Origin of the sequence: Pseudidiomarina sp. WS423, assembly GCF_050750165.1 — a bacterium.
Taxonomy (GTDB): domain Bacteria; phylum Pseudomonadota; class Gammaproteobacteria; order Enterobacterales; family Alteromonadaceae; genus Pseudidiomarina; species Pseudidiomarina fusca.
Genome location: NZ_JBOJLN010000009.1, coordinates 1 through 57,671 on the forward strand (window position 1 = coordinate 1; position 57,671 = coordinate 57,671).

Annotated in this window: 46 protein-coding genes, 1 tRNA gene and 1 other RNA gene (1 of these 48 running past the window's edge); 21 read left to right on the plus strand and 27 right to left on the minus strand. The window is 48.1% G+C overall.

Annotated elements, in window-relative coordinates; translation table 11 throughout:
• Positions 1 to 161 precede the first annotated feature (161 nt).
• From pssA to rluD, 4 genes are all read right to left on the minus strand, one after another.
• The gene (gene pssA / locus ACQ661_RS08725) at positions 162 to 1,022 is read right to left on the minus strand and encodes a CDP-diacylglycerol--serine O-phosphatidyltransferase (protein WP_153826141.1); all 861 of its coding nucleotides are present in this window, start codon (positions 1,020 to 1,022) and stop codon (positions 162 to 164) included.
• 118 nt (positions 1,023 to 1,140) lie between these two features.
• Positions 1,141 to 3,714, minus strand: a complete 2,574-nt coding sequence (gene clpB, locus ACQ661_RS08730; protein ID WP_431668172.1) for an ATP-dependent chaperone ClpB — start codon at positions 3,712 to 3,714, stop codon at positions 1,141 to 1,143.
• Between the two features lie 72 nt (positions 3,715 to 3,786).
• Entirely contained in the window at positions 3,787 to 4,497 is a 711-nt protein-coding gene (gene pgeF, locus ACQ661_RS08735; protein WP_431668173.1) for a peptidoglycan editing factor PgeF, read from the minus strand.
• 2 nt (positions 4,498 to 4,499) lie between these two features.
• Positions 4,500 to 5,468 carry a 23S rRNA pseudouridine(1911/1915/1917) synthase RluD gene (gene rluD / locus ACQ661_RS08740; protein WP_110076154.1) on the minus strand — a complete coding sequence of 323 codons (969 nt, stop codon included), beginning with the start codon at positions 5,466 to 5,468 and terminating at the stop codon, positions 4,500 to 4,502.
• A gap of 121 nt (positions 5,469 to 5,589) precedes the next feature.
• Between rluD and ACQ661_RS08745 the strand changes: the two genes are divergently transcribed.
• A complete protein-coding gene (locus ACQ661_RS08745) occupies positions 5,590 to 6,363 on the plus strand; it encodes an outer membrane protein assembly factor BamD (protein ID WP_153826145.1) in 774 nt (257 codons plus the stop codon).
• A 70-nt stretch (positions 6,364 to 6,433) separates the two neighbouring features.
• Here ACQ661_RS08745 and glnB read toward each other — a convergent pair whose 3' ends face one another.
• From glnB to ACQ661_RS08765, 4 genes are all read right to left on the minus strand, one after another.
• Positions 6,434 to 6,772, minus strand: coding sequence for a nitrogen regulatory protein P-II (glnB, locus tag ACQ661_RS08750; RefSeq protein ID WP_110076152.1), 339 nt, complete (start codon positions 6,770 to 6,772; stop codon positions 6,434 to 6,436).
• Positions 6,769 to 8,415, minus strand: coding sequence for an NAD+ synthase (locus tag ACQ661_RS08755; protein WP_313933032.1), 1,647 nt, complete (start codon positions 8,413 to 8,415; stop codon positions 6,769 to 6,771). Before ACQ661_RS08755 ends, glnB begins: the two co-directional genes overlap by 4 nt.
• Before the next feature lie 118 nt (positions 8,416 to 8,533).
• Positions 8,534 to 9,094, minus strand: a complete 561-nt coding sequence (locus tag ACQ661_RS08760; RefSeq protein ID WP_153826147.1) for a DUF1285 domain-containing protein — start codon at positions 9,092 to 9,094, stop codon at positions 8,534 to 8,536.
• 17 nt (positions 9,095 to 9,111) lie between these two features.
• Complete coding sequence (locus ACQ661_RS08765; RefSeq protein ID WP_153826148.1) at positions 9,112 to 9,738, minus strand: LuxR C-terminal-related transcriptional regulator; 627 nt, start codon at positions 9,736 to 9,738, stop codon at positions 9,112 to 9,114.
• A gap of 191 nt (positions 9,739 to 9,929) precedes the next feature.
• Between ACQ661_RS08765 and ACQ661_RS08770 the strand changes: the two genes are divergently transcribed.
• Together ACQ661_RS08770 and pdxH are read left to right on the plus strand one after the other, a co-directional pair.
• Positions 9,930 to 11,612 carry an amidohydrolase gene (locus ACQ661_RS08770; RefSeq protein WP_431668174.1) on the plus strand — a complete coding sequence of 561 codons (1,683 nt, stop codon included), beginning with the start codon at positions 9,930 to 9,932 and terminating at the stop codon, positions 11,610 to 11,612.
• A 19-nt stretch (positions 11,613 to 11,631) separates the two neighbouring features.
• Complete coding sequence (gene pdxH / locus ACQ661_RS08775; protein WP_153826150.1) at positions 11,632 to 12,300, plus strand: pyridoxamine 5'-phosphate oxidase; 669 nt, start codon at positions 11,632 to 11,634, stop codon at positions 12,298 to 12,300.
• Here pdxH and ACQ661_RS08780 read toward each other — a convergent pair.
• A complete protein-coding gene (locus ACQ661_RS08780) occupies positions 12,297 to 13,364 on the minus strand; it encodes an Ldh family oxidoreductase (protein ID WP_153826151.1) in 1,068 nt (355 codons plus the stop codon). The two genes, pdxH and ACQ661_RS08780, sit on opposite strands and share 4 nt — an antisense overlap.
• A 69-nt stretch (positions 13,365 to 13,433) precedes the next feature.
• Between ACQ661_RS08780 and ACQ661_RS08785 the strand changes: the two genes are divergently transcribed.
• From ACQ661_RS08785 to ACQ661_RS08805, 5 genes are all read left to right on the plus strand, one after another.
• A complete protein-coding gene (locus ACQ661_RS08785; protein WP_162014547.1) occupies positions 13,434 to 14,468 on the plus strand; it encodes an ATP-dependent 6-phosphofructokinase in 1,035 nt (344 codons plus the stop codon).
• Between the two features lie 93 nt (positions 14,469 to 14,561).
• A complete protein-coding gene (speB, locus tag ACQ661_RS08790) occupies positions 14,562 to 15,503 on the plus strand; it encodes an agmatinase (RefSeq protein ID WP_369742588.1) in 942 nt (313 codons plus the stop codon).
• The gene (speA, locus tag ACQ661_RS08795) at positions 15,503 to 17,410 is read left to right on the plus strand and encodes a biosynthetic arginine decarboxylase (RefSeq protein WP_110076144.1); all 1,908 of its coding nucleotides are present in this window, start codon (positions 15,503 to 15,505) and stop codon (positions 17,408 to 17,410) included. Before speB ends, speA begins: the two co-directional genes overlap by 1 nt.
• 105 nt (positions 17,411 to 17,515) lie before the next feature.
• Positions 17,516 to 17,591: transfer RNA gene (locus tag ACQ661_RS08800), tRNA-Phe, on the plus strand.
• Between the two features lie 88 nt (positions 17,592 to 17,679).
• Entirely contained in the window at positions 17,680 to 18,351 is a 672-nt protein-coding gene (locus ACQ661_RS08805) for a hypothetical protein (RefSeq protein ID WP_110076143.1), read from the plus strand.
• Between the two features lie 66 nt (positions 18,352 to 18,417).
• On the opposite strand, the gene ACQ661_RS08810 is transcribed toward ACQ661_RS08805, so the two are convergent.
• Together ACQ661_RS08810 and ACQ661_RS08815 are read right to left on the minus strand one after the other, a co-directional pair.
• On the minus strand, positions 18,418 to 21,132 hold the full coding sequence (locus ACQ661_RS08810; RefSeq protein ID WP_431668175.1) for a TonB-dependent receptor domain-containing protein: 2,715 nt from the start codon (positions 21,130 to 21,132) through the stop codon (positions 18,418 to 18,420).
• A gap of 82 nt (positions 21,133 to 21,214) precedes the next feature.
• A complete protein-coding gene (locus ACQ661_RS08815) occupies positions 21,215 to 22,819 on the minus strand; it encodes a hypothetical protein (protein WP_110076141.1) in 1,605 nt (534 codons plus the stop codon).
• Positions 22,820 to 23,036: 217 nt separating this feature from the next.
• Here ACQ661_RS08815 and ACQ661_RS08820 point away from each other — a divergent pair, with 217 nt between their 5' ends.
• The 4 genes from ACQ661_RS08820 (at position 23,037) to nhaD (ending at position 28,480) form a co-directional block, all read left to right on the plus strand.
• A complete protein-coding gene (locus tag ACQ661_RS08820; protein ID WP_431668176.1) occupies positions 23,037 to 23,828 on the plus strand; it encodes an SDR family oxidoreductase in 792 nt (263 codons plus the stop codon).
• 123 nt (positions 23,829 to 23,951) lie between these two features.
• The gene (gene aceB, locus ACQ661_RS08825; protein ID WP_228759475.1) at positions 23,952 to 25,514 is read left to right on the plus strand and encodes a malate synthase A; all 1,563 of its coding nucleotides are present in this window, start codon (positions 23,952 to 23,954) and stop codon (positions 25,512 to 25,514) included.
• Between the two features lie 38 nt (positions 25,515 to 25,552).
• Positions 25,553 to 26,890, plus strand: a complete 1,338-nt coding sequence (gene aceA, locus ACQ661_RS08830) for an isocitrate lyase (RefSeq protein WP_431668177.1) — start codon at positions 25,553 to 25,555, stop codon at positions 26,888 to 26,890.
• A gap of 150 nt (positions 26,891 to 27,040) precedes the next feature.
• The gene (gene nhaD, locus ACQ661_RS08835; protein ID WP_431668178.1) at positions 27,041 to 28,480 is read left to right on the plus strand and encodes a sodium:proton antiporter NhaD; all 1,440 of its coding nucleotides are present in this window, start codon (positions 27,041 to 27,043) and stop codon (positions 28,478 to 28,480) included.
• Between the two features lie 2 nt (positions 28,481 to 28,482).
• Here the strand turns inward: nhaD and aceK are convergent, their stop codons facing one another.
• The 4 genes from aceK to ACQ661_RS08855 form a co-directional block, all read right to left on the minus strand.
• Positions 28,483 to 30,237 (minus strand): bifunctional isocitrate dehydrogenase kinase/phosphatase, encoded by a 1,755-nt coding sequence (gene aceK / locus ACQ661_RS08840; protein WP_431668179.1) that lies wholly within the window; start codon positions 30,235 to 30,237, stop codon positions 28,483 to 28,485.
• 5 nt (positions 30,238 to 30,242) lie between these two features.
• Positions 30,243 to 31,178 (minus strand): LysR family transcriptional regulator, encoded by a 936-nt coding sequence (locus ACQ661_RS08845; protein ID WP_110076135.1) that lies wholly within the window; start codon positions 31,176 to 31,178, stop codon positions 30,243 to 30,245.
• A 130-nt stretch (positions 31,179 to 31,308) separates the two neighbouring features.
• A complete protein-coding gene (locus tag ACQ661_RS08850; protein ID WP_153826158.1) occupies positions 31,309 to 31,470 on the minus strand; it encodes a YqaE/Pmp3 family membrane protein in 162 nt (53 codons plus the stop codon).
• Positions 31,471 to 31,505: 35 nt separating this feature from the next.
• Complete coding sequence (locus ACQ661_RS08855) at positions 31,506 to 33,050, minus strand: S10 family peptidase (RefSeq protein WP_228759468.1); 1,545 nt, start codon at positions 33,048 to 33,050, stop codon at positions 31,506 to 31,508.
• Positions 33,051 to 33,305: 255 nt separating this feature from the next.
• Here ACQ661_RS08855 and ACQ661_RS08860 point away from each other — a divergent pair, with 255 nt between their 5' ends.
• From ACQ661_RS08860 to ACQ661_RS08870, 3 genes are all read left to right on the plus strand, one after another.
• Positions 33,306 to 36,233, plus strand: a complete 2,928-nt coding sequence (locus tag ACQ661_RS08860; protein ID WP_431668180.1) for a ligand-binding sensor domain-containing diguanylate cyclase — start codon at positions 33,306 to 33,308, stop codon at positions 36,231 to 36,233.
• A gap of 61 nt (positions 36,234 to 36,294) precedes the next feature.
• On the plus strand, positions 36,295 to 38,175 hold the full coding sequence (locus tag ACQ661_RS08865; RefSeq protein ID WP_110076132.1) for a GNAT family N-acetyltransferase: 1,881 nt from the start codon (positions 36,295 to 36,297) through the stop codon (positions 38,173 to 38,175).
• 1 nt (position 38,176) lies between these two features.
• On the plus strand, positions 38,177 to 39,100 hold the full coding sequence (locus ACQ661_RS08870) for a histone deacetylase family protein (RefSeq protein WP_431668181.1): 924 nt from the start codon (positions 38,177 to 38,179) through the stop codon (positions 39,098 to 39,100).
• Between the two features lie 145 nt (positions 39,101 to 39,245).
• Here the strand turns inward: ACQ661_RS08870 and gcvP are convergent, their stop codons facing one another.
• The 3 genes from gcvP to gcvT form a co-directional block, all read right to left on the minus strand.
• Positions 39,246 to 42,131, minus strand: coding sequence for an aminomethyl-transferring glycine dehydrogenase (gene gcvP, locus ACQ661_RS08875; protein ID WP_431668182.1), 2,886 nt, complete (start codon positions 42,129 to 42,131; stop codon positions 39,246 to 39,248).
• 135 nt (positions 42,132 to 42,266) lie between these two features.
• Positions 42,267 to 42,656, minus strand: a complete 390-nt coding sequence (gene gcvH / locus ACQ661_RS08880; RefSeq protein ID WP_110076129.1) for a glycine cleavage system protein GcvH — start codon at positions 42,654 to 42,656, stop codon at positions 42,267 to 42,269.
• Positions 42,657 to 42,687: 31 nt separating this feature from the next.
• On the minus strand, positions 42,688 to 43,767 hold the full coding sequence (gene gcvT / locus ACQ661_RS08885) for a glycine cleavage system aminomethyltransferase GcvT (RefSeq protein ID WP_431668183.1): 1,080 nt from the start codon (positions 43,765 to 43,767) through the stop codon (positions 42,688 to 42,690).
• A gap of 175 nt (positions 43,768 to 43,942) precedes the next feature.
• Here gcvT and ACQ661_RS08890 point away from each other — a divergent pair, with 175 nt between their 5' ends.
• A complete protein-coding gene (locus tag ACQ661_RS08890; RefSeq protein WP_431668184.1) occupies positions 43,943 to 44,818 on the plus strand; it encodes a LysR substrate-binding domain-containing protein in 876 nt (291 codons plus the stop codon).
• Positions 44,819 to 44,820: 2 nt separating this feature from the next.
• Here ACQ661_RS08890 and ACQ661_RS08895 read toward each other — a convergent pair whose 3' ends face one another.
• From ACQ661_RS08895 to ACQ661_RS08910, 4 genes are read right to left on the minus strand one after another with little or no spacing between them, the layout of a single operon-like run.
• Complete coding sequence (locus tag ACQ661_RS08895; protein ID WP_431668185.1) at positions 44,821 to 45,984, minus strand: FAD-dependent oxidoreductase; 1,164 nt, start codon at positions 45,982 to 45,984, stop codon at positions 44,821 to 44,823.
• Positions 45,985 to 46,002: 18 nt separating this feature from the next.
• Entirely contained in the window at positions 46,003 to 47,193 is a 1,191-nt protein-coding gene (ubiH, locus tag ACQ661_RS08900; RefSeq protein ID WP_431668186.1) for a 2-octaprenyl-6-methoxyphenyl hydroxylase, read from the minus strand.
• 5 nt (positions 47,194 to 47,198) lie between these two features.
• Positions 47,199 to 48,521 carry a Xaa-Pro aminopeptidase gene (gene pepP / locus ACQ661_RS08905; RefSeq protein WP_431668187.1) on the minus strand — a complete coding sequence of 441 codons (1,323 nt, stop codon included), beginning with the start codon at positions 48,519 to 48,521 and terminating at the stop codon, positions 47,199 to 47,201.
• Between the two features lie 58 nt (positions 48,522 to 48,579).
• Entirely contained in the window at positions 48,580 to 49,167 is a 588-nt protein-coding gene (locus ACQ661_RS08910; RefSeq protein WP_110076123.1) for a UPF0149 family protein, read from the minus strand.
• A gap of 127 nt (positions 49,168 to 49,294) precedes the next feature.
• Between ACQ661_RS08910 and ACQ661_RS08915 the strand changes: the two genes are divergently transcribed.
• Together ACQ661_RS08915 and ssrS are read left to right on the plus strand one after the other, a co-directional pair.
• Positions 49,295 to 49,600, plus strand: a complete 306-nt coding sequence (locus tag ACQ661_RS08915) for a cell division protein ZapA (protein ID WP_153826167.1) — start codon at positions 49,295 to 49,297, stop codon at positions 49,598 to 49,600.
• 55 nt (positions 49,601 to 49,655) lie between these two features.
• Positions 49,656 to 49,839, plus strand: a non-coding RNA gene (ssrS, locus tag ACQ661_RS08920) — 6S RNA.
• 36 nt (positions 49,840 to 49,875) lie between these two features.
• On the opposite strand, the gene ACQ661_RS08925 is transcribed toward ssrS, so the two are convergent.
• Positions 49,876 to 51,459 carry an amidohydrolase family protein gene (locus tag ACQ661_RS08925; RefSeq protein ID WP_431668188.1) on the minus strand — a complete coding sequence of 528 codons (1,584 nt, stop codon included), beginning with the start codon at positions 51,457 to 51,459 and terminating at the stop codon, positions 49,876 to 49,878.
• Positions 51,460 to 51,513: 54 nt separating this feature from the next.
• On the opposite strand from ACQ661_RS08925, the gene ACQ661_RS08930 reads away from it, so the two are divergent.
• The 3 genes from ACQ661_RS08930 to serA are packed head-to-tail and all read left to right on the plus strand — an operon-like array spanning position 51,514 to position 54,104.
• Positions 51,514 to 52,137 carry a 5-formyltetrahydrofolate cyclo-ligase gene (locus ACQ661_RS08930; RefSeq protein WP_431668189.1) on the plus strand — a complete coding sequence of 208 codons (624 nt, stop codon included), beginning with the start codon at positions 51,514 to 51,516 and terminating at the stop codon, positions 52,135 to 52,137.
• Positions 52,138 to 52,182: 45 nt separating this feature from the next.
• A complete protein-coding gene (rpiA, locus tag ACQ661_RS08935) occupies positions 52,183 to 52,845 on the plus strand; it encodes a ribose-5-phosphate isomerase RpiA (RefSeq protein ID WP_431668190.1) in 663 nt (220 codons plus the stop codon).
• Positions 52,846 to 52,847: 2 nt separating this feature from the next.
• Positions 52,848 to 54,104 (plus strand): phosphoglycerate dehydrogenase, encoded by a 1,257-nt coding sequence (serA, locus tag ACQ661_RS08940; protein WP_431668191.1) that lies wholly within the window; start codon positions 52,848 to 52,850, stop codon positions 54,102 to 54,104.
• Positions 54,105 to 54,173: 69 nt separating this feature from the next.
• Here serA and phoU read toward each other — a convergent pair whose 3' ends face one another.
• The 4 genes in view from phoU to ACQ661_RS08960 are tightly spaced (at most 44 nt apart) and all read right to left on the minus strand, a layout consistent with a single transcriptional unit that may run on beyond the window.
• Positions 54,174 to 54,890, minus strand: a complete 717-nt coding sequence (gene phoU / locus ACQ661_RS08945; RefSeq protein WP_110076117.1) for a phosphate signaling complex protein PhoU — start codon at positions 54,888 to 54,890, stop codon at positions 54,174 to 54,176.
• Between the two features lie 13 nt (positions 54,891 to 54,903).
• Positions 54,904 to 55,722 carry a phosphate ABC transporter ATP-binding protein PstB gene (gene pstB, locus ACQ661_RS08950; RefSeq protein WP_153826171.1) on the minus strand — a complete coding sequence of 273 codons (819 nt, stop codon included), beginning with the start codon at positions 55,720 to 55,722 and terminating at the stop codon, positions 54,904 to 54,906.
• A gap of 44 nt (positions 55,723 to 55,766) precedes the next feature.
• Positions 55,767 to 57,422, minus strand: a complete 1,656-nt coding sequence (gene pstA, locus ACQ661_RS08955) for a phosphate ABC transporter permease PstA (protein WP_153826172.1) — start codon at positions 57,420 to 57,422, stop codon at positions 55,767 to 55,769.
• Positions 57,423 to 57,436: 14 nt separating this feature from the next.
• A protein-coding gene (locus tag ACQ661_RS08960; RefSeq protein WP_431668192.1) for an ABC transporter permease subunit crosses the window boundary here: on the minus strand, positions 57,437 to 57,671 show its end. It continues 2,009 nt past the right edge of the window; 235 of the gene's 2,244 nt are visible here — the last part of the coding sequence; its start codon lies beyond the right edge, outside the window — the gene reads right to left on this strand; it ends in the stop codon at positions 57,437 to 57,439.

The window sequence follows — 57,671 nt, forward strand, 5'->3', positions numbered from 1 at the left end:
CACTGAGTTGAACCTTGGTTGTTTTCCTACTCGTTATTTGGCGGTTTAATCCTGCCGCTAACTTCTCGGTGACAACGGCGGCGAATTATAAGGATCATATTCAAAGGCGCAAGATCTTTTTTCACTTTTTTGTGCTGACTGCGCCTTTTTTGTTCGATCGTTTATTTATCGCCCTTCATCTGCTCGCTTTTTGCGCTATCCAGCTCTACTTCGTTCGATTGCGCTTGCTGCGCTGGCTTTACTGATGCTTCACCATCACAGTCATCGGTATCACCAACAACATGCTCTAACTTAATATTTTTAACAGTCCGGAACGTAGTGATAGGGCCTGAAATGGCATAAAGCATAAAAATAGAGAACAAAACTAGTGATGGCTCGGTGGCTACTATAACAAAAGCCAACACAATAGCTAAGATAGCAATAAATGAAACGCGTCCGCGCCAATCGACATCTTTAAACGAGTGGTAACGGAAATTACTTACCATTAATAGACCGGCAGCGATTGTAATAAAGGCAGCCAAATAATTAATGCTGGTTGGATCGATTTCATATTTACTACCCACCCATACTAAACCACTCACAATTGCGGCAGCACTAGGAATAGCTAAACCTTGAAAGTAACGTTTGTCGGCAGTGCCAAGGTTGGTATTGAAACGGGCTAAGCGTAATGCACCGCCAGCCACAAAGATAAAGGCAGCTAACCAACCTAATTTACCTAAGTCAGAGAGCGCCCAATTATACATTACTAATGCAGGCGCCATACCGAACGACACGATATCGGCCATACTGTCGTATTCGGCACCAAAAGCGCTTTCAGTGTTAGTCATACGAGCAACGCGTCCATCTAACCCATCAAATACCATAGCGATAAACACCGCCACAGCAGCAGACTCAAACATATTGTTCATTGACGCGACAATCGCAAAGAATCCTGAAAACAAACCGGCTGTTGTTAACAAGTTAGGCAATAAATAAATGCCTCGCGCTTTTGCGGTATTCGCTGTGTCTGATTTATTGGGCATAACGTCTTCGTCCTTTCAAAAATGGTCGCACAGCATAGCATAGCTTATATGGGGCAATAAATAGCCGAGTATTGTGGTACTCGGCTATTGTTTGTTTCACCCATTGCTGTTGTATGATTTACTGAGATATCACCAACCGCTCATTCTCTACATCTACTTTTATTAATTGTTGCGGCAGTAACTTACCCGCCAAGATTTGTTGCGCCAACGGATTTTCAAGCTCCTGTTGAATGGCTCGTTTCAGTGGTCGGGCACCAAACACTGGGTCAAAACCGGCTTTAGCTAAATGGGCTAAGGCAGCTTCAGTTAACTCCATACGGTAATCACGCTCAGCTAAACGTTGATATAACCGCTGCAATTGAATATTAGCGATGTTCTTAATATGTTCCTGGGCTAATGGATGGAACACCACGGTTTCGTCTACTCGGTTTAGAAACTCTGGACGGAAGTGATGTTGTAAAATACCCATCACATCTGCCTTCATTTCATCATAACTTTGCTGGTGAGCTTTTTCCTGAATAACATCAGAGCCCAAGTTCGATGTCATGATGATAACCGTATTACGAAAATCAACAGTGCGACCTTGGCCATCGGTTAAACGACCATCATCCAATACCTGTAACAAAATATTGAAGACGTCTGGGTGTGCCTTTTCAACTTCGTCTAACAAGACCACCGAATAAGGTTTGCGGCGTACCGCCTCGGTCAAATAACCACCTTCTTCGTAACCAACGTATCCTGGCGGTGCTCCCACTAAGCGCGAAACGGAATGTTTTTCCATAAACTCGGACATATCAATCCGTACCATGGCTTCATCAGTGTCAAACATGAAGTTAGCCAAAGCTTTGCACAATTCCGTTTTACCTACACCGGTTGGGCCTAAGAATAAGAATGAGCCAAGTGGCCGTTGCGGGTCGGATAAACCAGCACGCGATCGGCGAATAGCGTTAGCAACAGAAGTAACCGCTTCGTCTTGTCCTACCACGCGCTGGTGTAATTGTTGCTCCATCTGTAACAATTTCTCACGTTCTCCCTCAAGCATCTTGCTTACCGGGATTCCAGTCCAACGCGACAACACATCAGCAATCTGTTCGTCGGTGACTTTATTTTTTAGCAAGCTCATACCCTGCTCATCGGCTTCAGTTGCCGCTTTGAGCTGACGCTCAAGCTCAGGTATTTTGCCGTATTGCAGTTCAGACATACGATTAAGATCGCCGGCTCGGCGCGCTATCTCAAGATCTGTTTTGGCTTGCTCTAGTTGAGCCTTAATGTTTTGCTCACCTTGCACTACCGCTTTTTCAGCTAACCATACCTGTTCCAGCTCTTGGTATTTACGCTGCTGCTCGGTTAACTCCTGCTCTAGTATGGTAAGACGTTTTTTACTCGCTTCATCTTGCTCTTTCTGCAGCGCCTTTTGCTCTAACTGCAACTGAATGATACGGCGCTCGAGTCGGTCTAAATCTTCCGGCTTAGAATCGATTTGCATCCGAATGCTAGATGCAGCCTCGTCAATCAAATCAATCGCTTTATCTGGCAATTGCCGATCACTGATGTAACGATGCGAAAGCGTTGCGGCAGCCACAATTGCAGGGTCAGTGATTTGCACTGAGTGATGCACTTCGTAGCGTTCTTTCAAGCCGCGCAAGATCGCAATGGTGTCTTCCACCGATGGTTCATCCACCAGTACTTTTTGAAAACGGCGTTCTAACGCTGCATCTTTCTCAATGTATTGGCGATACTCATCTAGGGTGGTTGCGCCTACGCAATGCAACTCTCCTCGCGCCAGCGCTGGTTTGAGCATGTTACCGGCATCCATGGCGCCATCAGCTTTGCCGGCGCCGACCATGGTGTGAAGCTCATCAATGAAGAGAATAATACGCCCTTCTTCTTTACTTAATTCGTTGAGCACCGCTTTTAATCGTTCTTCAAACTCACCACGATACTTAGCACCAGCCAGCAAAGCACCTAGGTCAAGGGACAACACTCGTTTGTGTTTTAAGCCTTCCGGCACCTCACCGTTAACGATGCGTTGCGCCAAGCCTTCAACAATGGCAGTTTTACCTACACCTGGCTCACCAATTAACACCGGGTTATTTTTAGTGCGACGCTGTAACACCTGAATGGTGCGGCGGATCTCTTCATCACGACCAATCACAGGATCTAACTTGCCCGATTCTGCTCGTTCAGTTAAATCAATCGTGTATTTTGTTAGCGCTTGGCGTTTCTCTTCTGCGTTTTGATCATCCACAGCTTCTCCGCCCCTCACTTGTTCGATAGCTTGTTCAACCGCAGCTCTGGCGATTCGGTGGCGCTTGAAAATCTCACCTAAGGCACCCTTATCTTCCGTTGCAGCAAGCACAAATAGCTCAGATGATATAAATTGATCTTTGCGTTTCTGTGCATATTTGTCGCATAGATTTAACAGACTTGCTGTGGCTGGCGATACCTGAATATCGCCGCCGGTACCTTCTACCTGGGGTAATTTATCTAATGCTGCGGCTAAGTCTGAACGAAAAGCCGCCAAATCTACTTGCATTAACGTAAATAACGGCCGCAAGCTGCCGCCATCTTGTTGTAACAAAGCTTGCATTAAATGCAATGGCTCTATGTAGGCGTGGTCACGCCCTAGCGCCAAAGATTGCGCCTCTGCCACTGCCTGCTGAAATTTATTGGTTAATTTATCGAATCGCATGATAACCCTCTTAAAAAATCATTAATCCTGACATTTAATGTGGGTATTATTTCGACAAATTCAAGGGGGAAATTAAATTTTCCAGATTAACGTCGCTATTCGCCCACACAGTGGATTGCGGCGGTAAGAATAAAACCTTTGGTCTGAAAAGGTACAGCAACCGCTTTGAGTTATCTGTTCTACTCCTTGCTGAGCAAGAATTCGTTGCGCTAAAACAGGTAAATCAGCAAACCACTTACCTGCAATATGGGGACGAAAACTAATCTCATCAACAAGGCCTTGCGATAAAAATGGCTCGCGAACATCAGCACCTACCTCATAGGCGGTTGCAGAAATAGCGGGCCCGATCCAAGCTGTGAGCTGGCTTGCTGGCGTTGCAAAGTTAGCTAAGGTATTGGTGATAATCCCTTGTGCTAAGCCACGCCATCCGGCATGAATAGCGGCGATTTCTGAGCCATCGTTAGCTGCTATTAAAATGGGTAAGCAATCTGCAGTTAATATCGCACAGACTTGGTGCGCCTGATTGGTATAACTAGCATCGGCGTTCAGCCCCGTCATTGGCGTATCTGAGTGCAATGCTGAGAGGTTTAGCACACGAGTACTATGGGTTTGTTGTAGCCAACGAGGACTACTGGGTAAGGCTAATTGGCGCACTAACTGACGGCGCCGAAGCAAGACTTGAGCAGGATCATCCCCAACATGAACCGCCACATTACCCGGAGCTGCGGTTGTGGTAACCGCAGCTTTCACACCCGCAGGTAATGTCCAGTTAGGGATAAGCATGGTTAATCGATGGGAAACTCTTTACGATCTGCGCGCAGCACTGCCAGCAGCTCCACCATATCGGCCGGCGTTGGCGCATCCCAACTTAACCATTCACCCGTTATGGGGTGGTGCAACGATAGGCGTGCGGCATGTAACGCTTGCCGACGAAAGCCGCGGAGCATTTCCAGCAAAGGCTCGCCAGCTTTTTGCGGAGGTCGAGGCCGGCCGCCGTAAGTAAAGTCGCCTACTAACGGATGACGAATATGTGCCATGTGCACCCGTATTTGATGGGTCCGGCCAGTTTCTAAGCGCAGCCGCAAATGCGTGTGCGCACGAAACCGTTCAACCACTCGATAGTGTGTTACTGCCGGTTTGCCTAGCGCCACTACCGCCATATGCGTACGCTTCGTTGGATGACGGCCAATGGCTTCTTCAACAGTACCGCCAGCAGTCATGGGGCCGTTACACACAGCTTCATATTCGCGGGTGATTTCACGATTTTGCATGGCCGCAACCAAGTGTGTTTGCGCCGGAATGGTTTTTGCCACCACCATTAATCCGGTGGTGTCTTTGTCCAAACGATGCACAATACCTGCTCGCGGCACTTGATCGATAGCAGGAAAATGATGTAACAACGCGTTCAACAAAGTGCCATCCGGAGTACCGGCACCAGGATGAACAACTAAGCCCGCGGGTTTATTGATCACCATAATGTCATCGTCTTCGTAGACAATATCTAACTCAATCGGCTGCGCTTCAAAGCGTTTTACTTCAACTAGCACGCCATCGATTTCAATATCCATACCGGCCAAAACTTTTTCTCGCGGCCGATCGACGACCTCACCATCTATGCGTACTTGCCCATCAGTTATCCAAGTTTTTAACCGTGACCGTGAATAGTCAGGGAACATCTCAGCTACTGCTTGGTCCAAGCGCTTACCGTTGGCAGATTGTGGCACTGTGCCGGATAAAGAAATGTGTTCACTCATAAATTATAAATAGGACCTGTGAAAGCAGCCGTTGCTGCGCTAGAATGCATTGAATGTATATAGTGTACCTGTTTGGTCCGCTGCACCAAAGTTAAATCAACAGAGATTAAAAAAACTAATTATGAAATTACGACTTATTTTAGCTTGCGCAGCAGTAATTGCAGTTAGCGCATGCTCAGGAACACCTGATGACCAATTTGATGATAGCCGGCTAAGTGACGTAGAAAAAGGCTACGAGCGAGCTAAATCAAGTTTAGCGAACGGTAACATTAACAACGCGCTACAAATTTTAGAATCGATTAACATGCGCTATCCGTTCGGGCCATTGACGCACCAAATACAATTAGACCTAATCTACGCTTATTACAAGGTTGGTAATCTAGATAAAGCGTTGGCAACCATCGACCGCTTTGTGCGCTTAAACCCCAATCATCAAGATTATGACTATGCGCTATACATGCGTGGTTTAACCAACCAACGTACTGCCGAGAATACTATTCAAGAGTTTTTCGGAGTTGATCGTGCAGACCGCGACCCAACTAAAACTCGTGAAGCTTTTGATGATTTTGCCGAGTTGGTTCGTCGTTTTCCTGACAGTAAATATGCTGCAGATGCGCGCCAGCGTATGGTCGCTATTAAAAGCACCTTGGCTCAGTACGAACTTGCGGTTGCTCAATATTATGTGAAGCGCGAAGCTTTTTTATCCGCTGCTAACCGAGGTAAATACGTGCTGGAAAACTTCCCTGATACTGCCGAAGCTGAAACTGCACTTATCATTATGGCCAACTCATACGAGCAGTTAAATCTGGACCAGTTACAGCAAGATACAGTTGCTACCTTGCAGAAAAACTTTCCGAATAGCCGATACTTCCGCCGCGGTCTTGGGCAAGATTAAAAGCTATCGTCACTATAAAAAAGCCCTAGTCACTAACTAGGGCTTTTTTAATGCTTAACCAACCATTCTGCTAAACGGCATCTTCGTTTTCTTCGCCAGTACGGATCCGAATAACCCGCTCAACGTTGGTCACAAAGATTTTACCATCGCCAATTTTTCCAGTTTGTGCTGTTTCTAAAATAGTATCAATGCAACGGTCCACTTGATCGTCAGCCACTACAATATCAAGTTTTACCTTAGGTAAAAAATCGACCATGTACTCAGCACCACGGTAGAGTTCTGTATGGCCTTTTTGCCGACCAAAACCTTTGACTTCTGAGACCGTCATACCGGCAATACCAATTTCTGACAGAGCTTCGCGTACGTCATCTAGTTTAAAGGGCTTGATAATAGCTTCTATTTTTTTCATGGTTTGCTGCTGCCTTCTAATTGACGTTCTATTTCATAACGAAAATGGTTGGTAATTGGATACCGGCGATCTTTGCTAAAATTACGCGATGTAATTTTCGGTCCAACCGCTCCTTGCCGACGTTTGTACTCATTAATATCAACCAATTTGATCACACGCAAGACATCAGCCCGATCAAAACCACAATCGATAATAGCTGCTGCCGACCAATCTTGCTCAACATACAAGGTCAGAATTTTATCCAGCACCTCATAGGGCGGAAGGTTATCTTCATCCTTTTGATCCGGAGCTAACTCGGCCGATGGTGGACGCGTGATCACCCGCTCAGGAATCACCTCTTGCGCTTGGTTACGATAGCGAGCTAAAGCAAACACCAAGGTCTTAGGAATATCTTTCAAAGGCGCAAAACCACCACACATATCACCATACAATGTACAGTAACCTACCGCCAACTCGCTTTTATTACCGGTAGTAAGCACCAACGAACCGGTCTTGTTAGACAACGCCATCACAATCACTCCACGACTTCGCGCCTGCAAGTTTTCGGTGGTTGTGCCCAGCGCATCATCGCCAAATAACGGGCTCAGTTGCTGCATGAAACTATCATAGATAGGCTCTATGGCAACCACATCATAGTTTACGCCCATGCGCTCGGCTTGCAGTTGCGCATCGTCTTGGCTCATTTGCGACGTGTATTTGAATGGCATCATTACGGCATGAACTTGCGCAGCACCCAAAGCATCTGCTGCAATCGCTAAAGTTAGCGCCGAATCAATGCCCCCAGACAAACCCAAGGTGACGCCTTTGAAGCCGTTTTTCTGCACATAATCACGCACACTCAGAACCAACGCTTGATAAATCAGCGCCAGCGGCTCACTAGCGTACGGCCGCCAATCATCTATCCCACTAAAACCGGCGTCGGAGCTATAGCTAAGAGTCGCACAGCAAGGTTCGCAATGGGGTAACTCGGCCACTAACTCGCCGGTAGCTGAAAGCACCAACGAATGGCCATCAAACACCAACTCATCTTGGCCACCACAATTATTAACATAGATAACCGGACAAGCCTTCTCATGGATACGTTGTTGCAGAATGTGGAAACGCTGCTGATGCTTATCAACCTCGTAAGGTGAGGCATTTAACGACAACACCAAGTCTACCTTTTCGCGTTGTAGTGCCGCCCAAGGTTCGGCATGCCAAATATCTTCACAAATGAGCAAGCCAATGCGATAGCCCTGATAATCGAAAAAGCCTGTTTGATGACCCGGGATAAAGTAACGCTGCTCATCAAACACCCCGTACTGAGGCAAGCGTTGCTTGTGATAGCGTGTTAATAACTGACCTTGGTAGAGCACTGACACGCTATTAAAAAGCTCATTACCAACCCGTTGCGGATGCCCTATAACTACGACGCTGTGCTGCGCGGCAGTGGCAATTGTCGTGATAGCTTGTGCAACCAACTGTTCAAAGTCTTCACGAAACAATAAATCTTCCGGCGGATAACCGGTAAGAGCTAATTCTGGAAAGACAATGATGTCACTATCCTGATGAGCCTGCATGGTCGCCAAAATAGTTTTTAAATTTTGATTGAGTGCACCGACGGTAAAGTCTAATTGTGCCAGCGTTAACTTAAGTGGCCGCATTCATTGGTCTCTATAAAGTAACTAAATCGAGGTCGGCTATAATAGAGCAGCGTCGGCGTGTGCGCAAATAATCTGCGCTTTAGCGCCCTATTAGCCATACTTTCTCACTAAAGCACACTTACTCGGACTTGGGATCTGGCTCAAGCTCAGCTAACGTAAACTTCTGCCCAGCACTGGTTAGCACTAAGCGTTCACGCTGCTCACCTAAAGCATTAGTATACAACTCAGGCTCCGCAATCTCTGCCCATTGATACAACACATTGCGGTGCACCTTAGCCCAAAGTTCGCGACCACAATCCACATAAGGTACTTGGCCACGCATCTGTACCGGATGGGTTGTGGATAACGGGAAGCTTTCACCGATATTGGTAGTCACACCAATGACTTGGTCTTGTTGATGTTGCTGGCGTTGCCAGGTGGTGATCATAAAAGGAACATCAACTACGGTAATTTTGACTTTCTCAACGGGAGTTACCAAGAAATAATCTTCGCCTTCCTTCACTAGTACCGAGGCGAATAATTTAACCAGAGCTGCACGTTGAATCGGCGAACCAGAATAATGCCATTGCCCATGCTCATCAATTAGCATGGGCAACTCGCCACAATAAGGAGGGTTCCATAAATGGGTGGGTGCTTGTTGACGTTGTTCGAGCGATTTTAATAACTGCTCTAACTGCATATGCCCACCTCAATTCATTAATTAACTAACCGCTTCTGCCGCAATAAATACCAGAGCGTTGCTTCCGTGCGATTAGACACTTTAATGGCTTTGAAGATTGCTGATAAATGAACTCGAATGGTTCCTTCAGTAATACCAAGAATAGTAGCAATCTCTTTGTTTGATAAACCTTGTGCCAATAATTGCATGATTTCTAATTGGCGTGGCGATAAGAAATGTTCAGCACTACCTTGGCGCGCACCACTACCAGCTAGTCGTGATTCATCCGGCAAATAACGGTCGTTATTGAGCAACACTCGAATAGCTAACTTGGCTTCTTCTGCCGTGGCATCTTTAGGCAAATAGCTACGCACGCCGTTACTTAGAGCTTGGCGTACTTCAGACAACGGACGCGCCCAACTAAACAGCACAACATGCGCTGTCGGAGCCATTTTTTTCAGAGTTTGCAAAGTAGGCCGTACTTCTGCGTCAGGAATATCCATGTCGAAGAAGATCAGGTTATAGTCACTTTGATGGCGCAAATATTCCTGCGCTATCTCGAAAGATGGCGCTTCGTAAATGGCTAGGTCTTCAGAAAAACTAGTTAATACCTGAATTAGACCTGCCCGCACAAAAAATTGAGAATCGATAATGAGTATTTTCATGGCATACCACGTGCAGCAACATTTCCCTATTAATGAAGCTATTGTACACTGTTTAACGAATGTTTGAAGTTTCAGTGTTATTGAATTGTAAATATATGTAAAAAGTGCAAAGACCGCTGAAATGCTCTAAACAACAATAATTCTAATAACTAGCCGAGATGGCAATAAAACAGCCAACATTGGAGTAAATAATGACCATCCTTCGTTTATGCACAATTGTTTTATTTTTGTTGTGTACATCGGTAACAGCTAAAACAATACTCTTTACTAATGCAAACGGCTACACCCTTACCGGTGAACCAGGCACAGATGCGCAACTTAAGCAGTTTAATACCTTGCTTATCATTAACGGTAAAGTAGCCGCAGTTGGCGATTATGAACAACTGACCAAGAGGCTTAATCTAGCTGATATTACTAATCAAATTAATCTACAAGGCAAAACTATTTTGCCTGGACTCATTGACGCCCACGGCCATGTATTGGGCCTTGGCCAGAACTTGATGCAAGCAGACTTACGCGACGCGGCCTCGGAAACGGCAGCCGTTGCTACAGTTAACAACTTTGCTAAACAGAACCCGCAATTAGAATGGGTGATAGGACGCGGTTGGAATCAAGAAAATTGGCCAAGTAAAGAATTTCCGCAACGCAACAGTTTAGATGAGGCGATAACCGACCGCCCAGTCTATTTAACTCGGGTAGACGGCCACGCCGCGTGGGCGAATAGCAAAGCGTTAGAACTAGCTGGCATTACTGCTGCCACGGTAAGCCCCGAAGGCGGTGACATTATTCGTGATAGCAACGGTGAGCCGACCGGAGTATTGATTGATAATGCCATGGCTTTAATCGAACAGAAGCTACCGGCAGCGAGTATTGAACAAACTAAACAAGCCCTACAATTAGCCTTTGACCATTTGTTAGCGCAGGGTATTACCAGCGTGCATGATGCCGGTATTGACGCTTTGAACTTAAAAGCTTATCAAGACCTTGCTGCACAAAACATGCCCTTGCGAGTCTACGCGATGTTATCTGGTAGCGAGCCCAAGTTAGCTGAACTTTTAGCGCAAGGAGCTATTGTTAGCGATGACGATAAACTCACCGTTCGTAGCGTCAAGATTTATGCCGACGGTGCGCTAGGAAGTCGCGGTGCGGCGTTGCTCGAACCCTACTCAGACTCGCCTCATCAGCATGGTTTGATGGTTACCTCACAAGAAGACATGCGCGCTCTTTATCAGCTGATTATTCCCCATGGCTTTCAAATCAATACTCATGCCATTGGTGACCGCGCTAACCGTATCGTGTTAGATGAGTTTGCGCATGCCTTTGAACTCTTTGGCGGTGCCAACCTGCGCCATCGAATTGAGCACGCACAAGTGGTGCACCCGGATGATTTGGTGCGGTTCAAACAACTCAATATTATTGCATCGATGCAGCCTACCCATGCCACTAGCGATAAGAACATGGCAGAAGATAGGCTTGGTAAAGCCCGAATGAAAGGCGCCTATGCTTGGCAAACACTTGCCCAGCAAGGCACTATTATTGCCGCTGGCTCAGATTTCCCAGTGGAACTTGCTAACCCCTTCTTTGGTTTACATGCAGCCGTAACCCGCCAAGACCGTGATAACCAACCCCAAGGGGGCTGGTACGCTCACGAAAGCTTGACCTTAACGCAAGCGTTACAAGCTTTTACCTTAGATGCCGCTTATGCCGCAGGTCAGGAACAGATCCTTGGCACCTTAGAGCCGGGTAAATGGGCTGATTTCATTGTGTTGGATCATGATCCCTTTGCGCGTGATGCCGCTATACTATGGCAGAACCAAGTGCAAGCCACTTACGTTGCTGGCGAACGCGTGTATCACCAAGCAACGACCAAGTAAGTCATAAGGAAGGATGATAATGAGCCAAGCTGATGTACCGGAAAATTCTTTAGATATTAAACATGTTCGGCGCGATTACACGCAAGGCCGGTTAACTCGTGATTCGCTGCAGCAGGACCCGATGCAGCAATTTGCGAATTGGTTTCAAGCGGCCAAAGATCATCCTTCACAAACGGACCCAACTGCTTTTACTGTAGCCACCGTCAGCGCTGATGGGCAACCTCATCAGCGCGTGGTGCTGTTAAAAGAAGTGCGGACCGATGGCTTTGTGTTTTACACCAATTACAACAGTGCTAAAGGGCAAGACATTGCGCACAACCCCAAAGTAGCCATGCATTTTGCTTGGCTAGCGTTGGAGCAGCAAATACGCATTGAAGGGCATGCGGAAAAAATCAGTCAGGCAGAAAGCGAAAGCTATTTTTACCAACGCCCACGTGAGAGCCAATTAGGCGCTCTGGCCTCTAGCCAAAGTAGCCCCATTGCAAGCCGCAGTGAATTAGAGCAGCACTATCATCAACTCACCGAGCAATATGAAGGAAAAACCATTCCCATGCCTGCGCATTGGGGCGGCTACCTGATTAAGCCGCAACGCTTTGAATTCTGGCAAGGCGGCCGTTATCGCTTACACGACCGCTTTGTTTACCAGCTGGGCAAGCATGGCTGGAACGTCCAACGCCTGCAGCCTTAAAGGCATGGCGGCAAGTCTAAACCTAGCTTGTCGCCCAATTTAGCCAACTGGTGTAACAGTTGAGGGCTATATTCTATGCCCTGTTGTAGTTGCTGTTTTCGCCGTGCCAGCGCACCTTCCCCCGGAATTCGAACCGGCTGGGATGCTGTAATCGGCGTACATTGATGAATCCCATCAACCAACGCTTGCGCTTGCGCCTGAAATGCTTCTGAAGCGCCCAAAGCACTTGGGTCGATCACTTGAATCCACACGGTATTGGCATCCAGACCCGCTTGTTCCTGATGTCGTCCCCATTGACTCAAGGCGAGCGTCCACAGTTCGCTAAATAAATTCAACCCTGAGCCTTTATAACCTAACAATTCACCACCTAAACTGGCCAAAACACTGGGCGGATCTTGCACAAAGGTAGCAGGATCACAGGTGTAATCACCCGCAGCAGTAATCAACGCAGGATACGGCAGCTGTTGTTGCTCCGCCAAGGCTTTACGAACCTTACCGGCGGCGGTCATGGATAAGCTCACATCAAACAGGACCGGATCGCTCAGCGTTGGTGCCCCGATCGCAAAAGGGTTTGGTGAAAACCAAGCTGATTTAGCGCCATGTGGCGCCACCACCGCTTGCCCAGGCGTGGCACACATCATTTGAATCAGCATGCCGGCAGCTACCGCCTGTTCTAAATACACAGCCAAAGCGGCAACATGTTGGGTACGGCGCACCAACACAGTGCCGGTTCCATAATCACGCGCCATCGCGATGGCTCGAGCCACTGCTTGCGGCATCACGTATAGCCCCGAGAGCAAGTCGGCATCCCACAATTCCAGCGCACCGCGTTGACTTATCACTCGCGGCTCACCGCTTGGTTTAGTCTGGCCCTGTTGCAAACAATCAACATTGTATTTTAAGCGCATCAAACCATGGGTCCGAAACCCCAGCAAGTCGGCAGCAACCAAGTGCTGAGCCATAGCTGCAGCAACAGGTTCAGTGGCTCCAGCCTGTTGCAAGCACTGTTGCGCCCAAGCTTGCATTAATTTTGCATCGATTCGTGGATTTTTTTGCTCTGTCATGCGGTTCTTCGTTGTAAATTGATGTGAGTTGGTTAAGCTTATCAAACAAATGACAAGAGGAGTAAATGTGTGTCAGCAACAACATCAAGACAAAGGATTGGCGTGCTCACCAGTGGTGGTGATGCCCCCGGCATGAATGCCGCATTACGCGCCGTAGTTTTAGCCGCTGAGCATTATGATATGGAAGTTATTGCATTTCGTCATGGCTACGAAGGCTTGTTAAACAATGAATATTTATCGCTAAAGGCAGCAGATGTCCTGCACGTCTTACAATATTCAGGAACCATCATTAAAAGTGCCCGCTGCCCGCGGTTCAAAGAAGTAGCAGCAGCGCAATTAGCAGCCGAGAATCTTGATGCTCTGGGGCTCTCTGCGCTGGTGGTGATTGGTGGCGATGGTTCGTTTCGCGGTGCTGAACATTTGAGTCAGTATTGGCAGGGCCAAATTATTGGGGTGCCAGGCACCATCGACAACGACTTGTATGGTACCGATGCCACCATTGGCTATGCCACCGCGGTCGCAATTGCCATGGATGCCTTGGATAAAATTCGCGATACGGCCGATGCGATGGATCGGGTATTTATCGTTGAAGTCATGGGACGTCATGCTGGCTTTATTGGTTTAAGCAGTGCCATGGCTGCTGGTGCAGAACGGATGATTTTACCAGAGCTGCAACGCGATAAGCCGCTAACGGTGGCGGCCTTAGTTAAACATATCAAGCGCGTAGAAGCGGTGCGCGGCCCTGGCAGTTATGTGATGGTGCTTAGCGAACATCAATGGCCAGGCGGTGCCGTAGCCCTATCGGAACAACTCGAAGCAGAGTTTGATATGCCGTGCCGACCTTGTTTGCTGGGCCATATTCAACGTGGTGGTGCGCCGGCTCCCAGTGATAGAATTTTGGCATCGCAATTGGGTGTGCATGCCATCGAATTGATCTTACAAGGCGCCACGCGCGTTATGGCAGGGATCAAAGCGAATCAAATGGTGGCCGTGCCACTGGTAGATACTTGGACCAAGAAAAACCCGCTGGATGAGAATTTATTACGAATTCAACATGAGATTTTTAATCCAGTAAAAAAGAGTGCTAACAAGCCGTCGCAATAGTGGCAATTTAAGCCAATTGCGCAGATAATATGCGCCCTTTTCAAAGACCCATAGCTGCGCTTGCGCAGCCTCTTTTTTTACTAATGGAGGTGAGTGACATTGAGCACACATCAACCTAAACAAATCGCAACCCTAACTATTGCGACCGAACAACCGGTACGCGAGTTTTTTGGGGCCCAAGTAGAGCAAGCTATTTATGCTAATGGCACTCATATTATAGGTTTCGGCTTTGACGGTACCGCCTGTTTCAGAAAAGGTACCCGAAACGGTCCAGATGGTCTTCGCGCAGTTTCTGAAGATATCGAAAGCTATTCGCCCTACTTAGACGCTGATTTGTTTGATTTACCTTTTGTAGATTTAGGTAATCTATCGCTAGGCGATAGTGACGATGTCGAAGCGCAATGGCAGTTCGCCACCGATCAGTTTGATGAAGCTTTTGGTGCTATCGATTTAGCCGCTAACAACGTGCGCGTGCTAACCCTAGGGGGCGAGCACTCCATCTCTTATGCGCCTATTCGTAAATATTTAGCTCAGTACCCAGATATGGTGTTATTGCATTTAGATGCTCACGCAGATTTACGCGATGGTTTTTTAGGCTATCACTATTCTCATGCATCTATCATTCGCCGTAGCTTAGATCATTTCGGCCCAGGACATCAGTTAATTCAGTACGGTATTCGCTCAGGTACGCGTGAAGAATATCAATACATGAACGAGCATGGCACGGTACGCAAGTCACGCCAAGATTTTCTAGCCAGCGTTGCTGCGATACCAGCAGATCGGCCAGTCTATTTGACCTTGGATTTAGACTATTTTGACCCGGCATTTTTACCGGGCACAGGTACACCAGAACCGGGTGGTGAAGATTTCCATTCGTACGTCAGCCTAATGAAAATTTTACGCGAGAAAAATCTGGTTGGCGCCGATGTGGTTGAGTTATCTCCAGAAATCGACCCAACGGGCAACTCAGATGTGTTCGCTGCCAAAATCGTGCGCGAGTTATTAATTATTTTAAACGAAAAAGGAGTTCGCTAATGGCTGAACCATGGAGTATTGATGACGCCGAAGAACTCTACGGTGTAAAGCGCTGGGGCGCGGGCTACTTTTCGATCGGTGCCAATGGCAACATTCAGATTGCCCCCAATCATCGCATCCCCGATGTCACCATCGATATGCAAGAAGTAGTGGATGAAATTTTAGCTGAAGGTATTCAATTACCAGCGGTTATTCGTTTTCACGACATTTTGCGCTCGCAAGTAGAGATCTTAAACGAAACCTTTGCAAAAACGATTACTGATGCCGACTACCAAGGTCGCTATGTAGGCGTGTTCCCGATTAAAGTAAACCAAATGCGCGAAGTGGTTGAAGAGATCATCGATGCCGGCGAACCCTACGATTACGGCCTTGAAGCAGGTTCAAAACCTGAATTGATGGCGGTATTGGCCTACAACGAAAACCCCAATGCGTTAACCGTGTTGAATGGCTACAAAGACGAAGATTATTTAACGCTGGCCCTACTTGGCCGTCAATTACGCCGTAAAATGATCATCGTCATTGAGAAATTCAGTGAACTAGAAATGTTGATACCGCTCGCGAAAAAGCTTGGGGTAGAACCTATGATTGGCTTGCGCAGCAAAATGATGGTGCGTAGCGCAGGTAAGTGGGCTGGCTCAAGCGGCGATCGAGCTAAATTTGGCCTAAGTATTACCGAAATCTTAAACATTGTTGAACTCCTAAAGAAAGAAGATATGCTGCATTGCGCTAAGCTGCTGCACTTTCATATCGGTAGCCAAATGTCTGATATCCGTAAGGTTAAAGAAGCGGTATCTGAAGGTGCTCGACTCTATGCCAAACTGGTACAGCTTGGAGTTCCGCTTGAGTACCTCGATATTGGTGGCGGCCTAGGTATTGATTACGACGGTACTAGCTCTACCACAGATTCATCACGTAACTATTCTACCGATGAATACGTGGCAGACGTGGTTTACGGCGTAAAGCAAATTTGTGACCTAGAGCAGGTGCCCCACCCTAACCTCGTAAGCGAGAGTGGCCGTGCCATCACAGCTCACCACAGCTGTGTGGTGACCAATATTGTTGGCGAAATTAAGAATACCGGTGCCCAGTTTGATATCAGCGCCAGCAGCAACGAACATATTTTAGTTAGTAATATGCGGGAACTGGTGAATGCGAACGACATGCACCCACAAGAACGCTACAACGATGCTGCGTCATTCAAACAAAGCGCATACGAAGCTTTTAAACTGGGTATTTTATCGCTCGAAGAGATGGCCAAGCTAGATACCATGTATTGGCGTATTCTCAGCGACATTCATCAATCGTTAGATCGCGAAAGTTTCGTATTCCAAGAACTTGAAGAGCTTGAAGATATGCTGGCAAGTCAGTATCTCTGTAACTTCTCGATTTTTCAGTCAGCCGCAGATACTTGGGCGATTGGACAAGTACTACCAATTGTTCCTATTACACGACTGAACGAAAAACCAGAAGTACGCTGCTCTATAGTTGATATCACCTGTGATAGCGATGGCAAGTTAAGCAAGTACATTGAAGGTACCGAGATTAGTGATAACATCCCGATGCATGCACTGCGTAAAAACGAGCCTTATCATGTTGGCATGTTCTTAACCGGTGCTTACCAAGACGTTATGGGCGATATGCATAACCTCTTTGGCCGCTTAACTGAAGTGCACATTTATTGTCACGATGACGAGCCAGGTGATTTCTATATTGAAGAAGTGGTACCAGGCACGGCCGCTGAAAAAGTGCTTGAAACCATGCAGTACAACACTGACTTTATGGCAAAGACTGTGAAGAAGTCGATTGATCGTGAAGTTCGTAAGGGTCACATTGCGCCACGCGAAGGTGTACGATGGACAGACTATTACGAGAAGTGTTTAGCCGGAAGCACCTACTTGAAGGTGTAATTTCCAGCAATCTGCGTATTTACTGAGCAAACGGTCCTGTTTAAGTGATTTTCTATAAAAAATCGGTTGACTCAAGACTCAAAAACTCGTTTAATACGCCCCGTTGCCCAGATAGCTCAGTCGGTAGAGCAGGGGATTGAAAATCCCCGTGTCGGTGGTTCGATTCCGCCTCTGGGCACCATTATTCCGAAAACCCCGCTAGAAATAGCGGGGTTTTTTCGTTTTAGCTCTGCTAATCTAAGCATGGAGTTAAACAACGGAGATAAAACATGAAGCTAAGATGGTTGGTCATCACGGGTCTAGTTGCAGTAGGCGGCTACTGGTATATCGCTGATCCCTTGTCCCAACCTAAACCATCTCACACCGATGAGCGTGTGGACGAGAATAATCAGCCTCATAGCAACAGCGCTAGAGCTCCCTCAGTCACACCAATAATCAGCCCTGAAAAGCCTCCTACAGCGCCCTACACTGAACCAAAGGTAAGCGAGGAAGCTGTGCCTACCAGCGTCCCCTTTGAGCAGCTAACTGAAGCTCAGCAGATGGCTTATTTAATTGAGCAGTTAGACCAACCTGGTGGGTTATCAGGAGAAGCCGCAAGTAATGCACTAAGCCTTCGTGCGTTCAATGATTTTATTGACCAACTGAGTATTGCCTCGGAAATTACAAGCAACTTTGAATATGACTTCAGAGATAGCTTTAATCAGCATTTAGACCAGCATCCTGAGTTTGTGCCTACCGCATTGGAATGTAATCGTAATGTTTGCGCAGGCGTTATTGAATACCCCGCTCACCTTGCGCAAGCCACGGAAGAGTTTACCTGGGGTATGATCTCTGCGACACCTAGGCCAGTCGCTGTGGTAAGTAGCAAAGTAAGTATTGATGGCCGCAACGAAATTCGCTTTGTCTTAAATTATGAAACGGCTACCATCAAAGCCAAGTAGAAACAGATAAAAAAAGGAAGCTCATGGAGCTTCCTTTTTGATTCGAGTTAAACCTGCGACAAACGATTAGAATTCGTAGCTGTAACTTAGGCTGAACACTCGCCCTACTTCACGTGATTGCACGGTAATACCAGACTGAGTTACATCTTGGTCTTCGCCCAATACGTTTTGTACTTTAAAGCTAACTTTAGAATTAAAGTCTGGGTAGAAGTTGTAAACCAAATCTAATGAGTGGAACGGCTGTTCGTAAGCATCACCGCGGCCACCAATACCCGCAGCCAAGATACGCTCGCCAAACACGTTATACACTAACGAGCTAGAATGATTACCATCCATCGAATCATAACCTAGCTGTAAGTTAGCAACGTATTCAGAATGACCCGTTAAGCGCTTAGTAGGATTAGTTAAGTTACCTGCTAACGCCGGATCAATCACCGCTTCTGAATCACTCCAAGTTAAGTTACCGGTGGTAAATAAGCCGTCATGTACATAGGTTAAGTCGTGTAACCACTCAAACTCAATCCCGTATACTTCAGCCGAAATACCGTTCACATAATTCAGGGTGTATTCTTCGTCACCGACACTCAAGACCGATTCGATTGGCTTATCGATATCCTTGTAGAACGCAGACACTGTGTAGTTATCGCCGTTATCAGCAAAGTACTCAAAGCGTGCATCAAAGTTGGTCATTGGGCTGCTAGCTAAACCAGCTCGGCCAATGGTCCGAATATCGGTGATAGGGTCGTAGTAGGCAACAGGCACTGTTTCACGGATATCTGGACGCACTACGGTTTCAGAAAAACCAAAGCGCAACTGATAATTATCATCACTGATGTAGGTTAATGACAAGGCAGGATAGAAATCATCTTCTAACGTGGTACCGTTTAGAATTCGCTCTTCTGAATAGAAGGTTTCGATATCGTTACGATCAAAAATCAAGCTAGAAGTAGCCAACGATACCTGTTTGAACTCTTCCCAACGCACACCACCTGCCAAACGCCAATGATTATTCAAGAACATATCAAAGGCACCGTACAAGGCATCGGTTTTTTGAACGGCTAAGTAATCATCGGCGTCCGGTGAAGTTGGTTCACGATACGACAATAAGAAGTTACTATCGTTGATACGGTCATTGGTTAGATAATCCGTGATCCCCAAAATACCATTCGGATCGTCATTTACCGTTACCCGCAAACCAGAGCCATTATCCATAGCAAAGCGGTCCGTGGTGTAATAACGAGCTTTATCAGTAAAGTCATAGCCGGCTTTAAACTCAATGTCTAAGCCCGCAAAGGTAACTGGCAATGAGAAGTTACCGCTGTAAGATTTCACTTGGTCTTGCATGCCCACGTATTGGAATACCGCACGGTTGTCATCACCGGTAACGACGGTACTCAGGTAATCGCCTTGGCCGTTAAACAAATCATCAAAGCGATAGGAAATATCCGTAGGGATATCTGTTTCTGCTTTAGATTCAGTGTACTGCCAATCAAAACCTATACCCCACCAATCTAACAGGGTGTGTTGACCACGCACTTGATCGATATCGAGGGTACGTTCTTCGTATTTAAACTCATGCTCGCGGTTGGCAATACCTGAACCATAAATAGTTTTTAAGTTACTACCGTTAGGGCTTTGCATGATGCCAAATTCAGACTCGTCTTCAGCATCGGTCAAATACAATTTGGTGTAACTAACGCTATGGGTATCTAGCTCATAGCCGACACTAAACACACCATTCAAACGCTCAGTTTCAGTTGTTTGCGTGGTTTCGCTGACGGTGTTGTAACAAGAATTAGCAACCTCTTCAGCACTGTTTAGTGTGGTAGCACAGCCAGCTTCCGCATTTTCACTTAACACTGCGTTTTTACGATCCGAAACGTTCCATTTGGTGTCGTAGGCCGCTGCTGCCAGCACGCCGATATTGCCCCCAAAGAAATCTTCTTCGAAGCTATTACCAATACTAGCTTTAATACTGTAGTTAGGGTCTAGCGATTCGTGCTGCAGACTAATGTCACGCGGTAAGGCTTGCGCCAAACCAGCATTAATAGCACGAGCTTGGTCACTAGCTGAGCCCAACTCATTGGCAACTAAACCGTCTTTGCTAATGATGTTACGTAAACTAAAGTCGCCACGATATTTGACGATAGCATCACGAATATTTTGCGGAACTCCAGCTTCGTTACGATTGTAGGTGTAACCGCTACTGGCGTTATCACTTTGCCCGATACCAACTTCGAAGCTAGCTTGAAAATCAGTCGGCAAAGATTTGGTTCGGATATCAATATTACCGCCACCAAAAGCCGCCGGCATGGATGGCGAAAACACTTTCTGCACCGCTAAGCTTTCAATGATAGTTGAAGGAATGATATCGAGTGGAATAACGTTACGGGTTAAGTCTGGGCTGGGGATACTGGCGCCATTTAAGCGAGCACTAGAGTAGCGTTCACCTAAGCCACGCACATAAACGAACTTACCATCCACTAGCGTTAAACCAGTGACCCGTCGAAGGGCTGATGCCGCGTCACTATCACCAGTACGTGATAACTGCTCAGCACCAAGGATGTCAGCCACAAAAGCTTGATTTTTACGCTCGTCCACGACCGCTGCGGCACTACCTTGTAAACGCGTTCCGGTGGTCACAACTTCTTCAATGGTGGCATCTGCTGCAGCAACCGGTTCTTGTTCTGCAGATTGGTCTTGAGCGTAGGCCTGGCTGCTTGCCAGCAAGGCAAGGCTAACCGCTACAGCTAACGGTTTAAGGGTATGTTGGGTGCTCATAATCAACTCCTGCGAGGTCTGAAGGAGGGGGCTCGTTGCGATAACAACGGCCCCCTAATCTTGGCTTAATCAGAACAGTTGATTAATCTTGCTCAGCCGCCGCTAAAGCAGCTTCAACCCACTGGTACCACTCAGAAGAAGTATCATCGCTAGATACTGCACCAATAAAGTCAACCGGCTCTAAATAGGGGTTACCCAAGCTAGATAGGTCGTTCGCTGTGACGGTAATGTCACTAGAGCTCATATCAGTAGCGAAACCATCCGCTGCAAATACTGTTGCGTTACCACCAATACGTGCGTTTTCACCACCATTGTCGAACCATTCTTGACGGCTCACGCCATTAGCGAATAAGTTGCCTGAGGTGAATTCGTTTTCAGCAACACAAGCCATCACTGAGCTGTAGAAGTTCAAGTCACCGTCAACCACGCCTTTCTCACCGTCGCCAGTAAACAAAATGCAGCGCGAGTCGTTGGTTGATACATCTTCTTTCACCAACAAGAAGTTGTACATCTGACCCAAGAAGTTATCGTCAAACTTCATCGCAATAGATGGATCGTTATCACGAGTAGATAAGCCATCGGTAGTCACCACAGTCACGTTAGCAATGGTTGGACGTGATGCTGGGGCTTGTGAGTATTCTGCTCCGGCGTTTTTCTCACCATCGGCCTCAAAACCACCGTTACCCATGAATACTTGCTCGCCATCCACGTTCACAGTACCGTGCTTAATGTATAAGAATTGGGCAGTTCCTTGCCAGCCTGAGTCGATATCCATCGAGTCATCTTGGGTGTCAGTAAAGACCACGTTTTTAACGTTAGCAGCACCACCGAAGAATTCGATACCGTCGTCATAACCTTGGTGAATATGCACAAACTCATACGATGAACCAGAGCCAACAGCGTTCAACGTTAAGGAGTTTAAGTCGTCACCATCACCACCGGCGCGTGGGCCTGAACCCGCATACCAAATTTTCACATACTTCATCGAGCCGCTATCATCAGCATTGTCGTTACCACCGTAGTAGCTCACGATACCTTCTGAAGCCACGTTACAGGTGCCTGCATCACGCTGCGCATCGGTACACTGGTTAGTAATACCATGACCATTAACGATAATACCGCCCCAATCTGCAAAGCGCGGACCATTGCCGACTACGTCGAAGCGAGTAAAGGCGTTAGCCGAAGTAAAAGTGATAGGCTTGTCGAAGGTACCGATAGCGTCTAATTTAGCACCACGAGCTACCCGTACAATGGCTTCACCGCTGGTGAAAGCTAAAGTTGCGCCTGGCTCTACTGTTACAGTCGGGCCTTCACCAATCGTGCAGCTGGTGGTGGTATCACAGTCTTCACCAACCAATAACGCACCGTCAAATACGTGCACACCGCCATCCGGTAATTCAACGAAAGTTAAGTCTTCGGTGATTTCAATGTTACGGCTAGCAAATTCAAGATTGTACTCACAATCACGGCCATCAAACGCACCTTGTACGCCGTTGTTAACCGCACAAATATTTTCTGCAGTGTTATCGCCGTTATCGTCGCCGCCACTGCCGCCACCGCTTGAGTTGTTTGAGTTGTTAACACTGTTATCGACAACGCTTGGGTTGATTTCGATATCACCGCCGCAACCAACAAGAGCCAAAGCTGATGCAATAGCAGTAACTTTGAAAAGAGTATGCAATTTCATTGTGTTCTCCCGGATAGGAACTGGTTTGGGTTATAAAAACAACGGGGCAAGAGTAATGAGGGTGAGTGACAGATTTGTGACAAAACACAATGGTCATAAAAGATTCATGGGGCTGTAACAAATCTAAAGCGGTGATTGCTGCGTTTCATTTAAGGCATTTTATGCCAATATACTTCATCTAATCTGTTTAACCCTTTTGTTTGACGATAGGAACATCATGAAACCACAACGTATTTTTATAACAGGTGGCGCCAGCGGTTTAGGTTATGCCCTAGCGCTTATCTGCGCCAAAGGTGGCTGGCGGGTTTGTATTGCTGACCGAGATGTCGAGCGTGGTGAAGCTGTGCTTGGCAGCCTCCAAAAAATTCAGCCACAAACCATTTTCATGCCCTGCGATGTCACCCAATTTGACGACTTGAACGCAGCAGCCACTAAGCTGCAAGAAATTTGGGGCGGCGTCGATGTGGTCGTTAATAACGCGGGAGTAGCGCAAGTCGGCAGTATCAGTGATACCCCGCTGAGCGATTGGCAATGGATTATGGATATTAATTTGATGGGAGTGGTACGAGGCTGCAAAGTTTTCACCCCACTGTTCCAGCAGCAAGGCCACGGCCACTTTATTAATGTCGCCTCGATGGCTGGTTTGCTTGATGTGCCTAATATGTCCGCTTATAACGCCAGTAAAGCAGCTGTGGTGAGCCTTAGTGAAACTCTGCAGAACGAATTAAAGCCACACAATATTGCGGTAACCGTGGTTTGCCCGAGTTTTTTTCGCACCAATTTGGGCCAAGGCATGCGCTCAACCATTACCGGCATGCAAAGCAAATTAGATAAGCTGATGGCTGGCAGTAAATTAAACGCAGCAGATATCGCCCGACAAATCATGCGCGCCCTCGATAAGAAAAAATCTCATGTACTGCCCCACCGGCAGGGTCGTATCGCTTGGTACGCCAAACGATGGTTACCCCGCACTTGGTATCAAAGACTGATACATTCACAAAAGAAATGATCGCAATACACAATCATATTCTTGATTAATACGGTCTGACCAGTCTACTCTGTTGTTGTTAACTAACCAACAACAACTGGGTAGATTATGACCACCACCAACTCTTTTATAGATGGCTTACAAATGCCGCCGCTAAGCGGCAAAGCAGCAAGCCTCATCGACACCAATGCGCAACAATTTTTAGTGCAATTGGTGCGTAAATTCAGACCACAACTCCAGCAAGTTCTTGCCCATCGCCAGCAGCGCCAAGCGGTGATTGATGGCGGCCAATTGCCTGACTTTGATGCTAACACCGCTGCTATTCGTGAAGGCGACTGGCGTATTGCCGAACTGCCGAAAGATTTAACCAAGCGCCGTTTAGAGATTACCGGGCCGGTCGATCGCAAGATGGTCATCAATGCACTTAACGCTAATGTTGATTGCTACATGGCCGATTTTGAAGACTCACAATCACCCACGTGGGACGGTGTGCTGCAAGGTCAGGTGAATTTATACGATGCCAATCGTCAGGACATCGACTACAGAGATCCAACGAGCGGTAAGCACTATCAACTCGCTGATAACCCTGCCCTTCTCATTGCCCGAGTGCGCGGTTTACATCTACCAGAAAAACACGTGATGGTAGATAACGAGGTGATTCCTGGCGGCTTGTTTGATTTTGCTTTGTATTTTTACTTGAACTATCAAACCCGCACCAGCCAAGGTTCTGGCGTCTACTATTATGTCCCTAAGCTTGAGCATGCTGAAGAAGCCCAATGGTGGGCGGATGTATTTAGCTTTACCGAAGATTATTTTAAGCAACCACGCAGTACCATCAGAGCCACCATCCTCATCGAGACTTTACCGGCCGTCTTCCAGATGGATGAGATTCTGTACGCCATGCGCGAACACATTGCAGCACTTAACTGCGGCCGTTGGGATTACATTTTCAGCTACATCAAAACCCTTAAAAATCATCCTGATCGAGTGCTTCCAGATCGCCAAGTCGTGACCATGAACCAGCCTTTCTTGAACGCTTACTCACGCCTACTTGTAAAGACCTGTCATCGCCGCGGTGCTCTGGCGATGGGCGGAATGGCAGCCTTTATTCCGAGTAAAGATGCCACGGAAAACGCCGCTATTCTGGCTAAAGTCAAAGCCGATAAGGAACTCGAACGTAGCAATGGCCACGATGGTACTTGGATTGCTCACCCGGGTCTTGCTGATACCGTACGCGAAGTCTTTGTGGATGGCTTAGAAGGCGTGAATCAATTAGCTGTATTGCGTGAGCAAGATGCTCCTATCACCGCCGCTGAGCTGCTTGCTCCAAGCCCAGGCGAACGCACCGAAGCTGGGATGCGCACTAATATCCGAGTGGCGTTGCAATACATCGCCGCATGGATTTCCGGAAAAGGCTGTGTGCCGATTTATGGCTTGATGGAAGACGCCGCTACGGCAGAAATTTCTCGCACCTCCATTTGGCAATGGATCAAGCACGGTAAAACGCTCGATAACGGTGCCGTAGTCACCACGGCTCTGTTCCAACAATACTTAACAGAAGAAGCCCAAGTGGTGCGCCAAGAAGTTGGCGAAGAGCGCTGGCAGCAAGAGCATTTTGAACGCGCCACAGCACTACTTGAAGAGATTACCACAGCCCCAGAATTGGTTGAGTTTTTAACTCTACCTGGCTACCAACTGATTGATTAATTCAAATAATAAACCTTAACTTAAACAGGACAACCGACATGACTACTGCATCAGTTCAACAAGCCGAAATGGCTAAACAAATACAGCAAGATTGGGATACTAACCCACGTTGGCAGGGCGTAGAACGCACCTACAGCGCTCTCGACGTGGTGCGTTTACGCGGCAGCGTGCAACCTGAATGTACTTTTGCTCGTAACGGTGCCGACAAACTATGGCGCTTAGTTAACGGTGCCGCTCAAGAGAAGTTTGGCAAAAACTACGTGAACGCTCTTGGCGCCCTAACCGGCGGTCAGGCGGTTCAACAGGTTAAAGCTGGCCTGCAAGCGATTTACCTCTCTGGTTGGCAAGTTGCTGCTGACAATAACAGCAGCCTCAGCATGTACCCAGACCAGTCCTTGTACCCGGTCGATTCAGTACCTACGGTGGTAGAGCGAATTAATAATAGCTTTGCACGCGCGGACCAGATCCAGTGGTCAAAAGGAATTGGGCCAGAGCAAGAAGGCTACATTGATTATTTTGCGCCGATTGTTGCTGATGCAGAAGCTGGGTTTGGTGGCGTTTTGAATGCCTATGAGCTGATGCAAGCGATGATTCGTGCCGGTGCCGCTGGGGTGCACTTTGAAGACCAATTAGCCTCGGTGAAAAAATGTGGTCACATGGGCGGTAAAGTTCTGGTGCCCACGCAAGAGGCTGTCCAGAAACTGATTGCGGCACGCTTAGCAGCCGATGTGGCTGGCGTACCCACACTGATTCTAGCTCGTACAGATGCCAATGCGGCCGACTTATTAACCTCTGATGTGGATGCCAACGACCTACCTTTCTGCACTGGTGAGCGCACTGCAGAAGGTTTCTATCGAGTCAATGCTGGTATTGATCAAGCGATTTCACGCGGCCTAGCCTACGCTCCGTATGCTGATTTGCTCTGGTGCGAAACAGCTAAACCCGATCTAGACGAGGCACGTAAATTTGCTGAGGCTATCCATGCTAAGTACCCTGGCAAGTTGCTGGCCTATAACTGCTCACCTAGCTTTAACTGGAAACGCAACCTAGACGATACCACCATTGCTAAGTTCCAACGTGAACTAGCGGCAATGGGTTACAAGTTCCAGTTCATCACTCTGGCTGGCGTGCACAACATGTGGTACCACATGTTCGAACTAGCCTACGACTATGCTCGTAACGATATGTCTGCTTATGTGAAGCTACAACAACAAGAGTTTGCTGCGGCCGACAGAGGTTACACCTTTGTTGCCCATCAACAAGAAGTTGGCACCGGTTACTTTGATGAAGTGACCAATGTCATTCAAGGTGGTCAGTCTTCAGTAACTGCATTAACCGGTTCTACCGAAGAAGAGCAGTTCAAAAAACCAGCGTAAGCTGGTGTTTACAACTACCACCTAAGAATTACTCCAAAAAATAGTGAGTATAAGCCGCGCGGTCTAAGCCCCACGCGGCTTTTTTATGTTAGTATGCGCGCGCATTAATCATCCCCCCTCTCCGTATTTGTGTTGAAGGAAGAAAAGCACATGTGGAAGCTCATACTGTTTGTTTTGGCCGTTGGCCTATTCTCGCCCGCAGCCTTAGCTGCACCTGGTGAACTAGACCTTACCTACAGTGCCGTTGGCATTACCGCTATCGTTATTTTTACCATTGCCTACATGTTGGTCATGGGCGAAGAACGCCTACATATGCGTAAATCAAAACCGGTACTGGTTGCCGCAGGCTTGATTTGGATCATGATCGGCTGGGTGTACGCCGACCAAGGCTTACCTGGCGTGGCCGAAGAGGCATTTCGTCACAACTTGCTCGAATTTGCCGAGCTGATGTTGTTCTTATTGGTTGCCATGACCTACATCAATGCGATGGAAGAACGTCGCCTTTTTGACGCCTTAAGAGCCTGGATGATTAAGAAAGGCTTCAGCTACAAACAGTTGTTTTGGTTATCCGGTATTTTAGCTTTCTTTATTTCGCCCGTAGCCGATAACTTAACCACAGCATTATTGATGTGTGCGGTGGTGATGAAAGTTGCCGATGGCGATAAGAAATTCATCAGCGTCTCGTGCGTGAGCATTGTTATTGCAGCTAACGCTGGCGGTGCCTTCAGCCCCTTTGGTGACATCACCACCCTGATGGTATGGCAAGCGGGCATGGTTGAATTCCAAGAATTCTTCGTACTGTTTATCCCATCACTCCTTAACTACTTAGTGCCGGCTGTAATCATGAGCTTCTTCATTGAGAACCGTAAGCCATCGGCGCTAAACGAAGAAGTTGAGCTCAAGCGCGGTGCGTTACGCATTACCTTCCTATTCTTATTCACCATTGCTACCGCTGTAGCGTGTCACATGTGGCTGCATTTACCGCCGGTGCTGGGTATGATGATGGGCTTAGGTTACTTACAATTCTTTGGATACTTCTTACGCATGACGCTACCAGGTTCACTGGCTCGCAAACGTGCCATGGCTGAGCGTGCCGGCGATATGGCACGATTAGAGCGGTTAGGTAGTGTGGTACCATTCGATGTCTTTAGCCGGGTACAACGGGCCGAGTGGGATACCCTATTGTTCTTCTACGGCGTGGTAATTTGTGTGGGTGGTTTAGGCTTTATGGGCTACCTCGCCATGCTGTCAGATACCCTCTATACCCAATGGAACCCAACGTATGCCAACGTTGCTCTGGGCCTCATGTCAGCCGTTATTGATAACATTCCGGTGATGTTTGCGGTGCTCTCCATGACCCCCGATATGTCACACGGCCAATGGCTGTTGATTACCCTTACCGCGGGTACTGGTGGTAGCTTGCTGTCGATTGGTTCAGCTGCAGGGGTAGCATTAATGGGCCAAGCTCGTGGCTATTACACTTTTGCTAGCCACTTAAAATGGGCCCCAGTAATTGCCCTAGGTTACATTGTTAGTGTCTATGCTCACCTTTGGTTAAATAGCGCTTTATTTGAGGTTTTTAACCACTAGCCTTAGCGCTTATCTTGTTCTGTAGCGGTTCGTACGCAACGCACAAAGCGAACCGCTTCAGGATAAGGAAACACGTCACTAATCACACCCGTTCGAATATCTTGCTGTTGCTGCTGCCAATAGCTTGCATCTACTAATTCTGGATGATGCTTCATTAACATGCTGCGTAGGTGCGGCTGCGGCACCGCAAAGGTGGTCAATTGCTCAGGAAAGACATCATTGGGAGCCACGCTATACCATGGCTCTGCGGCAAGCTGCTGCTCATAAGTTTGTGGTTTAGGTAACTGCCGAAAGTTCATTTCAGTGAGGTATTGCACTTCGTCATAGTCATAGAAAACCACCCGTTTATGGCGTGTTAAGCCGAAGTTTTTTAACAGCATATCGCCCGGGAAGATATTCGCCGCCAACATGTCTTTAATCGCTTGGCCATAATCTTTCATAGCAGCTTCAATCTCGGCGTTACTGGCGTAATCTAAAAAGATATTCAGCGGCGTCATGCGGCGTTCAACAAACAGCTGACTAATAATTAACTGTTCACCATCCATACTAAGACTACCAGCTACGGTAGACTGCAACTCTTGTAGGAGATCGGGTGCAATGCGGGCTAACGGAATTGCCACGTTGGCAAACTCATAGGTATCAGCCATGCGCCCAGCCCGATCGTGCCGCTTAACCATTCGATAGCGATCAATTACGGTCTGCCGATCTATGGATTTACCACCACCGAAGGTATCTTTAATCACCTTGAATACATAAGGATAGCTAGGTAGTGTGAATACCGTCATCACCATCCCTTTGATACCCGCAGCAGCAACCAACTGGTCATCGCTGGCCGCTAAGTGGTGTAAGAAATCACGGTAGAATTCGGTTTTACTTTGCTTATGCAAGCCAATCGCAGAATAAAGCTCAGCGAGGGTCTTTTTCGGCATTAAATCTTTTAAAAAGCGCACCAATGCCGAAGGTGCCTTGGTCTGCACCATAAAATAAGATCGGGCAAAGCCAAAAATGATCGCCATTTGGTCCACATCAGTGATCAAGGCATCGAGATATAAATGCCCGTGCTCATCTCGCAACACCGGGACAATAAAAGGGTAACTACGCTGTGAACTGACAATACGCCCTACCACATAAGCTGCTTTGTTCCGGAAGAACGGGGCTTTTAAAACATCGATACGGAGTTGGTAAGCATTCACTTGCTGTGATGCTGCTTGCTCACGAAATGCCTTACGCAGCAGCCGAATATCTTCTGATAAATCAGCAAAGGGCGCGCCTAAATCAACCTCCTGCATGATCTGTGCAAGGGTACGATGCATGCCCGTCACTACCGGAAAATAAGATCGATATTCTGTTTCTACGGCAAGCGGAATCGCATCCGACAAGGTGGTTTCAACAAAAATATAGGCGTTATTAAAATACCTATGATGAAATAGATTACAAAAGACCGAGTTATAAAAGGTTTCCGCTAACTCTGCTTGCGGATGAAATTGCAGATAATCCTGATACAACTGCCGTGTCGCCAACCAGACTTGTTCATCGAGTTGTAACTGGGTTAACTCAGCCAAAGCTTTGGTGGTTTCTCGCACCCGAATATCATAAAAACTAATCCGGGCGGTGGCAGCATATTGGCCGGCATGCCAATCGCCATCAGCGAAACGCTGCCGCGCTGCGGCCGTTACCTCTTGAAAAACACTGTAATGGCGATGAAATCCCTGCAGAATTTTACGCGCATATAAGGTTGGCAAATCGGTCGTTGTCATCTTGGCTATTTTTGCTCAGCGGTCTCTACAATCAACTGTCGGAACCAACGATGACCAGCGTCGTGTTGCAGTAACGGGCTCCAAATCATCGTCAGCTCAAGCGGCTCTATCTTAAACGGCGGCGGTAGCATTACCAGCTCGTCGTCATCTTGGTACAAGGTGGCGGCCTGTGTGGGCAAGGTGGCAATCAGTCCTTGGCGGGCCAGGTGCATAGCTACATGGTAATTACGCGTAAACACTCGAATCTTGCGCTTATGGCCCAACTGCCCCAAAGCTTCATCAACCCAGCCAAGTTTCTGGACATCGTGTGGGTCCATTCCCACGCCTACACCAAAGCCAGTTTTACTCACCCAAACGTGTTCACCACCAAGGTAATTATCAAGGGTATAGTCTTGTACCAGAAGATGATCTTTTCGCACTAAACAACTGAAGTCGTCTTCCCAAAGGTTCTTTTGATGAAACGATTGCGGCAGCTTATCAAAACGGTTTATCGCTAGATCAACTTTGCCATTTTCGACATCGTGAAAACTAATATCACTAGGGGTCATGATATCGAGAGCTACGGCGGGAGCCTGACGCTTCAATTTTTCTAAGAGTCTTGGCATCAAAGTTGATGCGGCATAATCTGATGCCATGATGCGAAACACGCGATCGCTGGTGGCAGCATCGAAATCCCGTGCCGGTTGCACCATTTCTTCTACCGAATACAGAATTTGGCGTACTGGTTCTTGCATCCGTAGCGCTGTTTCTGTGGGTAACATGCCTTCGCTGGTACGTACTAAAATGGGGTCATTTAACAGCGTCCGTAAACGCTTCAAGCCGTTGCTCATCGCCGGCTGGGTAATATTGAGCTGAGCCGCCGCTTTGGTAACATTACGTTCGCGCAGCAGCACATCGAGGTAAACCAAGAGGTTCAGATCAATATCTTTTATATTATTCATAGAAAAAATAAATCCCGCTAAAAAAATATAGCGGGATTATAGACAGGATTGCTCTGATTTACACTTTTTGTTGCATGCGACATTAGTTGTATCCACCGAGTGAATACAAGGAGCCAATTACAACTGCGCCTTACTTTTTAGCAATAACCCACACCGCATGAACGATGCCAGGAATATAGCCAAGCAGGGTTAAAACAATATTTATCCAAAAGTGCTTACCCAGCCCCACCTGTAAAAATACACCCAGTGGAGGTAACAAAATCGCGATTATAATTCTTAATAAATCACCCATCACAACACTCCTTGTGGATTACCCAAAGTAAAGGATTAATATTTAGCAGCCTGCCCTGCAGCAGGCACAGTTTGCAGAATAAACTCACGTAAATCTTGGTTCGATAAACGCAAATCTTCTGCCCGTAAATACATCATATGACCGCTACGATAACCTTTAAAACCAATGCGATCTTTCATTTTACCGCTAGGGTCAATGTGCCACATATTGTATTTGGCATCAAAGTAATTCGTGGCACCATCATAATAGCCAGACTGAATTAAGACATTCAAGTAAGGGTTTTGTGCCATTGCTTGACGTAAATTTTCACCGGTATTGTTATTCGAGCGGTCCCACGGATGCACCGGCCCAAACATATTGTATTTAACGTCGGTTTTATAATTGAGCTCTTCACGCAGGTAATAATTAATAGCCGGGGTAAACGAATGCAGCCACGAAGTAAGCTCGGCATTGTAGTCTGGGCTATCACCTACATCTTTTCTATCAATACCTAAATAGCGTGAGTCTAAGCGACCGACGGTTTGACCGCGCTCGCGTAGTAACTCTTTCCAGAAAAAGTTAGTGCTAATATCCAAATTGCTTCGTAATACCGTTTGCGTGTCTAAACCAGCGAAACGCGCCACTTGTTCAGCAACTTGTTGCTTCTCAGCACCCGATAACATGGCTCCTTTAGCTAGCGCAGGCAAATAAGTATCAAGCGTGTACTGCTCTACTTGTGGCAGCAACTCCAACAAATCTAACTGCTGTAGATCTGCATCTAAAGCTTTATGATACCAAGCGGCAGCAGCAAAATAAGGGAGTCTGTTAGCAGCTTTAACCGGACCATTACGCTCAATTCCGATATCCGTTGGAGACACCAAAATCACGCCGTTTAAATACATCCACTGACGGTTTTGCAACTCTAACGCCAAACCTGATACACGCGTGGTGCCGTAGCTCTCACCAATTAAGTATTTAGGTGAGCGCCAGCGTTCATGCCGAGTCACAAAAGTATTAATCCAATCGGCTAGATATTTTACGTCGCTGTTCACGCCAAAAAACATCCGCTGCTGCTCATCTCGTGACGGCATGCTGCCATCGGCCTTTGGCAACACCCGTGAATAACCGGTATTCACTGGGTTCACAAATACAATGTCAGCCACGTCTAATACTGAATGAGGGTTATCTTTCACGCCATACGGCATGATAGGAAAACCTTCATCATCTACTCGCAGCGCTTTGGGCCCAGTATAGGCAATATGCATCCATACCGATGCAGAGCCAGGACCACCATTGAAAGAGATCAGCAACGGCCGTTGCTCACGATTTTTAACATCTTGGCGTTCGTAGTAAGTAAAGAATAAAGCTGCAGTAGCCTCTCCAGCCTCATTAAACACCGGCTGGGTACCTGTGGTTGCCGTGTATTTAAAGCGTTCGCCATTAATTTGCGCACGATGTTCAGTAACCACCACTTGGTCTGCCGCAATTTTTGCCTGCACGCTGCTTTCTGTTGCTGTAGCCGCCACTGCAGCGGTTGGCAGCAGAGCGGCTGAACTTACCGCCAGCGCCGAGGCCAATAGGAGATGTTTCATCGGATTCATAGGTAGTCCTTGATTTTGATTGTATTAGACTTACCCCCATTAAAAGCAATCTATGACCAAACTACAACCACCCTGCGACCAAGTTTATCTTTTCGGCGATAATATCGATTTGGTCATGGCACCGAGTATCTTAGTTGTGCTATAAAAGCTAGTAGCATTTAACGAGCTAAAAGCCTAACAACTATGCTAATACGCTTAAAGCCAGTCGCCGTGTTCCCAACGAAAGGTCAACATAGATCTTGTACTACTAGCATCATGCGTATGGTCATGTTGCTGTGCAGCTTATGCTTTTCTGCATGGGTTCCTATTAGCGCCGCAACCGAAACTTCCACAGCTCATGCACCGAGCACGCCAGCGCTCAGTTCCTATTTTCAAGAGTTGTGGACCAGTCGTGATGGCCTCCCCCACAACACCATCAATGGCATCACGCAAACACCTGACGGCTATCTCTGGTTAGCCACCTGGGAAGGTCTGGTACGCTTTAACGGCGCTGAATTTAAAGTTTACGATCTATACAGTGACATAGGTTTAGCTGACGCAGGGGTACAGAACGTCACTGTAACCGATGCGGGTGAGTTAGTGGTGGTAGGTGCCCGCGGTACCTTTGTGATGCGCAAACAAGATGCACAAGGCCGTTATTACTGGCAAAACTATGAGGTACCATCGACCCTCATCAACAAAGCTGTGGCTAATCCTGATGACACCATTTGGCTAGCCACCGAAGAATTCGGTTTGCTGAAACAGCAAGCCAATGGCCAAGTCGAACCCTATTTAGAGACTCGTGGCTCACGAGCCATGCACGCTTACGATATTTTGCGCAAAGACCAAACTCAGCTGTTTGTCGCGTCTGATCGCGGACTCATTAGTGTCACCAAAGCCAAAGTCATCTATTTGAATCAACAGCACGGCTTACCCGAATCCAGTATGTTTGCGGTAACTCAGTACCAAGACCAAGTGGTGGTAGCCGGTGAACAAGGCGTTTTTATTGGCGACGGTAACACCTTTGCGCCGCTGCATCCTCAGCTACTCAATAAAAATGTCATTCGGCTTTATACCGACAGTAGCGCAAACCTCTGGCTTGGCACCATCAATGATGGCCTGTACCGCTTAAGTTCTCGAGGCCTAGAACATCTCAGCACCAACAATGGGTTACCCAACGCACGCGTGATCAGTATTTATGAAGACCATGAACGCAGCATCTGGGTTGGCACCAATGGTGGCATGGTGAGGCTGCGTGATACCCCATTCGATACCTTCACGCAAGCCAATGGCATCGCTGATAATTTTGTTCGCACGCTGATCCAGCATAGTGATGGCAGTATTTGGGTGGGCTCGGCTGGTGGGCTCAATCGCTTTAAACAGGGCCAATGGCAAAGCTTTAACGACGATTTTACTCACCACTCTATTCTCAGTTTGTATGAGCATCCTGAATACGGCGTGTTTATTGGTTCTTATACTCATGGTTTAGGCTTATGGCGCGATGGCAAAATACAACAAGTCTGGACTCGTGACGACGGGCTGCTGGCCAATGAAATCCGGGCTATCACTGGTACTCACGATGGCTACGTATGGATTGCGACGCCCAATGGCCTCAACCGCTATCACCCTGCTACAGGCATTGAAGCTGCGCCCCAAGCTGACCAAGCCCGCTTTAGTGTTAGCTTGTACCAAGACCAGCAGCGGCGGCTTTGGCTAGGTACTGCGCGCGGTCTTTTCGTGCTGAGCGACGATCGCTTCGAAAAAGTAGATTTAAGCGCCTTTAATCAAGCCGAATATGTGTTTGATATTTTCCCTTATCAAGGTCACCTTTGGTTTGCCACCGACCGCGGCTTAATTATCTATGATCCTGCCAGCCAGACTGGACAGGTGGTAGGGCGTAAGCATGGCCTAAGCGCAGAAAAAATTTTCCAAGTGACCGTAGACCCCTATGACAACGTCTGGATGAGCTCTAATCGTGGCATCATGCGCACCTCATTAAGTTCGATCCTAGTACTAACAGCAACTGACCCAGCGCCGCAACCTCTTGTGCTTGATACGTTTAGAGAAGCTGACGGGTTGGTGAGTAGCCAAGCGAACGGTGGCTCTAATCCAGCCTTACTGCTTGATGACGAAGGTCATGTATGGGTACCCACAGCTTATGGCGTCGCAGTGATCGACCCTGCCCAACTGGGACGTTTTCATGAGTATGCTCCCCCTTCAGCCATTGAAGAGGTCGTTATTAATGGCAATTCACTCAGTGACACCGTGAGCCTAGCTGAGTTCGATGGTAATCGCATTAGCATCCATTATGCCGGCTTGGGTTTTAGTATGAACAATCAAATTCGCTACCGTACCCAGCTGATTGGCTACGAGCAACAACCACGTCATACTCAAGCAACTTTCGCCGAATTCACCAACTTACCACCGGGCACCTATGAATTTGTGGTCACCGCCTATTACGGCAATTCAGACCTGCAGGGAACAGCTGCGACCTTTGACTTTAGCGTGCCGCCCAAACTTTATCAGCGCGCCAGCTTCTGGGTAGCCTTAGCGGTGCTGTTAGCACTTAGTCTTTGGCTGTTTGTTCGCATGCGCGTTAGGGTGCTACAAAGTCGTGCCCAACAGTTAGAGCAACAGGTCGCTGAAAAAACTCAAGCACTGCAACAGCAAGCCCAGCGTTTTGCTCACTTAGCGCAATACGACGAGCTCACCGAGCTACCTAATCGACGCAGCTTTAATCGCGATTTTGAAGCAGCCGTAGCAACCGCCCAACAGCATCAGTTACCTTTGAGTTTAGCCGTGATTGATATCGATCACTTTAAAACCATCAATGACACCTACTCGCACGCTGTTGGCGATCAAATCTTACGCTGGATTGCCAAATTAATGCAGCAAGAACTTCGCTCTGGCGACAAAATTGCGCGTTGGGGTGGCGAAGAGTTCACCCTGTTAATGACACAAACCGAAGCTGCAGCAGCCTTAGATATTGCCGAGCGACTACGGCAAAGTATTGCTGCCGCCACGCCACCGGCTGATCTTATTGACCGCTCTATCACCATCAGTATTGGCTTAGCCACTTACAGCCCAGAACAAGCAGAACTCAGTAGCGCCAGCAGTTTGTTAATTCAAGCTGACCAAGCCCTTTATCAAGCCAAAGCAGCAGGCCGCAATTGCGTTAAAACCTATCAACCGCCAGCACATTAGACTAAAAGCGCATAGCCTTGTGTGAGTTACTTTGCCAGCATAGCTGCAGAAGGAGTCGCAGATGGACACTATCGATACCAACGTTACCCCGCCACTCAATCGACAGCTGTTGGTTGATGGTAAACCCGTGAAATGGAACCAGTTGCTGAAATCAGGCGACCGCATTTTTATTGGTACCCATGCTGCCGTGCCACATGCTTTGATGCACCACCTCGCCGACCAAAGCCAACATCTGCATGATATCGAAATCGTACAGATTTACGCACTCGGCGATAACCATTGGGTGAATCCTGAGTTCTCGCAAACCTTTAAGGTGAATACCCTGTTCATCGGTGGTGAAAAAGTTCGTCAAGCAGTAGCCGAAGGCCGTGCCGACTATACGCCAGCCTTTATGTCGGATATCCCGTCGCTCTTTAGTGATGATATTTTACCGCTCGATGCCGCCTTAATTATGGTCAGCCCACCGGATCAGTACGGCTATCATAGCCTTGGGGTATCCGTAGACATTGTTTCTTCCGCTTTAAAATCAGCCAAAAAAGTGATTGCCCAAGTGAACCCCAAAATGCCCGTCACTTTTGGCCAAGCTTTTATTCACAAAGGGCAAATTGATGCCTTTTTTGAGGCCGAGCAAGATTTACCTGAAATCAAAGCGCCCGCTTTAGATGCTGTAACCGAGAGGATTGGCCAGTACGTATCCTTACTGGTAGAAGATGGCGCCACCTTACAAATTGGCTTTGGCAAAATCTGCGACGCCGTTTTACGGTATCTGGTGAATCACAAAGACCTTGGCGTGCATAGCGAGCTTATTACTGACGGTATTATGGAGTTGATGCTAAGTGGCGTGATCAACAATCGCAAGAAAACCTATCACCAACATAAAGCCGTGACTAGTTTCTGCATTGGTAGTAAACAACTGTACGATTTTGTGAATAACAACCCACATATCGGATTCTATCCATCTGAGTACGTGAACTCGCCCGCCAATATTGCCCGCAACGATAAAATGGTGGCCATCAATAGCGCCATCGAGGTGGACCTCACCGGGCAAGTGGTTTCAGACTCAATTGGCCATCATTTTTATAGCGGCATTGGCGGACATGTTGATTTTACCCGCGGTGCTACCATGAGTGCCGGCGGTAAACCCATCATTGCCCTACCCTCAACCGCTAAGAACGGCACCGTGTCGCGCATTGTACCGCATATTTCGCAAGGTGCCGGCGTGGCCACCTCACGTGCTCATGTACACTATGTGGTTACCGAATTTGGCGTAGCATCACTGCGCGGTAAAAGCATTCGCGAACGCGCCCTAGAACTCATCCGCGTGGCGCATCCGAAGTTCCGCCAACAGCTATTAGAAGACATTCGTAAACACTACTGGGTGCCTCATTACCAGGTGCTGCACTCGGTAGAAGTACCTGAATTAGGTGCCGTAGGCTTTAAAGAAATTGCCATTAATGGCGAGTTTTTTGATTTACGACCACTCAACCCCAGTGATGAACGCCGCTTACAAGAGTTTTTTTATTCGCATACCAAAGAAACCTTACAGATGCGCTACAACACGGTGCCCACGCAAATGAGCCGGGAAAAATCCTGTACCTTGGTGAGCGTCGATCAATCTCGCGACTTAGCTCTTTGTATCGTCAGGCAAAAAGGCTCAATGGCACAAATTCAGGCGGTTGGCAGATACTATTTACTGCATGATGAAAAAAGCTGCGAGGTGGCCTTTGTAACCCGTGAGAACCAACACGGTAAGGGCATGGCCAGCAGATTATTAAGTGAAATGAAGTACATAGCCAAACAGCGCGGGCTCGAGCGCATGTTAGCTTACGTACGAGCCGAAAATGGCAAAATGTTAGCCGTGTTTGAAAAAGCAGGGTTTGTGCGCAAGCCCTCCGAAGAACCAGGTGAAGTTTATTTACAATTAGATTTAGGTAGTGCTTAGTATGTCGATCACGGTTTTTAGCCACAATTATTGCAGTCTGCATCGGGTTTCTGAAGTGCATCCAGAAGAGCCAGCCAGAATTGCCGCCATTAACGATCAGATCATTCGGTCGGGGATGGAATTTGCGCTCACTCAAAAAGACGCCAAACCAGCCACCAAGGAAGACCTCTATCGCGTGCATTCAGCCAATTACATTAATGACGTATTTGAGCGCGCTCCAACCGAGCCCGGTGAACACATTTGGTTAGATCCCGACACCATGATGACAGCCGGTACCTTACGCGCTGCCCTGTACGCAGCCGGTAGCGGCATTTGTGCTGTAGACGAGGTGATGACCGCCGACAATAGAAGCACCTTTTGTGCCATTCGCCCCCCAGGCCATCATGCCAGTTGGGACGCCGCAATGGGCTTTTGTATTTTCAACAACATCGCTGTTGCCGCCGCATACGCCATGCAGCAATACGGCTTAGAACGCGTGGCCATTGTCGATTTTGATGTGCATCACGGCAATGGTACCGAAGACATCTTTTTGAATGACGAGCGCGTGCTATTTTGCAGCTCTTTTCAACATCCGCTCTTCCCCAACACCGGTACCCAAACCATCAGCCACGAAGTGATCAACATTCCACTACCAGCGGGCTGTGATGGTCCTACGTGGCAGGCGGCCGTGCGCGATCGCTGGTTACCAGCCATCGATGCTTTCGCCCCCCAACTGATCTTAGTTTCAGCGGGATTTGATGGGCACTTAGAAGACGACATGGCACAATTTAAGCTCACGGAAATCGATTACCACTGGATGGCCGCCGAGCTTAAAAAACTCGCCGAACAGCATTGTGAGGGCCGCATCGTGGCCATGCTTGAAGGTGGTTATGAACACAGCTCGCTCGGCCGCAGCGTGGTCGCTTTTTTGAAGGGAATGCAGTGAAGACAACGTGACGCCGATACGGGCTGCTTGTTGATCTAAGGATTCAATAATCCACCACGGAAAGTGACATTTTAAAAAATACGACTTTATTGGCCACAAAAAAGGCGAGCTAAAAAGCTCGCCTTTCTCATCCCATCAACACCAATTACCGATAGCTATCCACCGCTGGGCAGCTACACATCAAGTTGCGGTCACCGTACACGTCATCGATACGGTTCACGCTTGGCCAGAACTTGTTTACCTTCACCGCGCTTACTGGGTAAGCGGCTTGCTCGCGGCTGTATGGACGGTCCCAGTTCGCGTCAACGATGTCAGCTAGAGTATGAGGTGCGTTATGCAGCGGGTTGTTATCTGCTGGCCACTCACCTTGCTCAACACGGTTGGCTTCTTCACGAATGCTGATCATGGCTTCAATAAAGCGGTCTAGCTCTGCCTTAGATTCAGATTCCGTTGGCTCAACCATTAAGGTTCCGGCTACTGGGAAGCTCATGGTTGGGCTGTGGAAGCCGTAGTCTTGCAAGCGTTTTGCTACGTCCATTTCGGTAATGCCACAGCTATCTTTGAGTGGGCGCAAATCAATGATGCACTCGTGCGCAACACGGTCGTTGCGGCCTTTGTACAAGATTGGGTAGTGCTTGCTCAACTGCTTCGCCATGTAGTTGGCATTTAAGATGGCTACTTCGGTAGCTTCGCGCAGGCCACGCGAGCCCATCATCACAATGTACATCCACGAGATAGGTAAAATGCTGGCGCTACCATAAGGCGCAGCAGATACGGCACCGTTATCGGCCGCGGTATCGTCAATTTTAATCACGCTGTGGTTAGGCAAGAAAGGTGCTAAGTGCTGTTTAACACCAATCGGGCCCATACCAGGACCACCACCACCGTGTGGAATACAGAAGGTTTTGTGCAGGTTCAGGTGCGATACGTCGGCACCGATGTAGCCTGGTGAGGTTACCCCTACTTGGGCGTTCATGTTGGCACCGTCTAGGTACACTTGACCACCGTGAGCGTGCACGATTTCACAAATATCTTTGATACCTTCTTCATACACACCATGGGTAGATGGGTAGGTGATCATGATGCAAGACAGGTTATCACCGGCTTCAGCTGCTTTAGCTTTCAGGTCGTTAATATCTACGTTACCGTTCTTGTCGCAATCTACCACCACCACTTGCATGCTCATCATCTGTGCTGAGGCTGGGTTAGTACCATGCGCTGAGCTAGGGATTAAGCAAATGTTACGGTGCACGTCGCCACGGCTGTGGTGATATTTTTGAATCGCTAACAAGCCGGCGTATTCGCCTTGTGCGCCTGAGTTAGGCTGCATTGACATCACATCATAGCCGGTAATGTCCACTAACCAGCCTGATAAGGTACTTAGTAATTCAGCGTAACCTTGTGCTTGCTCTACTGGGCAGAACGGGTGCAGCTGGCCAAACTCTGGCCAAGTGACTGGAATCATCTCTGCGGTGGCGTTCAGCTTCATGGTGCACGAGCCTAACGAGATCATGCTGTGGTTTAATGACAAATCTTTGTTTTCTAACTGTTTGATATAACGCAGCATTTCAGTTTCAGAATGATAACTGTTAAATACTGGGTGAGTTAAAATCTCACTTTCACGGCGCAGTGCAGCTGGGATAGACTCGACTTCACCAGAAGCAACTCGTGAGTCTAACACTTCGATTTCTAGGCCGTGGTCGGCACCAAAGAGCACCATAAACAGCACATCAACATCGTGACGTGATTTAGCTTCGTCTAGGCTTACCCCAAACTGGCCATTACCATCAATACGCAGGTTTACTTGGGCTTGCTCAGCACGTGCCATCACGCCACTGACGTCGCCTTCTAGTTTGAAGGTTAAGGTATCAAACCAGTGGCTATTGACCAGTTTCACGCCTTTTTCTTGTAAGCCAAGAGCCACAATATCGGTTAACCGGTTAATGCGTGCAGCAATAGTTTTCAAGCCTTGCGGGCCATGGTACACGGCATAAAACGAAGCCATGTTGGCTAACAATACCTGTGCAGTACAGATGTTTGAGTTGGCTTTTTCGCGGCGAATATGCTGCTCACGCGTTTGCATCGCCATACGTAATGCTTGGTTATCGCGGCTGTCTTTTGAGACGCCAATAATACGACCTGGCAACGACCGTTTGTATTTGTCACGGGTTGCAAAAAATGCGGCGTGTGGGCCACCGTAACCCATAGGTACACCAAAGCGCTGGGCTGAACCTAACACCATGTCTGCCCCCATCTCACCAGGTGATTTCAGCAACACTAAGCTCATGATGTCGGCGGCAACGGCAACCACACCTTTGTTGGCTTGAATGTCAGCAATTAGTTTTTCGATGTTATGAATTTCGCCGTTACGATCGGGGTACTGTAACAAAGCACCAAACACATCGTGGTTATCGGCTTCTCGAGCTGGCCCAACAATCACATCAAAGCCAAACATTTCTGCTCGTGTTTTGACGACATCGATGGTTTGCGGGTAGACGTTATCCGCTACGTAGAATGCATTTGATTTGCTTTTGCTGACGCGCTTAGCCATTGCCATAGCTTCTGCTGCTGCAGTCGCTTCATCTAACAAAGACGCACTAGCTAGCTCTAGGCCCGTTAAATCGATGGTCATTTGTTGGAAGTTAAGAATAGCTTCTAGGCGGCCTTGCGCGATTTCTGGCTGATACGGAGTGTAAGCGGTATACCAACCTGGATTTTCTAGCACGTTACGCAAAATCACGTTCGGAACTAGAGTGTCGTAATAACCCATACCGATAAATGACTTAAAGACCTTGTTTTTGCTGGCGATGGCTTTCAATTTGGCCAACGCATCGCGTTCTGTCATGGGCTCACCAATCGACAAAAACGGCTCGCGTCGAATCGCACCAGGTACTGTGTCTGTGGTTAATTCAGCCAATGAGCTCACCCCTAACTCAGCCAACATAGCCTGAGTTTCATCAGCGCTAGGGCCAATGTGGCGGGCAATAAATTCACCATGATTTTCTAACTGCTTCAGCGTGGTCGTAGTCATTTACTTCAAATCCCCTAGTTACGGGTTTAATTACGGGTTAATTACGCGATTACAGGTAAATTGCGCGTTACTACAGATGATAAGAAACGCAAAACCCCGGTGCGAACAACCGGGGCTTGAGCATTTTATCTCTTCTTATTCTTCATCGATAACTGCTTGATAACCTTCTGCATCTAGCAAGCTTTCAACTTCACTGGCATCGTCAGCTTTAATTTTGAATAACCAGCCGTCACCGTACGGGTCGTTGTTAACGGTTTCTGGAGCGTCTTCTAGCTCTTCGTTTACCGCCACAATTTCACCAGCAATAGGTGCATAGATATCTGAGGCCGCTTTTACTGATTCAGCTACGGCAACATCATCGCCTGCTGCAACTGTAGCGCCAACTTCAGGTAGTTCTACAAACACCATGTCGCCTAGCAAATCTTGCGCGTGCTCAGAAATACCAACCGTGAAAATGCCATCGCCTTCGTTACGAACCCACTCGTGGGTTGATGCGTATTTTAATTCCTTTGGGATATTGCTCATTATTGTGTCCTCGATGATTCTGTAAAACTGACTAAAGTACGGATTGACCGTTACGAACAAAGCTTGGTTTAACCACGCTTACTGTAACTAATTTTTTGCGAATTTCCACTTCGGCGGTAGCGCCCACGGTTGCTGGCACTCGCGCCAATGCAATCGAGAAACCTAAGGTAGGTGAGAAGGTACCTGACGTGATCACGCCTTCACCATCACCTACAATTACTTTTTGGCCATGCCGCAGAACGCCTTTCTCTTTCATCACTAAGCCCACCAACTTGGCGTGGCCTTGTGCTTTTTGTTCAGTAAGTGCTGCTCTACCAATAAAATTGCGTTCAGCTGGCTCAAAAGCCACACTCCAGCCCATATTGGATTCAAGCGGAGTAACGGTTTCATCCATATCTTGGCCGTATAAGTTCATGCCGGCTTCTAAACGCAAGGTATCACGAGCACCTAAACCACAAGGCTGTACACCAACATTCAGCAGCGCATCCCAAAGTGCAACTACCCGTTCAGCTGGTAAGGCAATTTCGTAGCCTTTTTCGCCGGTATAGCCCGTAGTTGCAATAAAATAATCGCCTACTTGCAACGACATGAAGGGCTTCATGCTGGCTACACCTGTAAATTTGTCAGCACCCATCACCAATTTTAGCTTTTCTTCCGCCTTTGGACCTTGCAGCGCAAGCATGGCCAACTCCGGACGTTCAGTAATAGTTACTTGAAAGTCTGCAGCTACCGCGTTAATCCAAGCCATGTCTTGCTCACGCGTGGCAGAGTTAACCACCAAACGGTAAGACTCATCGGTAAAGTAATACACAATCAGGTCGTCAATCACGCCACCAGCTTGGTTTAACATACCGCTGTATAAAGCTTTACCTGAGACGGTTAGCTTAGCGACATCGTTGGCTAGTAAGTACTGTAAGAAAGCTTTTGCTTCGGTACCGGCAACATCCACAATCGTCATGTGCGATACATCAAAAACGCCAGAGTCATTACGTACAGCGTGGTGTTCTTCTATCTGCGAGCCGTAGTTAAGCGGCATATCCCAGCCGTGAAAATCCACCATTTTCGCATTTGCTTTCACATGTGCGTCGTACAAAGGAGTGCGTTGAGCCATGACCAAAGTATCCTGTTGGGTTAGTTACTTCTTAAAATTTGTGGCCCTAATTATAAGACCCTAAGGGCAAGGCAACAAATGAATATTACTTATACATTTATTTAAAATATTAATATGGTTAAACTAGCTATTAATATTATTTATTAATACGTATCAACCAGCCGAGCTGATCATCATGCAACATTTATCGTTAGAAGCTCTGCGCGCCTTTATCAGCGTGTACGAGTTGCAAAGCTACACTGCCGCTGCGCAACAGCTCAGTCGCTCGCAGCCCGCCATTAGTTTGCAATTGCAACGACTAGAAGAGTTGCTTGGAAGCCAGCTATTGCAGCGCAGCGGTGGTCGCATTCATCTTACCGAAGCCGGTCGTGAGCTCTGGGACCAAGCTAAACATCTGCTTAATATTAACGACCAAATCTTTGCTAAAATCGCTGAGCCATCGCTGACCGGCGTGGTACGGCTTGGTATTCCCAGTGAGTTTGCCAGTAAGTTATTGCCTCAGGTATTAGGACAATTTGCACAATCTTATCCCCACGTAACCTTGTCGGTGACCTCTGCGCTAAGCAAAGAATTACTCGCCCAAGAACAGCAGCAGTTTGATCTAGTGATTGCCCTCAAGGAACCTGAGAAGCGACTTACCCGTGCTGGTTTAGTGCTGCTCAAGCAAGATTCACTGGTGTGGGTGAGTAGTATTGCCAGCAACCAATTAGCGGCGGTAACCGATAGCGCCGCCGAAGCAGTGCCGCTGGTGGTCGCGCCAGAAGGCTGTATTTATCGGCGTCGCGCCTTACAAGTACTGCGCCAGCACACCATCCCTTTGCGTATTAGCTACACCAATGCGGATTTTTCTGGGCTGACTGCGGCCATCGATAGTGGTTTGGGGATTACGGTCTTAGCGCAAAGTACGTTGCCCGACAATCTCATTCACGTCCGCCATGTGGGATCACATGCTTTGCCTGAGCTGGGTAATGTGAGCGTCGTGATGTGGCAGGCCGATAGTGATAACCCGGCCGCCACTCAATTGGCTCAGTTTATTCAAGAACGTATATAGGCTTATGCGCCCAGAGCTGCGCACATCAGTTGTTGCTTTAACGGCGTCACTCGATGCGCGAGCTGCAACGCTAAGCCGCGCCCTAACTTGGCCCAAGGCGCACTGCCGGCAAACCCACGTTTAAAGCTTTCCATTGCTCCAATCATGGTTACCGCTGCGGCCTTACGCTGCCGCTCCCATTGGCGTAATTGTTTTGGCAGGGTTGCGACCTGAAGCTCTGGGTGCGCAAAAATAGCCAATAAGTCAGCCACATCAGCAAAGCCCAAGTTAGCTCCTTGACCGGCCAAGGGGTGAATACTATGGGCAGCATCACCTAGCACCAGCAGACGCTGCTGCACCCAACGTTGGCAGTACTGCATACGCAGCGGAAAAGTAGCTCGCGCCGATTGCAGCTGCAACAACCCCAAGCAATTATCGCTGGCTACTTGTAACTGCCGAATAAAATCACTGTCGCTAAGGGTACTCAGTTGCTGCGCTCGTTCGGTATCCGCCGACCACACGATCGATACTTGATGGGCATCCGCTAAAGGCAACAAGGCTAACGGCCCGGTCGGCAAAAACACTTGGCGTGCAATGCCTTGATGCGGTAACTCGGTAGTAAGCACCGCTACTTGGGCCTGTTGTTGATAGTCCCAAAAAGTAAGCGGCAAGTTTGCTTGTGCACGCACGGTAGAACGAGCACCATCGGCTGCGATCAGATAATCGCCAGTTAATGTTTGCCCATTGGCTAGGGTTACCTGTACTCGCTGATCATCAACCTGTTGTTGCACTAACTCGGTGGTCGCCATAATCGACACCCCTGCCGCCACAGCTTGGTCCCACAGCACTTGTTCAAGCACTTTGTTTTCAACAATGGCGCCGATGTCGACCAGCGCTAGTTCGCTGGCATCAAACTCGATTCGGCCAAAACTATCATAGTCCCACACCCGCATCCCGGTGTAAGGGCCAAGGCGTGACGCTGGCATCCGCTGCCAACTGCCTAACCGCTCAAGTAAGTGCCTACTACTGTGGGCTAGCGCACTTACCCGCAGTTCTGGCGCGCTGCCGTACTCGGGCCGCTCACCGCGTTCAATCACAATAACCCGATGCCCAGCTTGTTGCAGGCCAATGGCCGTAGCCAGCCCGATCATACCGGCCCCAGCGACAATAAAGGTAAATGGCTGCATGGTTATCCTATCTTCTCGTTAATTTCTATAACCCATGGTTTTACGGGCAAATTGCTGCTTCAGTGGCAACAACCACGCCAAGGCACTTAAGGCGATGTTGCGCCCAATCACCAGTGGCAACAGTTGATTAGAAAAGCCTCGAACCAAGCTATCAGTTAAGCCAATAATGGCTTTATAGTCGCTCTGGCGCTCACGCTGGTAACTTGCCAACACACGATACTGCCCGGCATCGGCTGCCGTCGCTAGCTGTTGGCTTAAGCTAATTGCATCGCGCACACCCAAGTTAAATCCCTGCCCGGCAATCGGATGCAAGGTATGCGAGGCGTTACCTATTAACACCAAACGCTGAGCAATATGTTGTTCGGCTAAATGCAATTGCAATGGGTACTGCACTCTGTCCCAGACTTTACGCAGCCGCCCCGCGCGATAGCCAAAGGCTTGTTGGCACTTGGCCATAAATTCATGGTCGCTAGCAGCCATCATCTGTTCGGCTTCTGCTGGACGCAGACTCCAAACTAACGAAGCGACTTGGTCACTAACCGGTAACAACGCCAGTGGCCCAGTATCAGTAAAGCGCTCATAAGCCCAGCCTTGCATCGGCTCAGACAGTTCAAGCATGGCAATAATGCCCACCTGCTGATAATCCGTTTGCTGCATCTGAATACCAGCCGCGCTGCGCACTTGTGAGCGTGAGCCATCTGCACCTACTAACAACTGTGCATGGCAAACATGCGACTGATCTGCAACATGGTAGTGCACTGCAATACTATCTTGTTCTGGTTGTGAATGACTAAACCAAGCGCCAGCTAGCCATTCAATATTAGGTTGCGCTAGGCAAGCCAGATAAAGCGCTTGGTTGAGTTGTGCCGCCGCGATGACATAGCCAAGCGCAGGCACGCCTTGTTGCTCAGCATGCAGTTGTGTCATGCCCAGATGACCTCGATCACTCACATGAATATGCTCAATTGCGCAGGCGGCAGACGCTACTTCTGGCCACACTTGCAGTTGTTGTAATACGTCAATGGTAGCGGCCGCCAGCGCTATGGTACGTTTATCTTGCGCCGGCCCACTGGCCTGTGGCTCAAGCACTGTTACGGTCCAATCCGGCCGCTGCCGTGCTACTAATAAAGCCGTTAACGCCCCAACGAGGCCGCCGCCGGCAATCACTATAGGTTTTAGTGTGTCAGCTGGTCGTGGCGCTGCTGCCATTGCTGTTACCCTTGCATCCAAGTTTCTATTTCAGCGACGGTTTTAGGTGCCGCTGCAGTCATATTTTCGTGCCCGGTGGCGGTTACAATCACATCGTCTTCAATCCGAATGCCTAAACCATGCCATTTTTTATCTACCCCAGCCATGCCGTGCGGAATATACACCCCAGGCTCTATGGTCAATACCATACCCGGCTCAAACGGACGGTTCTTACCGGCAGCTGAATAGGTGCCCACATCATGCACATCTAAACCCAGCCAATGGCCCAGACCATGAATCATAAAGGCTTTATAAGCGCCCTCAGCGACTAGCTGCGCTGGCGTGCCCGCTAATAGGCCGAGCTCGACCAAGCCTTCCGTGAGCGCCAGTGCCATGGCTTGGGTTGCCTGCGGCATCGATGACCCTGGGGTTACCGCTGCTAAGGCTGCTAACTGCGCTTTTAACACCACGTTATAGAGCGCAGCTTGGGCTTCGCTAAAGCGGCCGTTTACTGGGAAGGTACGGGTAATATCGCCCGCATAACCTTGATATTCGGCACCAGCATCGATCAAGATTAAATCACCATCATGTAACTCATCGGCGTTATCGGTGTAGTGCAAAATACAGGCATTGGCGCCACCCCCACAAATACTGCCGTAAGCTGGGTGGTGAGCGCCTTGGCGCGCAAATTCATGGTGCAACTCTGCCGCTACCTGAAACTCATAGCAGCCCGGTTTAGTAAAACGCATCGCGCGCTTATGGGCAGCTACGCTAATGGCTGCTGCGGCACGCATTAAATCGAGCTCTGCGGCACTTTTAATGATACGCATATCGGCCATGAATGGACTCAAGTCTTGCCAGCTAGAGGGCGCAACATAGCCTTGTTTTGGCGCTTGGCGCAGAGCACTGGCAACATCATGTAGCTGCTCTAACAAGCTGCTATCTTCATGGCTGGAAAACACCACATCGGCTTGATTAAGCACATCTAATAATACTTCTTCAGCATCTTCGATACTGTGCGCCACATCAACGCCTAAGTGGGCTACAGCTCTGTCAATTCCTAAGCGACGACCGTGCCATACTTCGGCAGCCGGATCGCTAGGTTGGCAACACAGAATCACTTGTTGCGCTCTACCCGGCGCTAAAATCAATAAGGCGTCGGGCTCGTTAAACCCCGTGAGATATAAGAAATCACTATTTTGCCGAAATGGATATTCGGTATCACGGCTGCGTGTTTGTAGGCTAGCGGCGGCAATCACTGCTACCCCATGCTCTGCATGGCTGCTGACATGATCTAAAATTCGCTGCCGACGTTGCTGATATTCCGCCAAACTAATAGACTGCTGCATATAAGGTTTTCGCTCTCAATACTTGAATGAGGTAAAACGAACTGAGGTGAACGCTCATTTAGTGGAGCGTTTTGTTGGTTTTACAAGCGCCGCCACTGGCCTGGCCTAATTCACCAAAGCACAACATGGCTGATACTCGTAAATACTCAACGATTTCAAAGTAAGCTCGCTCTGCTTCTTCTTCATCTTCAATTTCAAAATCTAACTTGGCAATTTCAACCATATCTTCAATGGCTTCACGCAAGTCTTCCGATAAGCCAGCCAGGTTGGTTTGATTAATACCAAACCCTACTAAATACGACTGCACCCAGTTAATTAGACCAGTTAAGCGTTCGTATAAAGATTCGTTATCACTTGGTAACAACAGGTGAAAACCTAAATCGGGGTCGCGCAAGCTGGCGCAGATGGAGTGTGCCAGCTCGGTACAGCGTTCACGTAACTGCGGGTTAAAGGATTGCCCTTCGTTAACCAAGTCGCTGAGTAACAACAACCAGTCTTGCCCTTCAATACTGGCACCGCCAGCGATCATACCGGTTAAAATGCCATGAATTTCGGCGGCATTAGAGAGCAAACCTTGGCTTTCAAAATATTCTGTTAAAGTTTCGTAGGCGAATGGATTATTGGCACCACTGCTTTGATCTGTCATAGCGTCATCTCTATCATGATTTATGCTGCCATCCTATCACCACAGGCCCTTTCAGGCTAGCTGACAAAACCCCGGTCGGCATGCCATAATCACTCTAACGCAGTAGCATTAAAAATGAGGAAGAGGCATGAGCCAGCGTGCAATGGAAATAAAACTAATGGATCGCAACTACAAAATTAATTGTCCAGTTGGGCAAGAAGTTGCGTTACAGCGCGCCGCCGACAAACTCAACCACAAACTTGAGCAAATTCGTAGCAACAAGCGCTTAACCCATGCGGAGCAAATTGCCGTGATGGCTGCGCTCAATCTTGTGCACGAAGGCGCACAAGTTGAACAACAATTGCGCAAACAGGTCGAAGATTTGGAAGAAAAGCTAAAATTACTGCAAGAAACCTTAGAACAGGTCATGACAGAGCAAGGCCCAAAACGTTAGAATACCCAAGTTCGCTTCGCTGACTCGATGAGTGCAGTTAAGCATGCAAGACAATGACTACCTGGAATGTTCGCCAGCACGCCGATGTCCCTGAGCCGATGCTAGTAGTATAGGGGCTCACTGAGCGGCTATTGTGCAAGCTCGACTCGTATCGAGAAGCCTGCGGTCGATTCAATTGCGCCCCGCCTTGAACCAGTGGGTTCAAGGGCCAAGGCACGCAGCGGCATTTTGGGTAGTCACCCTTCTCAAAGATAGTTCGTTATTCGTCCGCTTCGTTATTCATCCGCGATGCTGTTCGTGCGTTTATGCTCTTGCACGATACGGCGAACGTCGGCAAGCAGCTCTTGGGCATCGTAGACGATGCCGTCTTTAATGGTGTAGCGAATGCCCTTAGTGCGCATCGGCTGATTATTGTCGTCTAACTGATAGTGCCCAGTACCGTATAACACTTTAAAGTTAGCTAATGGATTTTCATCCACAACGATCATGTCGGCCTTTTTGCCAACCACGATGCTGCCAATCTCGTCATCTAAACCCAGTTCTTGTGCACCATTTAAGGTTGCAGCCTGAATCACTTCTAATGCGTTAAAGCCGGCTTCACGCAGTAATTCTAATTCGCGGATAAACCCGAACCCGTAAATTTTATAAATATAGCCAGCATCAGAACCCGTGGTGATACGACCGCCATGGTTTTTAAAATCATTGAGAAAAGTCATCCACAACTGGTAATTTTGGCGCCATGCCACTTCATCATCGGTGGTCCAATCAAACCAATAAGAGCCATGGGCATAACGGCTTGGGGTAAAGAAGTCCCACAATTGCGGCAAGGTGTATTCCTCATGCCAGATAGCTTGACGCTCACGCATCAGATCACGGCTAGCCTCATAGATGGTTAAGGTAGGATTGATAGTAAAGTCTAGGGCTATCAATTCGTCGCGCACTTGGTTCCATCGCTCTGAACCTGGCTGTGCGGCTTGCTGCCATAACCGTCCCGCGGCCCGAAACCGATCTTGCTCATCGTTGTAATTGTAATCTGCTGGGTAATCCTGAATGGTCTGTCCGCTAAAGAGCGCTTCCGGCAAGCCATACCAGTGTTCCATACTTCCTAAACCCAAACGCGCCGAGTCCACCACGTTGGTGCGCACCACATTCAGTTGCGCATGGTGCATCATCGAACCCAGCTGTTGCTGTTTAGCTTCATCCAGTGCAGCCGCCATCACCTTAGGCGTGGCGCCAAAAAACTTGATGCCAGCAGCACCTTGCTGTTTGATTTGACGCACCCAGTTACGCGCTTGTTCTGCGGTAAAGATAGGCTCTTCGGCACCCATGCCAAAACCAACAAATGGAATGATCCGCGGTGCGACGATTTGGTTGCTCTGGCTTTGCTGTTGATGCCATTTAGTCCAGGCTAGACCATTAAAGCTGCCCGGCTCACGCACCGTCGTAATGCCATGAGCCAACCACAGCTTCAACACATATTCCGCGGGTATGCCGTCAGCAGATCCACCAATATGCCCGTGCATATCAATAAAGCCCGGTAAAACATATTTGCCGGTTAAATCCAGTTCACGGTCACCCGGTTGTGCTTGCGGTCGGCCCTGTGCTTTTATCGGAACGCCAGGATGACCAACACTCACAATACGCACGATGCGGTCCTGCTCCACCACGATATCAACTGGGCCTTGGGCCGGAGCGCCTTCACCGTTAACGAGCGTCACTCCGCGTAAAATTAAGCGCTGGAATGGCCCCTCGCCCTGCTCTGCGCGCGGTGGTGCTTTCGCTGAATCAGCTTGGGCAGGAGCAGCGGTAGCTCCCAACAAGAAACAAGTAAGTAACGTGGCGAACAGAACAGGCTTCATGATATAACTCTTTTTGTTATGTTATGGATTGGCTAGTTATGGGTTGGCTAGTTATTGAGCTCTAGTTATGAAGCCAAGGATATCAGTGCCGTGCAACAACAGCAATTACGTCAACAACTTCTGGCTAAACGTGCAGCTATCTCTGCTCCCGATCGAGCTGCAGAAGCTGCTGCAGTAAGCGAGCACTTACTGGCGCTACCAGAGCTGCAAAAAACCAAGCGTATCGGTAGTTACATCAGTGTTAAAGCGGAGTTGCCGACCCCTCAACTGAACCAACGCTTGATAAGCATGGGACACCAACTCTCGGTGCCCGTGTTGCATCCAGTCAACACCGGTCATTTATTGTTTCTACGCGTGCATCCGAAGACCTTATGGGTTCCCAATAAATACCACATTCCCGAACCCGCGTTGCAGGTAGCAGATATCACCCCACTTGCTCACTTAGATATTTTGCTGGTGCCACTGGTGGGATTTGACCACCAAGGCAATCGCTTAGGCATGGGCGGTGGCTTTTACGATCGTACCCTTGCGGCTTGGCATCGCGGAGCATATCCGCACCTGCAAGTGATTGGGCTAGCGCTGACCTGCCAGCAAACCCCGAAGCTGCCGGTTAACCCTTGGGATATCCCCTTAAATAAGGTGATCACTGCAGCAAAAGTTTGGGACTTTTTGCGGTAAAACTGTATACTGAAAAGCCATAGCTAACTCACTATGGAATCTACCATGTCTACCGCTCAAGAAGCCCTCAAAAAGCAAGCCGCCGAAGCAGCACTTAAGTACATTCAACCCAATACTGTGGTTGGTGTTGGCACCGGCTCTACGGTTAATTATTTTATTGATGCTCTCGCTACAATTAAACATGATATTGAAGCTGCGGTATCTAGTTCTGAAGCCTCAACAGCACGCTTAAAAGCTCACGGCATTGAGGTGATTGAACTCAATAACTGTGTAGATTTACCCGTTTATGTTGATGGTGCCGACGAACTTGACCAGCACTTACGCATGGTTAAAGGGGGTGGTGGCGCTCTTACCCGCGAAAAAATCATTGCCGCAGTTGCCCAACAGTTTGTGTGTATTGCCGACCAATCCAAGTTAGTAGGCCGACTTGGCCAGTTCCCGGTACCCGTTGAAGTGATTCCCATGGCGCGCTCATATGTCGCACGTGAAATAGTGAAACTAGGTGGTGACCCCGTCTGGCGTCAAGGGTTTGTCACTGACAACGGCAACATCATTCTGGATATTCACAACTTTGATATCCTAGACCCTGTTCAACTAGAGCTACAATTGAATAATATCGTAGGCGTTGTTAGCAACGGCTTATTTGCTAAGCGTGGCGCTAATATTGCCATTATCGCCGGTAGCGACGGTTTACAAATTCTGGAGTAACAATGTCTAATTTAGCGAGTCCACAGGTGTCATTGGCGAAAGATAGGATTAATATCTTATTGCTTGAAGGCGTGCACGACAGCGCCATCAAAGTGTTACAGCAACATGGCTATACCAATATTCGTGCGCTGCCAACGTCACTGGCTGAAGCTGAACTAATTGAAGCATGCCAAGAGGCCCATTTTATTGGGATTCGTTCGCGCACCCAGCTCACCGCCAAAGTCTTCACAGCAGCAGAAAAACTGGTAGCTGTCGGTTGTTTTTGTATTGGCACCAATCAAGTTGATTTAGCTGCTGCGCGCCAGCATGGGGTGGTGGTTTTTAACGCGCCCTTCTCTAATACCCGCAGTGTTGCCGAATTAGTGCTAGCAGAAATGATCATGCTGTTGCGCCGTATTCCTGAGAAAAATGCAGCGGCCCATCGCGGTGGCTGGGATAAAGCCGCCAAAGGCTCGTTTGAAGCGCGCGGAAAAGTTCTTGGTATCATAGGCTACGGCCATATTGGCAGCCAATTAAGTGTGCTGGCCGAGCAATTGGGCATGCAAGTACGTTATTACGATATCGAAACCAAATTATCCTTAGGTAATGCCCTGCAGCTAGCCAGTTTATCCGAGCTGTTAGCGCAAGCGGATGTGGTAACCCTACACGTACCCGAAACACCGCAAACACAATGGATGATCGGCCCTGAGCAATTAGCGCAGATGAAACCTGGCGCGGTGTTAATTAATGCGTCCAGAGGCACGGTTGTGAAAATCAACGCCTTGGCTGATGCACTCAAATCCGGTCACCTCGCAGGTGCTGCGATTGATGTTTTCCCGGTGGAGCCCAAAGGCAATGACGAAATGTTTGAGTCGCCCTTGCGTGGCTTAGACAATTGTATTTTAACCCCGCACATTGGTGGCTCAACCCAAGAAGCACAAGAGAATATCGGTATTGAAGTTGCCGGAAAGCTAGTCCGCTACTCAGATAATGGCTCTACGTTGTCTGCCGTTAATTTTCCTGAGGTTGCTTTACCAACTCATGACAAGGCGCGCCGCTTGTTGCATATTCACCACAACCGCCCAGGTATGCTAACCCGCATCAACCAAATTTTGGCGGACAACAATATCAACGTGGCGGGTCAATACTTACAAACCGACAGTGAGGTAGGTTACGTGGTCATTGACATAGAAACGCCGCCTAAGAGCAGTATCGCCGACGACCTCCTCGCTGCGATCCGCAGTATCGATGGCACCATTAAGGCACGAGTTCTTTACTAACAAGCTTTATTCAATAAAAAAGCCGGTCGCATCACTGCCACCGGCTTTTTTGTGTCTTTAAGAAACGAGTTAACGTGTTCCTTTAACCGTTTGTTCCATTGATTCGGGTGACACATGGCGCACGTCTTTTCCTTTCACGAAGAAAATAATGTACTCCGCAATATTCTGACAGCGATCACCGATACGCTCGAGTGAACGGGCTGACCAAAGGACATTCATGACCTTAGGAATACCGCGCGGATCTTCCATCATATAGGTCATCAACTGCCGCGTAAGAGCCTCGTATTGACGGTCGGCTTGGGCATCCATTTGGTGAACCTCGTAGGCCGAGTCTAGATCCATCCGCGCAAAGGCATCAAGCACCCCATGCAACATGGACAATACTTGCTGGCCAAGATTTTCCAAACTCACCAAAAATTGCTGCTGGTCATTGTTAAAGCTTTCTAGTGCCACACGCGCAATGCGCTCTGCTTCGTCACCAATTCGCTCAAGATCTGAAATGGTTTTAAAAATTGCGATGATTAATCTTAAATCACTCGCTGCTGGCTGGCGTTTTGCAATAATTTGTACGCAGGCTTCATCAATCTGCACTTCGAGTGCGTTGATTTTATAGTCGCGCTGCAAAATTTGCTGCGCCATATCATGATCTGATTTTTCTATGGCAATCAATGAGTCGCGCAGTTGCTGCTCAACCAGCCCCCCCATACTCAATACTTGGTTACGAACAGCTTCTAATTCTTCATTAAATTTGCCGGAAATATGCCGGCTCATATTTACTTTATCCATGGGCTGCTCCTAATTAACCGTAACGTCCAGTGATGTAATCTTCCGTTTGTTTTTTCTGTGGGGTCGTGAACAAGGTGTTGGTATCAGCATATTCAATTAACTTACCCATGTACATGAAGGCAGTTTGATCAGACACCCGTGCCGCTTGTTGCATATTGTGAGTAACAATCACCACCGTAAACTGCTCTTTAAGCTCGGTAATAAGCTCTTCAATCGTGAGCGTAGAAATAGGATCTAGGGCTGAGGTTGGCTCGTCCAACAACAACACTTCTGGCTCTATGGCAATCGCGCGAGCAATCACTAAACGTTGTTGCTGACCGCCTGATAAGCCGAACGCTGATTCGTTCAAACGATCCTTCACTTCATCCCAGAGCGCCGCTCCTTTTAGCGAACGCTCTACCACTTCATCTAAACGGCGACGATCGTTCACCCCTTGTAGGCGCATCCCGTAAACCACGTTTTCATAAATAGATTTAGGAAACGGATTCGGGCGCTGGAACACCATGCCAACTTGGCGGCGCAAAGCTGCAACATCGACATTTTTAGCGTAGATGTTTTGCTCGTGGAGGCGAATTTCACCACTCACTTTACAAATTTCAACAAGGTCATTCATCCGATTGATACAACGCAACAGCGTTGACTTACCGCAACCTGACGGCCCGATAAAAGCAGTCACACGGTTTTTCGGGATTTTCATTGAAATATCATACAAAGCCTGAGCTTCGCCGTAGTGCAAATTTAAATTTTGAATTTCTAAAGCAGTATCTGCAGCACTCAAATTAGCTAAATCTAACGAGCCTGCTTGGGTATTGGTCGGAGTTACCGAAATCATAATATCAACCTTCTGCGCTTAAATTTTATGGCTACAAACACTAATTAGTGCTCAAGCGAACGATATTTTTCACGTAAGTGGTTACGCACACTGATAGCGGTCAAATTGAGACCGACAATCACAGTCACCAATAAAAATGAGGTTGCATAAACCAGCGGTCGCGCCGCTTCTACGTTTGGACTTTGGAAGCCAACATCATAAATGTGGAAGCCTAAGTGCATAAATTTTCTGTCTAAATGAAAATACGGGAAGTTTCCATCAACGGGCAACATTGGCGCTGATTTTACTACCCCTACTAACATCAATGGCGCGACTTCACCGGCCGCTCGCGCTACCGCCAAAATTAAGCCGGTCATGATCGCTGGCGATGCCATCGGTAAAATGATGCGCCACAAGGTCTCTGCCTTGGTGGCTCCAAGGGCCAAACTACCCTCACGCAAGGTACTAGGAATACGTGATAAACCTTCTTCGGTAGAAACGATGACCACAGGTAGCGTCAAAATAGCCAAGGTAATAGCAGACCACATCACCCCTGGAGTACCAAAAGTGGGGCTAGGCAAGGCCTCTGGATAAAAGATTTGGTCTAGTGAACCACCCACCATGTATACAAAGAAGCCTAAGCCGAATACGCCATACACAATCGAAGGCACACCCGCCAAGTTGATCACGGCGATACGAATCAAACGCGTAATAGCATTTTTGCCCGCGTACTCGTGCAAATAAACCGCTGCGATAACGCCAAACGGGGTCACAATCACCGACATTAATAGCACCATAAATACGGTACCAAAAATAGCTGGAAAGACGCCGCCTTCGGTATTGGCTTCACGTGGATCTTCAGTAATAAATTTACCGATCTGAGTAAAGAAGTGCGCTACTTTTGCAAACCATCCCATATCGTTGGGGAAAGTCGCATCCAGCACCCGATACATAGGGATGGTCACTTCTTCACCGCGCATGTCGCGCATCACTACGCTATCGCGGCTTGCTTGATCACGATAAGCAAAGAGTTGCTGCTCCAGTTCCTGATACGCCGCTCGCTGGGCTTCTTCGGCTGCTGCTATGCGCTGTTCTTCAGCTGCGGTTAACTGGCCTTCGAGTTCTAACGCTCGACGTTCTAAGCGTAATCGGTTCAACTCATAGTTGATGGCACCAATCTCGCCTTGCTGTAAATCAGCAGCTTGCTCATTTAACGCAACCGCTCGTTCAATTCGCTCGAACAATACCGTACGAATGGATTCAGCTGTGGCTACTGATTGGCCATTTTCAATAACATCAACCACATAACCATAGAAGTTGCCATCTTTTGAACGCTCAATCACGGCTAAATCGCTAGGCGTCTCGTTACGAATAATTTGAGGTTCCATCACCCACATAAAATCAAGGGAGACAAACTCACGATTACCTACTTTAAACAGCAATCGCTCTAACGTATCTTCCTGATAGCCATCTAGCGCCACGCCTGATTCTTGCAAACGCTCCAGACTCACCTCTTCACGGTCGTAGATTTCACCAATGATGACCCGCTTCGAGCCGTCATTGGCTTGCACTTCTACTTCATGAATGGCCGCTGGCCAAAAGAAGCTAAGCCCGCGCCAAGCAATCAATGCAAGCAAACCTAAGACCGCAATTAAGCTCACACTTACTGCACCAGCGGTGAGCCAAATGTAGGGTTTTCCTGATTTAAACCAAGTATTCATGGAAATCCTCATACTTACATTGAACTGTATTTATCGCGTAACCGCTGGCGCACGAGCTCTGCCACCGTGTTAAACGCGAAGGTGAAAATGAATAACACAAATGCCGCCAAGAATAAGATGCGATAGTGCGAGCTACCTACTTCAGACTCTGGCATTTCTACCGCAATGTTGGCCGACAAGGTGCGCATTCCTTCGAAGATGTTCCAATCCATAATGGGCGTGTTACCGGTTGCCATTAACACAATCATG

Bases quoted from the DNA above. Each gene is read 5' to 3' on its own strand.
- rluD (WP_110076154.1), bottom strand. From the start codon at position 5,468: ATGAGTGAACACATTTCTTTATCCGGCACAGTGCCACAATCTGCCAAC.
- ACQ661_RS08895 (WP_431668185.1), bottom strand. From the start codon at position 45,984: ATGCAGCCATTTACCTTTATTGTCGCTGGGGCCGGTATGATCGGGCTG.
- ACQ661_RS08865 (WP_110076132.1), top strand. From the start codon at position 36,295: ATGGACACTATCGATACCAACGTTACCCCGCCACTCAATCGACAGCTG.
- ACQ661_RS08805 (WP_110076143.1), top strand. From the start codon at position 17,680: ATGAAGCTAAGATGGTTGGTCATCACGGGTCTAGTTGCAGTAGGCGGC.
- aceK (WP_431668179.1), bottom strand. From the start codon at position 30,237: ATGACAACGACCGATTTGCCAACCTTATATGCGCGTAAAATTCTGCAG.
- gcvH (WP_110076129.1), bottom strand. From the start codon at position 42,656: ATGAGCAATATCCCAAAGGAATTAAAATACGCATCAACCCACGAGTGG.
- clpB (WP_431668172.1), bottom strand. From the start codon at position 3,714: ATGCGATTCGATAAATTAACCAATAAATTTCAGCAGGCAGTGGCAGAG.
- serA (WP_431668191.1), top strand. From the start codon at position 52,848: ATGTCTAATTTAGCGAGTCCACAGGTGTCATTGGCGAAAGATAGGATT.
- nhaD (WP_431668178.1), top strand. From the start codon at position 27,041: ATGTGGAAGCTCATACTGTTTGTTTTGGCCGTTGGCCTATTCTCGCCC.
- ACQ661_RS08755 (WP_313933032.1), bottom strand. From the start codon at position 8,415: ATGCGGCCACTTAAGTTAACGCTGGCACAATTAGACTTTACCGTCGGT.
- ACQ661_RS08915 (WP_153826167.1), top strand. From the start codon at position 49,295: ATGAGCCAGCGTGCAATGGAAATAAAACTAATGGATCGCAACTACAAA.
- aceA (WP_431668177.1), top strand. From the start codon at position 25,553: ATGACTACTGCATCAGTTCAACAAGCCGAAATGGCTAAACAAATACAG.
- pepP (WP_431668187.1), bottom strand. From the start codon at position 48,521: ATGCAGCAGTCTATTAGTTTGGCGGAATATCAGCAACGTCGGCAGCGA.
- ACQ661_RS08760 (WP_153826147.1), bottom strand. From the start codon at position 9,094: ATGCAGTTAGAGCAGTTATTAAAATCGCTCGAACAACGTCAACAAGCA.
- gcvP (WP_431668182.1), bottom strand. From the start codon at position 42,131: ATGACTACGACCACGCTGAAGCAGTTAGAAAATCATGGTGAATTTATT.
- ACQ661_RS08815 (WP_110076141.1), bottom strand. From the start codon at position 22,819: ATGAAATTGCATACTCTTTTCAAAGTTACTGCTATTGCATCAGCTTTG.
- gcvT (WP_431668183.1), bottom strand. From the start codon at position 43,767: ATGGCTCAACGCACTCCTTTGTACGACGCACATGTGAAAGCAAATGCG.
- ACQ661_RS08910 (WP_110076123.1), bottom strand. From the start codon at position 49,167: ATGACAGATCAAAGCAGTGGTGCCAATAATCCATTCGCCTACGAAACT.
- ACQ661_RS08765 (WP_153826148.1), bottom strand. From the start codon at position 9,738: ATGAAAATACTCATTATCGATTCTCAATTTTTTGTGCGGGCAGGTCTA.
- ACQ661_RS08850 (WP_153826158.1), bottom strand. From the start codon at position 31,470: ATGGGTGATTTATTAAGAATTATAATCGCGATTTTGTTACCTCCACTG.
- pstB (WP_153826171.1), bottom strand. From the start codon at position 55,722: ATGATTTCGGTAACTCCGACCAATACCCAAGCAGGCTCGTTAGATTTA.
- ACQ661_RS08925 (WP_431668188.1), bottom strand. From the start codon at position 51,459: ATGAAGCCTGTTCTGTTCGCCACGTTACTTACTTGTTTCTTGTTGGGA.
- speA (WP_110076144.1), top strand. From the start codon at position 15,503: ATGGCTGAACCATGGAGTATTGATGACGCCGAAGAACTCTACGGTGTA.
- ACQ661_RS08810 (WP_431668175.1), bottom strand. From the start codon at position 21,132: ATGAGCACCCAACATACCCTTAAACCGTTAGCTGTAGCGGTTAGCCTT.
- ACQ661_RS08860 (WP_431668180.1), top strand. From the start codon at position 33,306: ATGCGTATGGTCATGTTGCTGTGCAGCTTATGCTTTTCTGCATGGGTT.
- ACQ661_RS08770 (WP_431668174.1), top strand. From the start codon at position 9,930: ATGACCATCCTTCGTTTATGCACAATTGTTTTATTTTTGTTGTGTACA.
- rpiA (WP_431668190.1), top strand. From the start codon at position 52,183: ATGTCTACCGCTCAAGAAGCCCTCAAAAAGCAAGCCGCCGAAGCAGCA.
- ACQ661_RS08845 (WP_110076135.1), bottom strand. From the start codon at position 31,178: ATGAATAATATAAAAGATATTGATCTGAACCTCTTGGTTTACCTCGAT.
- ubiH (WP_431668186.1), bottom strand. From the start codon at position 47,193: ATGGCAGCAGCGCCACGACCAGCTGACACACTAAAACCTATAGTGATT.
- pgeF (WP_431668173.1), bottom strand. From the start codon at position 4,497: ATGCTTATCCCTAACTGGACATTACCTGCGGGTGTGAAAGCTGCGGTT.
- ACQ661_RS08855 (WP_228759468.1), bottom strand. From the start codon at position 33,050: ATGAATCCGATGAAACATCTCCTATTGGCCTCGGCGCTGGCGGTAAGT.
- ACQ661_RS08890 (WP_431668184.1), top strand. From the start codon at position 43,943: ATGCAACATTTATCGTTAGAAGCTCTGCGCGCCTTTATCAGCGTGTAC.
- pdxH (WP_153826150.1), top strand. From the start codon at position 11,632: ATGAGCCAAGCTGATGTACCGGAAAATTCTTTAGATATTAAACATGTT.
- phoU (WP_110076117.1), bottom strand. From the start codon at position 54,890: ATGGATAAAGTAAATATGAGCCGGCATATTTCCGGCAAATTTAATGAA.
- ACQ661_RS08780 (WP_153826151.1), bottom strand. From the start codon at position 13,364: ATGACAGAGCAAAAAAATCCACGAATCGATGCAAAATTAATGCAAGCT.
- pssA (WP_153826141.1), bottom strand. From the start codon at position 1,022: ATGCCCAATAAATCAGACACAGCGAATACCGCAAAAGCGCGAGGCATT.
- aceB (WP_228759475.1), top strand. From the start codon at position 23,952: ATGCCGCCGCTAAGCGGCAAAGCAGCAAGCCTCATCGACACCAATGCG.
- glnB (WP_110076152.1), bottom strand. From the start codon at position 6,772: ATGAAAAAAATAGAAGCTATTATCAAGCCCTTTAAACTAGATGACGTA.
- ACQ661_RS08745 (WP_153826145.1), top strand. From the start codon at position 5,590: ATGAAATTACGACTTATTTTAGCTTGCGCAGCAGTAATTGCAGTTAGC.
- ACQ661_RS08870 (WP_431668181.1), top strand. From the start codon at position 38,177: ATGTCGATCACGGTTTTTAGCCACAATTATTGCAGTCTGCATCGGGTT.
- ACQ661_RS08820 (WP_431668176.1), top strand. From the start codon at position 23,037: ATGAAACCACAACGTATTTTTATAACAGGTGGCGCCAGCGGTTTAGGT.
- pstA (WP_153826172.1), bottom strand. From the start codon at position 57,422: ATGAATACTTGGTTTAAATCAGGAAAACCCTACATTTGGCTCACCGCT.